This is a genomic window from Soonwooa buanensis, from assembly GCF_900167905.1.
Taxonomy (GTDB): Bacteria; Bacteroidota; Bacteroidia; order Flavobacteriales; family Weeksellaceae; genus Soonwooa; species Soonwooa buanensis.
In genome coordinates, this window is the sequence record NZ_FUYZ01000006.1 from 1 (window position 1) to 57671 (window position 57671).

The 57671-nt window shown below is 34.9% G+C and carries 67 protein-coding genes (1 of these 67 running past the window's edge); 52 read left to right on the forward strand and 15 right to left on the reverse strand.

What is annotated here, in order from left to right:
• The 10 genes from B5X62_RS15785 to B5X62_RS09265 all read right to left on the reverse strand — a co-directional run.
• Positions 1–249, reverse strand: a 249-nt coding sequence (locus B5X62_RS15785; RefSeq protein ID WP_449441359.1) for an IS1/IS1595 family N-terminal zinc-binding domain-containing protein, incomplete at its 3' end; no start/stop codon positions are given.
• A gap of 149 nt (positions 250–398) precedes the next feature.
• Positions 399–953 carry a DUF4252 domain-containing protein gene (locus B5X62_RS09225; RefSeq protein ID WP_079667147.1) on the reverse strand — a complete coding sequence of 185 codons (555 nt, stop codon included), beginning with the start codon at positions 951–953 and terminating at the stop codon, positions 399–401.
• 66 nt (positions 954–1019) lie between these two features.
• Positions 1020–2291, reverse strand: coding sequence for a DUF4252 domain-containing protein (locus tag B5X62_RS09230; RefSeq protein WP_079667148.1), 1272 nt, complete (start codon positions 2289–2291; stop codon positions 1020–1022).
• A gap of 30 nt (positions 2292–2321) precedes the next feature.
• On the reverse strand, positions 2322–3059 hold the full coding sequence (locus B5X62_RS09235) for a hypothetical protein (protein WP_079667149.1): 738 nt from the start codon (positions 3057–3059) through the stop codon (positions 2322–2324).
• Positions 3025–3543 carry an RNA polymerase sigma factor gene (locus B5X62_RS09240; protein WP_079667150.1) on the reverse strand — a complete coding sequence of 173 codons (519 nt, stop codon included), beginning with the start codon at positions 3541–3543 and terminating at the stop codon, positions 3025–3027. Before B5X62_RS09240 ends, B5X62_RS09235 begins: the two co-directional genes overlap by 35 nt.
• 218 nt (positions 3544–3761) lie before the next feature.
• A complete protein-coding gene (locus B5X62_RS09245; protein ID WP_079667151.1) occupies positions 3762–5195 on the reverse strand; it encodes a SusD/RagB family nutrient-binding outer membrane lipoprotein in 1434 nt (477 codons plus the stop codon).
• Between the two features lie 12 nt (positions 5196–5207).
• Positions 5208–8192, reverse strand: coding sequence for a SusC/RagA family TonB-linked outer membrane protein (locus B5X62_RS09250; protein ID WP_079667152.1), 2985 nt, complete (start codon positions 8190–8192; stop codon positions 5208–5210).
• A 406-nt stretch (positions 8193–8598) separates the two neighbouring features.
• On the reverse strand, positions 8599–9759 hold the full coding sequence (locus tag B5X62_RS09255) for a GlmU family protein (protein WP_079667153.1): 1161 nt from the start codon (positions 9757–9759) through the stop codon (positions 8599–8601).
• A 280-nt stretch (positions 9760–10039) separates the two neighbouring features.
• The gene (gene pncB, locus B5X62_RS09260; RefSeq protein ID WP_079667154.1) at positions 10040–11218 is read right to left on the reverse strand and encodes a nicotinate phosphoribosyltransferase; all 1179 of its coding nucleotides are present in this window, start codon (positions 11216–11218) and stop codon (positions 10040–10042) included.
• Positions 11219–11464: 246 nt separating this feature from the next.
• Entirely contained in the window at positions 11465–13090 is a 1626-nt protein-coding gene (locus B5X62_RS09265; protein WP_079667155.1) for a T9SS type A sorting domain-containing protein, read from the reverse strand.
• Between the two features lie 166 nt (positions 13091–13256).
• Here B5X62_RS09265 and B5X62_RS09270 point away from each other — a divergent pair, with 166 nt between their 5' ends.
• Positions 13257–14639, forward strand: coding sequence for a hypothetical protein (locus B5X62_RS09270; protein WP_079667156.1), 1383 nt, complete (start codon positions 13257–13259; stop codon positions 14637–14639).
• 37 nt (positions 14640–14676) lie between these two features.
• Here the strand turns inward: B5X62_RS09270 and B5X62_RS09275 are convergent, their stop codons facing one another.
• Entirely contained in the window at positions 14677–15609 is a 933-nt protein-coding gene (locus B5X62_RS09275; RefSeq protein ID WP_079667157.1) for a hypothetical protein, read from the reverse strand.
• Positions 15610–15768: 159 nt separating this feature from the next.
• Between B5X62_RS09275 and rpsL the strand changes: the two genes are divergently transcribed.
• From rpsL to B5X62_RS09305, 6 genes are all read left to right on the forward strand, one after another.
• Positions 15769–16182, forward strand: coding sequence for a 30S ribosomal protein S12 (gene rpsL / locus B5X62_RS09280; protein ID WP_002983146.1), 414 nt, complete (start codon positions 15769–15771; stop codon positions 16180–16182).
• A gap of 22 nt (positions 16183–16204) precedes the next feature.
• Positions 16205–16681: a 30S ribosomal protein S7 gene (gene rpsG, locus B5X62_RS09285; RefSeq protein WP_079667158.1), complete on the forward strand. Its 477-nt coding sequence runs from the start codon at positions 16205–16207 to the stop codon at positions 16679–16681.
• An 8-nt stretch (positions 16682–16689) separates the two neighbouring features.
• On the forward strand, positions 16690–18807 hold the full coding sequence (fusA, locus tag B5X62_RS09290; protein ID WP_079667159.1) for an elongation factor G: 2118 nt from the start codon (positions 16690–16692) through the stop codon (positions 18805–18807).
• A gap of 17 nt (positions 18808–18824) precedes the next feature.
• Positions 18825–19130 (forward strand): 30S ribosomal protein S10, encoded by a 306-nt coding sequence (rpsJ, locus tag B5X62_RS09295; protein WP_002661363.1) that lies wholly within the window; start codon positions 18825–18827, stop codon positions 19128–19130.
• A 140-nt stretch (positions 19131–19270) separates the two neighbouring features.
• The gene (locus B5X62_RS09300) at positions 19271–21535 is read left to right on the forward strand and encodes a TonB-dependent siderophore receptor (protein WP_079667160.1); all 2265 of its coding nucleotides are present in this window, start codon (positions 19271–19273) and stop codon (positions 21533–21535) included.
• Positions 21536–21771: 236 nt separating this feature from the next.
• Positions 21772–23994 (forward strand): zinc-dependent metalloprotease, encoded by a 2223-nt coding sequence (locus B5X62_RS09305; RefSeq protein ID WP_079667161.1) that lies wholly within the window; start codon positions 21772–21774, stop codon positions 23992–23994.
• Positions 23995–24050: 56 nt separating this feature from the next.
• Here the strand turns inward: B5X62_RS09305 and B5X62_RS09310 are convergent, their stop codons facing one another.
• From B5X62_RS09310 to B5X62_RS09325, 4 genes are read right to left on the reverse strand one after another with little or no spacing between them, the layout of a single operon-like run.
• Positions 24051–24443 (reverse strand): hypothetical protein, encoded by a 393-nt coding sequence (locus B5X62_RS09310; protein WP_079667162.1) that lies wholly within the window; start codon positions 24441–24443, stop codon positions 24051–24053.
• 2 nt (positions 24444–24445) lie between these two features.
• On the reverse strand, positions 24446–27142 hold the full coding sequence (locus B5X62_RS09315; RefSeq protein ID WP_079667163.1) for a hypothetical protein: 2697 nt from the start codon (positions 27140–27142) through the stop codon (positions 24446–24448).
• A 3-nt stretch (positions 27143–27145) separates the two neighbouring features.
• Positions 27146–28126: a hypothetical protein gene (locus B5X62_RS09320; protein WP_079667164.1), complete on the reverse strand. Its 981-nt coding sequence runs from the start codon at positions 28124–28126 to the stop codon at positions 27146–27148.
• A complete protein-coding gene (locus tag B5X62_RS09325; protein WP_079667165.1) occupies positions 28126–28968 on the reverse strand; it encodes an aldo/keto reductase in 843 nt (280 codons plus the stop codon). The genes B5X62_RS09320 and B5X62_RS09325 overlap by 1 nt, the downstream gene beginning before the upstream one ends.
• A gap of 89 nt (positions 28969–29057) precedes the next feature.
• On the opposite strand from B5X62_RS09325, the gene B5X62_RS09330 reads away from it, so the two are divergent.
• The 45 genes from B5X62_RS09330 to B5X62_RS09550 form a co-directional block, all read left to right on the forward strand.
• Positions 29058–29498, forward strand: coding sequence for a low affinity iron permease family protein (locus B5X62_RS09330; protein ID WP_079667166.1), 441 nt, complete (start codon positions 29058–29060; stop codon positions 29496–29498).
• A 108-nt stretch (positions 29499–29606) separates the two neighbouring features.
• A complete protein-coding gene (locus B5X62_RS09335) occupies positions 29607–29927 on the forward strand; it encodes a hypothetical protein (protein ID WP_079667167.1) in 321 nt (106 codons plus the stop codon).
• A 1-nt stretch (position 29928) separates the two neighbouring features.
• Positions 29929–30507, forward strand: coding sequence for a Crp/Fnr family transcriptional regulator (locus B5X62_RS09340; protein ID WP_079667168.1), 579 nt, complete (start codon positions 29929–29931; stop codon positions 30505–30507).
• Between the two features lie 125 nt (positions 30508–30632).
• Positions 30633–31511: a pirin family protein gene (locus B5X62_RS09345; RefSeq protein ID WP_079667169.1), complete on the forward strand. Its 879-nt coding sequence runs from the start codon at positions 30633–30635 to the stop codon at positions 31509–31511.
• A 168-nt stretch (positions 31512–31679) separates the two neighbouring features.
• A complete protein-coding gene (locus B5X62_RS09350; protein ID WP_079667170.1) occupies positions 31680–32222 on the forward strand; it encodes a YceI family protein in 543 nt (180 codons plus the stop codon).
• A gap of 78 nt (positions 32223–32300) precedes the next feature.
• On the forward strand, positions 32301–32993 hold the full coding sequence (locus B5X62_RS09355) for a hydrolase (RefSeq protein WP_079667171.1): 693 nt from the start codon (positions 32301–32303) through the stop codon (positions 32991–32993).
• Between the two features lie 289 nt (positions 32994–33282).
• Positions 33283–35055, forward strand: a complete 1773-nt coding sequence (locus B5X62_RS09360; RefSeq protein WP_079667172.1) for an amidohydrolase — start codon at positions 33283–33285, stop codon at positions 35053–35055.
• A gap of 273 nt (positions 35056–35328) precedes the next feature.
• Entirely contained in the window at positions 35329–35757 is a 429-nt protein-coding gene (locus B5X62_RS09365; RefSeq protein WP_079667173.1) for a DoxX family protein, read from the forward strand.
• Between the two features lies 1 nt (position 35758).
• Positions 35759–37135: an alginate export family protein gene (locus tag B5X62_RS09370; RefSeq protein WP_079667174.1), complete on the forward strand. Its 1377-nt coding sequence runs from the start codon at positions 35759–35761 to the stop codon at positions 37133–37135.
• Positions 37136–37166: 31 nt separating this feature from the next.
• A complete protein-coding gene (locus B5X62_RS09375) occupies positions 37167–37916 on the forward strand; it encodes a M17 family peptidase N-terminal domain-containing protein (protein WP_079667175.1) in 750 nt (249 codons plus the stop codon).
• 327 nt (positions 37917–38243) lie between these two features.
• The gene (gene rplC, locus B5X62_RS09380) at positions 38244–38870 is read left to right on the forward strand and encodes a 50S ribosomal protein L3 (protein WP_079667176.1); all 627 of its coding nucleotides are present in this window, start codon (positions 38244–38246) and stop codon (positions 38868–38870) included.
• Entirely contained in the window at positions 38861–39490 is a 630-nt protein-coding gene (rplD, locus tag B5X62_RS09385) for a 50S ribosomal protein L4 (protein ID WP_079667177.1), read from the forward strand. Before rplC ends, rplD begins: the two co-directional genes overlap by 10 nt.
• 6 nt (positions 39491–39496) lie before the next feature.
• Positions 39497–39787 (forward strand): 50S ribosomal protein L23, encoded by a 291-nt coding sequence (gene rplW / locus B5X62_RS09390; RefSeq protein ID WP_079667178.1) that lies wholly within the window; start codon positions 39497–39499, stop codon positions 39785–39787.
• A 21-nt stretch (positions 39788–39808) separates the two neighbouring features.
• Positions 39809–40630 carry a 50S ribosomal protein L2 gene (rplB, locus tag B5X62_RS09395; RefSeq protein ID WP_079667179.1) on the forward strand — a complete coding sequence of 274 codons (822 nt, stop codon included), beginning with the start codon at positions 39809–39811 and terminating at the stop codon, positions 40628–40630.
• Positions 40631–40632: 2 nt separating this feature from the next.
• The gene (rpsS, locus tag B5X62_RS09400) at positions 40633–40911 is read left to right on the forward strand and encodes a 30S ribosomal protein S19 (RefSeq protein WP_079667180.1); all 279 of its coding nucleotides are present in this window, start codon (positions 40633–40635) and stop codon (positions 40909–40911) included.
• A gap of 2 nt (positions 40912–40913) precedes the next feature.
• The gene (gene rplV / locus B5X62_RS09405) at positions 40914–41312 is read left to right on the forward strand and encodes a 50S ribosomal protein L22 (protein ID WP_079667181.1); all 399 of its coding nucleotides are present in this window, start codon (positions 40914–40916) and stop codon (positions 41310–41312) included.
• Positions 41313–41320: 8 nt separating this feature from the next.
• A complete protein-coding gene (gene rpsC / locus B5X62_RS09410; protein ID WP_079667182.1) occupies positions 41321–42043 on the forward strand; it encodes a 30S ribosomal protein S3 in 723 nt (240 codons plus the stop codon).
• Positions 42044–42128: 85 nt separating this feature from the next.
• Complete coding sequence (gene rplP / locus B5X62_RS09415) at positions 42129–42554, forward strand: 50S ribosomal protein L16 (RefSeq protein ID WP_079667183.1); 426 nt, start codon at positions 42129–42131, stop codon at positions 42552–42554.
• Between the two features lie 13 nt (positions 42555–42567).
• Positions 42568–42756, forward strand: coding sequence for a 50S ribosomal protein L29 (gene rpmC, locus B5X62_RS09420; protein WP_079667184.1), 189 nt, complete (start codon positions 42568–42570; stop codon positions 42754–42756).
• 12 nt (positions 42757–42768) lie between these two features.
• Positions 42769–43023 (forward strand): 30S ribosomal protein S17, encoded by a 255-nt coding sequence (gene rpsQ, locus B5X62_RS09425; RefSeq protein ID WP_079667185.1) that lies wholly within the window; start codon positions 42769–42771, stop codon positions 43021–43023.
• Positions 43023–43391 carry a 50S ribosomal protein L14 gene (rplN, locus tag B5X62_RS09430; protein ID WP_079667186.1) on the forward strand — a complete coding sequence of 123 codons (369 nt, stop codon included), beginning with the start codon at positions 43023–43025 and terminating at the stop codon, positions 43389–43391. Before rpsQ ends, rplN begins: the two co-directional genes overlap by 1 nt.
• A gap of 20 nt (positions 43392–43411) precedes the next feature.
• The gene (rplX, locus tag B5X62_RS09435; protein WP_079667187.1) at positions 43412–43741 is read left to right on the forward strand and encodes a 50S ribosomal protein L24; all 330 of its coding nucleotides are present in this window, start codon (positions 43412–43414) and stop codon (positions 43739–43741) included.
• Positions 43742–43751: 10 nt separating this feature from the next.
• On the forward strand, positions 43752–44303 hold the full coding sequence (rplE, locus tag B5X62_RS09440) for a 50S ribosomal protein L5 (protein ID WP_079667188.1): 552 nt from the start codon (positions 43752–43754) through the stop codon (positions 44301–44303).
• A gap of 3 nt (positions 44304–44306) precedes the next feature.
• Complete coding sequence (gene rpsN / locus B5X62_RS09445; protein WP_027383308.1) at positions 44307–44576, forward strand: 30S ribosomal protein S14; 270 nt, start codon at positions 44307–44309, stop codon at positions 44574–44576.
• 159 nt (positions 44577–44735) lie between these two features.
• Positions 44736–45134: a 30S ribosomal protein S8 gene (gene rpsH / locus B5X62_RS09450; RefSeq protein ID WP_079667189.1), complete on the forward strand. Its 399-nt coding sequence runs from the start codon at positions 44736–44738 to the stop codon at positions 45132–45134.
• 18 nt (positions 45135–45152) lie between these two features.
• Entirely contained in the window at positions 45153–45698 is a 546-nt protein-coding gene (gene rplF / locus B5X62_RS09455; RefSeq protein WP_079667190.1) for a 50S ribosomal protein L6, read from the forward strand.
• Between the two features lie 11 nt (positions 45699–45709).
• The gene (gene rplR, locus B5X62_RS09460; RefSeq protein ID WP_079667191.1) at positions 45710–46063 is read left to right on the forward strand and encodes a 50S ribosomal protein L18; all 354 of its coding nucleotides are present in this window, start codon (positions 45710–45712) and stop codon (positions 46061–46063) included.
• Between the two features lie 20 nt (positions 46064–46083).
• Entirely contained in the window at positions 46084–46599 is a 516-nt protein-coding gene (gene rpsE, locus B5X62_RS09465) for a 30S ribosomal protein S5 (protein WP_079667192.1), read from the forward strand.
• A gap of 10 nt (positions 46600–46609) precedes the next feature.
• Complete coding sequence (gene rpmD / locus B5X62_RS09470) at positions 46610–46792, forward strand: 50S ribosomal protein L30 (protein ID WP_079667193.1); 183 nt, start codon at positions 46610–46612, stop codon at positions 46790–46792.
• A 70-nt stretch (positions 46793–46862) separates the two neighbouring features.
• Complete coding sequence (rplO, locus tag B5X62_RS09475; RefSeq protein ID WP_079667194.1) at positions 46863–47312, forward strand: 50S ribosomal protein L15; 450 nt, start codon at positions 46863–46865, stop codon at positions 47310–47312.
• 11 nt (positions 47313–47323) lie between these two features.
• The gene (gene secY, locus B5X62_RS09480) at positions 47324–48706 is read left to right on the forward strand and encodes a preprotein translocase subunit SecY (RefSeq protein ID WP_079667195.1); all 1383 of its coding nucleotides are present in this window, start codon (positions 47324–47326) and stop codon (positions 48704–48706) included.
• Positions 48707–48712: 6 nt separating this feature from the next.
• Positions 48713–48928, forward strand: coding sequence for a translation initiation factor IF-1 (infA, locus tag B5X62_RS09485; protein ID WP_079667196.1), 216 nt, complete (start codon positions 48713–48715; stop codon positions 48926–48928).
• A 44-nt stretch (positions 48929–48972) separates the two neighbouring features.
• Positions 48973–49089 carry a 50S ribosomal protein L36 gene (rpmJ, locus tag B5X62_RS09490; protein WP_007839480.1) on the forward strand — a complete coding sequence of 39 codons (117 nt, stop codon included), beginning with the start codon at positions 48973–48975 and terminating at the stop codon, positions 49087–49089.
• 16 nt (positions 49090–49105) lie between these two features.
• Positions 49106–49483, forward strand: coding sequence for a 30S ribosomal protein S13 (rpsM, locus tag B5X62_RS09495; RefSeq protein ID WP_079667197.1), 378 nt, complete (start codon positions 49106–49108; stop codon positions 49481–49483).
• Positions 49484–49498: 15 nt separating this feature from the next.
• Entirely contained in the window at positions 49499–49888 is a 390-nt protein-coding gene (gene rpsK / locus B5X62_RS09500; RefSeq protein WP_009087288.1) for a 30S ribosomal protein S11, read from the forward strand.
• 19 nt (positions 49889–49907) lie between these two features.
• Positions 49908–50516: a 30S ribosomal protein S4 gene (gene rpsD / locus B5X62_RS09505; RefSeq protein WP_079667198.1), complete on the forward strand. Its 609-nt coding sequence runs from the start codon at positions 49908–49910 to the stop codon at positions 50514–50516.
• Positions 50517–50547: 31 nt separating this feature from the next.
• Positions 50548–51543 (forward strand): DNA-directed RNA polymerase subunit alpha, encoded by a 996-nt coding sequence (locus tag B5X62_RS09510; RefSeq protein ID WP_079667199.1) that lies wholly within the window; start codon positions 50548–50550, stop codon positions 51541–51543.
• Between the two features lie 8 nt (positions 51544–51551).
• A complete protein-coding gene (gene rplQ, locus B5X62_RS09515) occupies positions 51552–52058 on the forward strand; it encodes a 50S ribosomal protein L17 (protein ID WP_079667200.1) in 507 nt (168 codons plus the stop codon).
• 96 nt (positions 52059–52154) lie between these two features.
• Entirely contained in the window at positions 52155–53525 is a 1371-nt protein-coding gene (locus tag B5X62_RS09520; RefSeq protein ID WP_079667201.1) for a DUF4403 family protein, read from the forward strand.
• Between the two features lie 59 nt (positions 53526–53584).
• Positions 53585–54241 (forward strand): hypothetical protein, encoded by a 657-nt coding sequence (locus tag B5X62_RS09525; RefSeq protein WP_079667202.1) that lies wholly within the window; start codon positions 53585–53587, stop codon positions 54239–54241.
• 244 nt (positions 54242–54485) lie between these two features.
• Positions 54486–55808 carry a phage integrase SAM-like domain-containing protein gene (locus B5X62_RS09530; RefSeq protein WP_079667203.1) on the forward strand — a complete coding sequence of 441 codons (1323 nt, stop codon included), beginning with the start codon at positions 54486–54488 and terminating at the stop codon, positions 55806–55808.
• Between the two features lie 31 nt (positions 55809–55839).
• A complete protein-coding gene (locus B5X62_RS09535) occupies positions 55840–56097 on the forward strand; it encodes a type II toxin-antitoxin system HicA family toxin (RefSeq protein WP_079667204.1) in 258 nt (85 codons plus the stop codon).
• Positions 56098–56099: 2 nt separating this feature from the next.
• On the forward strand, positions 56100–56483 hold the full coding sequence (locus B5X62_RS09540; RefSeq protein WP_079667205.1) for a type II toxin-antitoxin system HicB family antitoxin: 384 nt from the start codon (positions 56100–56102) through the stop codon (positions 56481–56483).
• A 327-nt stretch (positions 56484–56810) separates the two neighbouring features.
• The gene (locus tag B5X62_RS09545; RefSeq protein WP_079667206.1) at positions 56811–57110 is read left to right on the forward strand and encodes a helix-turn-helix domain-containing protein; all 300 of its coding nucleotides are present in this window, start codon (positions 56811–56813) and stop codon (positions 57108–57110) included.
• Positions 57111–57211: 101 nt separating this feature from the next.
• Positions 57212–57671: the beginning of a hypothetical protein gene (locus tag B5X62_RS09550; RefSeq protein WP_079667207.1), read on the forward strand. Its footprint extends 881 nt past the window's final position; the window shows 460 of its 1341 coding nt (coding positions 1–460); its start codon is at positions 57212–57214; its stop codon lies beyond the right edge, outside the window.

Below are 57671 nucleotides of genomic sequence, written 5' to 3' on the forward strand. Positions count from 1 at the left end.
AAGCATTATATTGAAATATCGTTGCAGAGTACTAACTGAGTATCCTGAGTCTCGTGAAATTTCTTCATAAGTCTGTTTTCCAACAATCCATTTTTTGAACCAAACTTCCTTATTTTTTAAGCCAACAGACTTGTTCTCGGAGGTAAAATAAATACCACAATTTTTACATTTAAAACGTCTCTTATTATTTTGTTTTCCCCACGAAATTACATTCAGACTTTTACAGCTCCAACAACGATTTTTTTTGATTTTTCAGGCATAAAAAAAGTTTATTGAAACAAAGTTCAATAAACTTCTCGTATCATCAATAATAATAGGCGATAGAAAGAATTCTACCAACTATTTTTGACTATTAAACCTTAATTGAAAAATATAGTTTTGAGTGAAAAATGTTTGAACTAAGATTTTTGGCTGATAAGTTTTGATTTTGAGTTTTTAAAATTGATTTTCACTTTCGCATTTTGTCCCGCAGCCACCAATTTCGAAATATCATCCATTGTAAATTTGCCCGTTACATCAACAAAAACGGCATCGCGATCTTGCGAGTTAACCACAATCATTAACTTCTTAATCGTATCATCTGTCTGTTGCGCATTGATGTTGATAATATCGCCTTCGCTGCGGATTGACGCCCATTCTTGAAACTTTTCATCATTAAGATAAGTCGTAAATTCTGACATGACTTTCGGATTCATATTCTCGGAAACCATCACTCGGATTTTAGAAACTTTCTTAACCAAATTAATAACTTCTTCGTTGTCGCCTTCGTTTCGTAACTGATTTTTAAGATAAGTTTTAGCTAGAAAAGTAGGCACATTAATGCTCATATAATTGGCTTGACCTCTATATTGTGGCGCATTAAAAAAGTCAACTGACGGCTTTTGCGAAATAATACAAGATTGTAAACTAAATATGGCAAAAGTCAAAACGACAAGTAATAAATATTTTTTCATGGGATACAATTTTATTTAATTTTTAAACTTAAAATCGTTTAAAAAAGTGATTGGTGAAATTTTATATTAATTGATCTGGGTAATACTTGCACCTGTTATTTTCTTAACATCGGTCACAATGTTACTAGGATTCCCCTTGTACTGAACCGACGCTGCAGAAGATACTTGTGCTGTCAAAGCATCGCTAACCGCTAGTTTTACACTACTTCCAGAAGATGCACTAACTGTCGCTTTTTTAGAAGTAAAACCAAGTCCGTCCAAAGCTGCTCCACTCGACACGCTGTAAGCAACATTATCGCCAGAGCCGTTAAGTCTTACAAAAGAGCCACTTGATACATCAATCGCCAAAGCATTTGTTTTTAAATCCATTCTAATATTGGATCCAGAGCTTGCTTGTAAAGCTGCTGAAGAGGAAATATCAAACTTACCATCGATACGCGATCCCGAAGTTGCTTCAACAGCTAAAGCGCGATCCGTAATGGTATTCATTGCTTGGAAACTCGCACCAGATTTTGTGACAATGCGATTCATTTTTGGAGCAGAAACGATAACTGTCAAGTTTCTAATACTTAAATTTTTAACCCCGTTATTTCTGATGAAAACTTTTAGCACACCGTTTTCAACTTCCGTGATGATGTACTTTAATTTATCAGGTTCTACATCCACAACAACCGATTGATTAGCAGCTTGCGTGAATTTTACACTTACACCAGTTGACACTTCGATGCCATCAAAATTTGCAACCTTTCTTTCACTTTTAGAATTTTCATCTGATGTCGAATTAATGCTCGAAATCGGATTAAGTGCTGTTACATTTTTAGTTTCTTCTATTAAATTAGAAACATCATCCATAGAGATTTTTCCATCCAGCATCATCAAAATGGTGCTTTCATCAGAAGAAATATTTAATAATAAATCATTTAACACACCATCTTTAGCTTCTGAAGCTAAGAACTTGATTTTGTTATCACGACTATTGACAGTCATCAATTCTTCGTACTTCATCGCTTTAATCGCTGATAAAACACTATTCTTTTGGTTCTCATAATTCTGCAACGGAATTTTATTTTCCGCAGCCAACTCCGCTGGGAAGGTTGGTTTTTCCATGATCATAATATTAAGACCTTGGATTTTACTTAACAAAGGTTTTATTTTGCTAAGCTCGGAGTCACCGATGTTAAGTTTGTTCAACATGCCGAACATTGGTTTTGCAATCTTTATCGTCGTAACACCTTGCGAGTCTTGATATTGCGTGAATAACTGATTCAGCTTTTCGGACTGACCAAAAATGTTGGTCGATAAGAAAAACAGGACGAGTAATATTGATAGTTTTTTCATTGTCTTAAAATTATAAAAATCAGTTCGTATTTACTTTACACTTTGTGCTTGGTCAACAGTCTGGCTAACATTACTTGCAAGATAGTTAAAAGCATCCTCTGTTAGCGCCAAAGCTTCTTGCTCGTTGTATACCGGTTTTCCGTTGATCATCACGTAACTTGGGTTGTAGGCAACCTCGCTTTTGCTTGCTGGTTTAGCCTGATTATTTTTTGCCGGGGAAGATGTTTCTGGTTTTGATATCGTTGTCGCAACCTGATTCACCCTTGGGGTCTTTGTTTCAATAGTTGTAGGTTCAGAGATATTTGGCTCTGTATCGTGCTTTGTTGGCTCTTCTATATTTTGAGAACCTAAATCTTTCGGTGTAGTTTGTTCTATTTCTACAGGTTCTGTATCTTGTTTAACAACGCTTTTTAAAGGTTTATTAAAATCACCATTTTCTTCATTAACAAAAAGGTAACCTCCTAAAACTCCCATAAACATTACTAAACTTGCAGCCATCCAATAATTCTTCAAACCGCTTCCGAATTTTGGTTTTGCTGTAACTAACGGAATAATTGGCGTCGTCTCTTCAACTTGCTTTTCTTCCGCAGCTTCTATTTTCGATAAAAAACTATCGAAATCCATCATCATCTTTTCCTGTTTCTCTTCTCTTAGAAAAGAAAAATAAGGGTCGTCGCTTTCTTGTTTTAGAAGTTGTTCTTCTTCGGGTGACAGCTCCTCACCTTCAAAGAATCTATACTCCCAATCCTTGTATTTGTCGGTTTTCATACGCGTAAAGTTTATTAATGGCTTCTCTCACCTTCTGACGGGCCCGCATCAGGTTAATTCTCACTGCATTTTCCTCCATTTCGAGAATCCCGGCGATCTCGGAAATGTCGTATTCCTCAACATCTTTAAGGTGGATGACCATCTTTTGTTTTTCGGGCAAATCATTGATAAACTTCAAGATTTGCTCTTTCAAATTATTGGTTTCTATTTGATAAAGTTCGGATCTTCCATATTCTAATTGTGCGAAATTCTGTTTAACATCATGGTGCTTCAGCCGGTTGAGACACTCATTTTTCACACATCTTAATACATAAGATTTAAGATTATCTATAGAAAGTAATTCTTCTTTTTTCTGCCAAAACTTCATCAACAAGTCCATCGTTACATCTTCGGCTTCATCGGCGCTCATAACAAACCTTTTCGCAAAACGATACATCTCATCCTTGAGTGTATATATCGATTCTTGAAATATTTCTTTAGTCATGTTATGTTTGCCGGTTTATAAGTAAGACACCTATGATTACAAAAATATTACATTTAAAATAAAAAAAGCGTCTAAATAAATTTAAACGCTTGATTTTCAATAAAATAAAATTTAGTAAAAATAAAAAGAGCAATAGTGAAAATTACTATTGCTCAAAATTTAATTGATAGGAATGTATTAGCTTAGAAGTTAATTTTACTAAGCTAAATTATTGAAAATTAATTTTTATCCCAGAAAAGTTTTGTTGTTACAGCATCACCTCCGATTTTAGCAGCAGCTGCAGTAACATTTGCTCTATTTAAAGTGTATTCTTGATCAGAGTAAATCATTCTTACCGGAACTCCAGCAACATTTGAGTTAGGAGGATTAATTAACGACGGAGTATCTAGTCTTCTTACAAAATTCCATGCAGCAAAAGCTCTATTATACATCGCAACCCACGCTTCTTCACCAATAGATTTTTTCCAATTGTTTGAGTTATAAGGATTGGCAGCAAGGTAAGTACTCGCTGATGCTGGCGTTAGGCCATATTCTGTCATGGATTCTGTTACTGCTGCATTATAAAATGTTTCGTCTGTTCCTCCTACGTTAAATCCTCTTGCTGCAGCTTCCGCTTTCATAAATAGTACTTCTGAATAACTAAGTAAGTTAGATGCTGTCGTTGCTTTCTTAAAGCTATCAGCAACATGAGAGTAATTTGCATAAGGATTACCAGTAGGAGAACCATAGATTCCTCCAATGAATTTACCATCCTTTTTTGTGAACCAAACATCTCTACGAGGATCTGCTTTAGTATTCATCATATTAATTAAAACATCTGAAGGCACAAAATCATCTCTGTTAGAAGCTACTAAATTATCAAATAAAGGATTTGTAAAAGTTACACCGTCATATACAAAGGTATAGGAATCTGTTGTTGCAGTCATGACTCCTGATGCTACAGCTTCTTCAGCTAATTGCTTTGCCTTAGCAGGATCCACATCTGATAAATTAAGAGCCAATCTTAATTTAATAGAGTTAGCAAGTTTCTTCCATTTAGTCATATCACCTTTAAAGGCAATATCATTAACCTCATAGCCTTTTGCTGAGGTATTTATTTTGGTAATTGCGAAGTCAATTCGTTTTACCAAGTCAGAATAAATTGCTTTCGCATCATCATACTTTGGCGCAAAACCATCTGAACTAGCTTTTAAAGCATCAGTATATGGTACATCTCCCCATGTATCTACTACATTTTCCCAAACAAAAATTTGCGAAATTTCATTGGTAGCCCATTTGTTACTTGCAATAACTGGATCATTAGTCTCTTTTGCTAATGCTTCTTGAGCTTTTACAAAGTTATTAAGGCTGTAGACGTACATTCTTTGAAAATGCCCCCTAGGTTGTGCACGTGTAATTAGGTTATAGTTCATTTCGTCAGTGTAAGTCGTTTCTGACCATTGCTGAGTGAAAAATCTATAGTTGTTAAAATTAACGCTTGGATTATCGATATAGTAAAACTCTTGGTATTGCCCCATTGATAATAACACCCCTGACGTTAAGGTAGAAGGATGCTTCTCATCGTTATTTAGAAGTGTAGTATCCCTCTCACATGAGGTAAGTGTTGTTATTGCTATTGTTAGACCTAAAAAGGTTTTGAAAATATTTTTCATTGTGTGAATAATTTAGAATTTAAATGTTACATTAACTCCGATATCTCTTGTTGTTGGTAAAGAACCAATAGAATAGCCATAGCCTCTAACACCTCCTCCTAGAGTAGATTCAGGATCGGCATATGGTAAATTTTTATGAATTATCCAAAGATTTCTTCCAACTATTGATACTTTAGCTTCATTAACGAATGTTCCTTGTAAAAGTGTCTTAGGAAGTGCATAGCTAATACTAGCTTCTCTTAGTTTTACAAAAGATCCATCGTACACATAATCACTTGTAGGTCTTTTTTGATACCCAAGATTTCCGTATACAGAAGCATCAATTTCTTTTGTATTTGCTTGTCCCGATGCAGTAACACCAGGAAGAACTACCTTGCCAGATCGATAGTTGCCACCTGCTGTATCAACGTATAAACCAGTTGAAGAAGCGTAATACATATCGGTTGAGAAGATATCACCGCCTTTTCTCACATCAATTAAGAATGATAAGCTTATCCCCTTATAAGAAAATGAATTTCTAACACCACCTATCCAATCTGGAGTTGTATTACCGATAATTTGGTTACCATTAAGCTTGTAAAAACCAGAAGCATCAACTATTTTATTTCCGTTAGCATCATAAGTATAGTCACTTCCTCTTATAGTTCCCCACTTTTCTCCTTCAGTTGCATTAACCGATGCCCCACCTTGCACACTTGTTAATAAATAATTGCTAACATCGCTAGTGGCGTTATGTAATAGTTCTACTACTTTGTTTTCATTTTTTGACCAGTTGATATCCATGTTCCATGTAAAGTTGCTTGTCTTAATAGGAACTAAACCTAACTGAACTTCGAAACCTTTATTATCGATCTGTCCGGCATTAACCATTGCAAAGTTAAGTCCAGATCCTGCAGAAATTGGTAATTGAAGAATTTGATCGAAAGTTTTAGTTTTGTAAAAAGCAGCATCAAAATTAATACGTCCTTTTAAAATTTGAATTTCAGTTCCAAATTCAAACTCTTTAGATCTTTGTGGTTTTAAAGCATTATTAGGACGTATTGTTTGACTATTTTGCATAACAATATTATTATTAAACAAACCAGCATACGAATAATAATATTGTAATTGGTAAGGATCTGCTGTTCCTCCGACTTCAGCGTAGTTAGCACGAACTTTCCAAAAACTTAACCAAGACGGCTTAATAAATTCTGACAAAATAAATGATCCTGTAAATGAAGGATATGTAAATACATTATCACCTTTTGGTAATGTAGAACTTTCATCAGCTCTAAAGGTCGCATCTAAATAAAAGAACTTATAGAAATCGAAAGATGCAGTTGCATAAGCACTTGATGTTACAGTAGTATAAACATTTTCATCAGGAGGTAAAATTGGTAATTTTGAGTTAGCCAATGCGTAAAGCCCTGGAGTTTCTAAACCTCCTTCAGTAGATGCATATATTGAATTGGAATAATTTCTACGAACGTTTCCTCCAACAATACCACTTACATTGATATCCTTAGTAATGTCAACCTTATAGTTTAAGAACAAATCGTAATTAGCCTCTGTAGTAACTAAGTTTTGTCTACTAAAACCAGAGCTCACATTCTTTTGCGAAGCACCAAATGTCTTAGGAATTGAATTAGGAGCAAGTCTATTTTCGAATATGGTTGTAGCATTATCATAAGAAACTTTTCCTGTTAAAGTAAAGTTTTTATTAAAGTCATAACTAATTTGTGCGTAAGAAAAACTTCTTGTTCTATCATCAGTACCATAACTTTGATAACGTTGGTAGTATGGGTTATTCCAATAAGCTGCGACAGGATTATTTGCACTCTTTAAATTCCATGTTTTATTAAGCTCTCCACTATTGTAATAAGCATTTCTAACATCTACAATATCCACGTTAGTTTGCCACCATTGTCTAAATCCACCTACAAGATTACCAGAATAATTCGCATCATTACGACCTCTAGTTTGCTGCATTACCAAGGTTGAATATACAGTAGCGTGCAATTTATCAGTTAAGTCATAATTGATTTTAGTTGACAAAGTATTCTTTCTTAAGTCCGAATTAGGCATCAAACCATTTGATAACATGTTATCATAAGACAACATAAAGTTATTTCCTTTTTTACCCTTTTCTAAAGTAATACCATTAACATAGCTTATTGGAGTTTCGAAAAAATCGATTGGTCCATGTTTAGCAGCAACATAAGGTGTCGCTTTTTTATAATTTTTAGAATTGGGGTCAAAAGAATCCCATTGATAAACTAAGAGATTAGGATTAAATTCTGGTCCCCAAGATGCATCATCACCTAGGTTAACGTAAGGCGTACCATCACCAGCTGTCTCTTTAAATTTCATAGCATATCCTGCCCCATATCGAGTTTGATATTCAGGGAAAGTAGACTTGTCAATAAAACCAGCTTGTATAGAGCTTGAAAGGGTTATTCCCCAGCTTGCATCATTGCTATTTCTACCATTTTTAGTAGTAATAACAATAACACCGTTTAGTCCTCTTTCACCATAAAGAGCAGATGCAGCTGCTCCTTTTAGGACGTTTACTGATGCAATATCGTCTTGATTGATATCGGAAAGTAAATTTCCCATATCTTGGTTAGTTCTTGTATCATAGGTTGATGAGTTGTTAACTGGTGAACCATCTATTACAATAAGCGGATTAGCACCACCTAAACTTTTGATACCCCTAATAACCAAATTGGAAGATCCTCCAAAATTACTATTGGTGTTAACTTGCAATCCTGCAACTTTACCAGACAACTGAGATGCGATATTACCAGTATTGGTTGTTCCTTCAAAAAGTTTTTCGGCTTTTACCTCTTGCGACGCATAGCCTAGAGACTTTTTCTCTCTTTTAATTCCAAGAGCTGTAACTACAACTCCCTCAATATTTGTTGCTTTAGCACTATCTTGCGTTTTGACCTGGGCATTGAGGAGGGCATAAGATGATGATAAAACAATCACTAGAATAGTATTTGTAATTTTCTTCATTGTTAGTTAATGTTAATGTTAGTCACACAAATATGTGTATTATTCTTAATAAAACAATAAGAAAAGTTAAAATTTGTTAATTTTTATAACAAATAATCGCTAAGTCGCTGTAAATCAACACTTAAAATCAAATTAAAAGCTAATCAAAATGATATAAAAACATGAATTTTAACATAATAATTATAGTGTAATTACAGATTTATTAATTTTTTTTCACCAAAATATCTCTTTATCTTCGGTTTTAATAATTTTTATTATAAAAATTAACATCTATTTGCCTTCGCGCGTTAAATCCACTTGTGTTGCTTCATCACTTTTTCGAAAATTTCGAAAGCTTTTCCGATTTAAAACAAATAAAAAAAGCGTCTAAATAAATTTAAACGCTTGATTTTCAATAAAATAAAATTTAATAATTTTCGTAAATATATTTTAAAATATGTTTGTCATTTTCAGTTAAAGCCACTTTGCGACGTTCCATTACTTTCTCCGAAACTTCATATGCTTTCTCGATTTTGAATTTTTCATCACCCTTCATGCCGCCCCAACTAAAATTCTCTACCAAATTAGGCGGAAATCCCGCTTTGAAAATATTAGCAGCAACACCAACCACAGTACCAGTATTTAACTGTGTATTAATTGCCGTTTTAGAATGATCTCCCATAATCAAACCACAGAACTGAAGTCCAGTATCTTCGAAACGTTTGGATTTGTAATTCCAAAGTTTGACAGAAGCATAATTATTTTTAAGGTTTGAAGAATTGGTGTCGGCACCAAGATTACACCATTCGCCAATCACCGAATTACCAACAAATCCGTCATGTCCTTTATTCGAAAAACCGAAAACTACAATGTTATTAACTTCACCACCAACTTTGGAATGTGGTCCGATGGTCGTAGGTCCGTAGATTTTTGCCCCTAGATTAAACTTAGAATGCTCACACAAAGCAATTGGTCCACGGAGGTTGCAACCTTCCATGACTTCAGCATCTTTGCCGATATAGATTTTACCAGTTTTACAATTAACTGTTGCAAATTCTAGCACAGCACCTTCTTCAATAAACAAATCTTTTTTGTCACCTAAAAATCCACAAGTCGAAGATAACTCTTGCGACGTGCGACCTTTCGTTAACAATTCAAAATCGAAATCGATGGCTTTGTCATTATATGAAAACAAATCTGTAGGTTTTTTGAAAAACAAAATCTCTTCTGTAACATCGGTCATTTTCTCAATCTGGTTAAGAGAAAAATTTTCCATGTTGATGTTAGCCACCAAAAGTTCGTTGTCGTAGACTAGCGCTTCACCAGCTTTCAGATCTTTAATTTGTTGCAAAAGACTTTCTGATGGCAAGAAATTCGGAACAATAAAAAGGCTTTGTCCCGCAGCAGGTTTTTTATATTTTTCTTGTAGAAAATCTTCGGTGATATAAAAAGACGTTTCTATATCCAAAAGCTTTTTCCAGCGTTCCGAAAAGGTCAAAATCCCGACACGCATTTCTGCGACTGGTCGTGTAAAAGAAAGCGGAAGAAAATCTTCCCAATATTGTGCGTCCGAAAATACGATTTGCATTTTTGTTGTTGCTTGTTGGTTGATAGTTGTTGGAGGTTTTCCAAGATTTTCACAAATTTAACAAAAAAAGCTTCCGGAAAATCCGAAAGCTTTTATATTTTGCGTTAATTCTACTAAACCTATTTTGTTTTTGGGCGTGTCCTCTTTGTTTTCCCACCTCTTAAACCTATAAGGTTTCCCAAGTCAAAAACAAAGCGGTCGGTCTTCGCGCAGTCGCTGTTTTTTTGGAAAAAAAACGAGCTCCGACAATGCGCTTCGCCCTCACGCAGATGGTGGATAATTATTCCTTGATTCTTAAAAACTCTTTGGCAAGTTCGATCATTTTTGGATCGCCCGTGTATTTTCCTTTTTCGTCAGACAGTTTTACAGTTGGTATCCATTCTTTATTTGGCGCTTGTACACCGATTAATTTCATAACGATGTTCATTGGTTTTAGGCCGACATCGTTGGTTAGATTGGTGCCAATCCCAAATGAAATTCCGATTTTTCCACGACAAGCTTTTGTGATTTCGTCTACTTTTTCGAGGTTGAGACCATCCGAAAAAATAATGTATTTGAAAAGTGGATTAATGCCCAAAGACTGATAATGTGCGATGGTTTTTTCAGCAAATTCTATTGGATCGCCGCTGTCATGACGTACACCATCGAACAATTTCGAAAACTTTTTGTCAAACTGTTGGAAGAAAACATCGGTCGTATAAGTGTCGGACAATGCAACACCCAAATCACCGCGATAAACGTCGATCCAATGTTCTAAGGCTAAAGAATTTGCCATTTTGAAACCGAATTCTGCCGCGTGGAACATAAACCATTCATGGGCGTGGGTGCCGATTGGTTTTACATTAAATTTCATGGCGAAATGCACATTCGATGTTCCAATGAAAGTTGAGTTTTTGTCCTGCAAAAGCGCTTCCATTACCAAACTATGAACGTGATAAGAATGTCTTCTTCGTGTTCCAAATTCGGCGAAAGAAACGCCAAGGTCAGTCAAATGTTTTCCTTTTTCGACGGTTTTGTCGATGACTTCTTGGTTAGATTGTCTTTCGAGATGGTTCATCTCATAATGTAATTCGCTGATCAATGCTAGAATTGGAACTTCCCAAAGTATGGTACGGTACCAATAACCTTCGACGCTGACTTTAACGTCGCTGCCATTTTGTTCGATTTTGACTTCGCTAGGATCGTATTGATAACCTTCTAAAAAATCAAGATAGGGAAGGCTAAGGTACGGACATGTCTTGCGGAGATAGGCTTTTTCTTCTTTGGTAAGTTTTAGGTTTGCCATGTCGTCAACGGCTTTGCGAAGTTCGTCAGCAAAGTTGTCTGGGAAGTTGTGTTGTCCACGGTTGATGAATTCGTATTTGACAATTTCGTTTGTGAAGAGTTTTACGACGGCATTTTGCATCGTTATTTTGTAGAAATCGTTATCTAGGATTGACTTTAGTCTTACATGTTGCATAAAATCTTGTTTTATACAAATCTACTGAATTATCGTTTTCTGTGTTATAAGTTTTAGTCAAAAGAATGTGGAATCTTCAATAATTAGCCCCGATGGAAGCGACATCCTTTGGGTTGGCGTGAGGCGGCGGAGCGTAGCGGAGCCGTCCGAGCGCCAAACCTAAAGATACAGCGGACAGCGGGTATAAAAGTCAAAAGCATGACAAATCGCCATGCTCCTGAAAAATTTTATTATCGTAGTTTCAAATTATTGTTTGATAAATTTGAAGTTTTTGATGCCGTTTTCGGTTTTGATGTTCAACATATAAACACCTGAAGGAAGCCGCGAAACGTTGATTCTTGTTGCTGTCGTCGACATAACTTGTTTGCCACTAAGGTCATAGATAAGGACTTTTTCGATGCTTTTGTTGGTGGCAAGTATGTTGATGAAATCTGTTGTTGGATTTGGGAAAATCTTAATCGATCTTGATGGATCTTCAACGCCCAACTTATCTGTTAATTTAATCGGCTCACGGAAAAGTGATAATTGCATAAGATTGTTGCCTATCTTTTTGTAAGTGAAAGCTTCGACAGTGTAAGTTGCATAATCTTCGGATTTAACCTCGTTAAAGAAAAGATTTTCGGTCCCGATGTTCATGTTTTCGTCCAAATTTTTGAACCATGTAAAACTGTAATCTGTTCCGCTTAAAGATTGATAAAGACTTGCAGGCTGACCAATAACACCCAATACTTCTGCAGGCCCGTCATAACGTTGTGGCGAGTAATAAAAACTATCATAATTGAAGTTAAGATTTGCAAATTGTGCTTCTATAGCCTGCTTTGTAAATCTATTGTTACTGAGGTCAATAATTGGTGGCAAGTTGCTTGGGATGCTACCATCCAAATGATTGTCACGAATTGATAACATCAAAAGACTTGGAATATTAAGAAGTTCGGTAGGAAAGCTACCACGAAGATCGTTGTCGTCAATAGAAAGCTGTTGAAGCTTTTTAAGTTGCGATAAATTTGATAATCCGGATTTAATATTATTTTGATTCAGATTAAGATTAAGAAGGTTGGGAAGCGTCGTAATCTTACTAGGAATCTGCTCTAGCTTGTTATCTGCGATGTTTAATTGTTCTAGACTTAGCGCATTACCAAGGTTAGAGTAATTAGAAATATTGTTATGACTGAGGTCTAATTTTATAAGTTTAATAAGTGTTGCAACTTCAGCCGGAATGTTATTCAGTTGGTTATTAGACAAGTTAAGATCTTGTAAAAATATAAGGCTTCCAAGTCTATTAAAACCTGATGTTAATTGGTTGTTGCTAAGGTCAAGTTGTTGCAAATTAGAAAATGTAGAAATCTTTGCAGGGATTTCTGTGAGCTGCATCTGAGAAAGATTCAGGGATTTTAATTTGCTGAAATTCTGTAGACTAGCATTAAGGTCTGATACTTCGAAATTGTTACCACCAATACTTAAATCTTCAAGATTTGTCAAACCTGATATTCTAGCGCTGGGATCGCCTGATAATCTATTATTAGAAATGTCTAAAACCGTTAATGTTGCTAGACTAGAAAGGCTAGGTGCAACTTCACCATTCAATTCATTATTTCCTAAGTCTAATTTTTGAAGTTTTGTAAACAAAGCTAAGTTAGATGGGAAAACACCTTTCAAAGCATTGTTGTTAAGTGAAATTTGGACAACATCACCATTTTTAACCGTGATACCAAACCAAGTTCTAGGATCTTTTGAAAGATCCCAAGTTCGATTCCAATTTTGTCCATTGGTATTGTCGTAAAGGCTTACTAAAGCATTTCTTTGTGCGTTAGAAATGCTCCATTGTGCCCATATAAAATTGGAAATCAGTATAAAGAGTAGAGTTTTTTTCAAAAGCTAAATGTTTTTTGCAAATATATATTTAAAATGTATTAGTTGATTGATTTTTTTGAGGGACAGTTTTAGTTTTTGAAATCTGATAGTCAAACAACCGATAAAAACCAACTGCTTATTCTCTTAAAATTTTCTTAATATTGCTGTTTCTATAAATAAAATGTAAATGAATAAATATATCCTGTTAGCTATTATCGTTGTTTTCGTAAGTTTTTTCACTAGCTTTTTTCTTCCCGCAGGAGGCGTGTATCGAGATAGTTTATCCTATTTTGAGATTGCAGCTGATCTTCCAAATCCTGTAACAGATTTATTTCCATTAGGTTATCCTATTTTGGTTAGAAGTTTTCAGATGGTTTTTGGAGATTATTTTTGGGCATATAAAATGTTGAATGTTACTATGCTGATTGTAGTTTTTTTGTTTTCTTACTTCAAACAGTTTTATTTTAGAGAGACCGTTTTGTTGTTTATGGGAAAAACAATGTTATTTGTATTTTCTATTGCATTATCAGAAGCTCCATTTCTATTTCTTTTGTATTTTTTAATTTATTTTCTACATAAGATTTTGATAGATACATCATATTCTAAAGCTGATGTAGCAATTGCATCTATCATTATGGTAATGATGTTTATAGTGCGATATTCTGGCATTTATATCTACCTAGCAGTTGGTGTATTTGCTATGTACTTGCTTATTAAGTCTAAGAATAAACAATTGTTTTGGTCTTTTGTTTTGTTTCTCAGTATTTCTGGATTAGGTATCGTGAGTTATTTAGGGTATAACTACTACAATTACAACAGCTATACCGGAGAAGACCTTCGTGGTGCTCCATATCCTATGACGGGAGTTAGTTTGTTAAGAAATATCTTAGGGGTTATTAATGCTGCTAATCCTTTTTTTGGAGTGAAGCCGGCGTCTAGCAGTGTTATGAGTATTGGTTTTCAGATTATAGTTATGATTGTAGATATTTTTATACTTAGATATTTTATTTTATTTTTTAAAAAATCACGTTCGAGAATTGATGATAACTTTCATGTATTATTGTGGATAATAACTGGTGTGTATGCAATTTTCTTATTAATAAGTGGTTGGACTCAGCAAATTGAAGAGATGAATACAAGAATGATGGCTGCCGCTAATGTGTGTCTTTTCTTTTCGTTTTTAATTATTTATTTTAAAAATGAGTCCTCTGATAGAAAATTGCTTAGGGTTTCAGTTTTATTTTTAATATTTTTTCTGCTCTATACTTTGAAAAGTCCTGAATACTATTTCTATAACAGAAAGCAGGTCGAGCAACAAATGTCAAAATTTGTTAGTAAAAGATTTATATATGATGATACACAAGAAGAAACAACCTTAACGACATATCGTTTTCTTTTCATTAATAAAGCGTTTCAGTATAAGCATTCTAACAACCAAAGTGGTGATATAAAACGACAAATTGCGGGCACTTTAGATCCTAAAAAAAAGTGGTTAATTCATGACACCGTTACTGATAAATCAAAAGTCCTTTACACATCAGAAATAAAATTGAATCAAAATAAAAAATAAAAAAAACGGATGAACAATAATTCATCCGTTTTTTTGTTTACTTAATCTTTTCAATAGCTTTTCTAACTCGGAAGTTATCCGGTTGGTTTGTCGTGCACTCTTGTACATCTTCGGGCGACTTATCTTTTATAAAATCATTGTAATCCTTACAATTTTTAAAAATGTTGAATTCTTGATTCGCTGAATCCCAAACGATGCCTTTGTACGCATTCATGGCAGTCATATTACTGTAAGGGTCTGTGGTTATTGTGCCGCTTTTTGGACTTGCTATTGCTGCGCCTAGTGGAGAATTTAAAGCTAGACCTTTAGCCCAAACATTTCCAATGTTGATTTCCGAATAGTAATAATTGTTTCCTCCTATTGTTGCACGCGCAAAAGAGTTAGGATTGTCGCTGTCTTGTGCTCTGTCGTTTTTATTTCGGTTTTTGATATCGAGAATAGCTTTAATATTAAAATAAAGAATGCCGTTTTGTACAACCGCAAAGACGTTTTTCAGTTTTGATTCTTTTTCATCAAAGAAAAAACATATTTGGTCAGCATCTTCCAATACAGGTTTTTCAAAACCATAAAGTCCACGCTTTGACAAATGCTTCTTTTGAGATGGCGCTTTGTCAATAAATTCTTGTTTGGTGACATAGATGCCTTCTGGTAACATTGGACGATATAATCCATCATCTATAACTTTTTTAACAGAAGGGTCAAGTGGTTTCTCATTAGTAATATTGGTGAAAATTTCTGTGTTTTCTTCAGTTGGTTCTAAAGATTTTATCGAGTTTTCATAAAGATCTTCCATTTGCTTATTACTAGCATTTAGGAAGCTTGCTTTACCATTTTTATCCCATTTAATATCTTTTGCTGCTATTTTTTCATTGGTTACAGTTGTGATAATACCTGTTTTGATGTCTTTGTTTATTTGAGCAAAACCAAAACCAGCTATAAGAAAACTTGTAAGTAAGTAAATTTTTTTCATCATTAAATTTTAAAATTAATTATCGCAAAAGTATTTATTGTTAGTGATGTAAACAAATGATTTATAATCAGAAAGAATATTAATTTTTTGTGTAAGCTATTGTAAATTAAAAAAATATCATTACTTTTGCACCCTGAATTATAAAATAAAAGCAATTAAATGCCTACTATTCAACAATTAGTAAGAAAAGGAAGAGCCACGCTTGCCAAGAAGAGCAAATCGGCTGCCCTTGATTCTTGTCCACAAAGACGCGGTGTATGTACGAGAGTATATACAACTACACCTAAGAAACCAAACTCTGCACTTAGAAAAGTTGCAAGGGTAAGACTTTCTAACGGTAAAGAAGTCAACGCTTATATCCCGGGCGAAGGACATAATCTTCAAGAGCACTCGATAGTATTGGTAAGAGGCGGAAGGGTGAAAGACCTACCGGGAGTACGTTACCACATCGTAAGAGGTGCGTTAGACACTGCAGGTGTTAACGGAAGAACACAAAGAAGATCGAAGTATGGTGCTAAGAGACCAAAACCAGGTCAGGCAGCAGCAGCTCCAGCTAAAGGAAAGAAAAAATAATCATTAAATAAGGTACAAGACAATGAGAAAGACAAAAGCGAAAAAAAGACCGTTGTTACCAGATCCGAAGTTTAATGATCAATTGGTAACAAGATTTGTAAACAACCTTATGTTAGACGGTAAGAAGTCTATCGCATTCAAGATTTTCTATGATGCGTTAGATATCGTTGAAAACAAAAAAGGTGATAATGAGAAAACTTCTCTAGAAATCTGGAAAGATGCATTAACTAACGTTATGCCTCACGTAGAAGTAAGATCTAGAAGAGTTGGAGGTGCTAACTTCCAAATTCCTATGCCAATCAGAGCTGATAGAAAAATTTCTATGGCTATGAAATGGTTAATCAAGTATTCTAAAGCAAGAAATGATAAGTCAATGGCTCAGAAATTAGCTGCTGAAGTTATCGCTGCTGCTAAAGAAGAAGGTGCTGCATATAAAAAGAAAACAGATACTCACAAAATGGCAGAAGCTAACAAAGCTTTCTCTCACTTTAAATTCTAATTAAGACAATGAGTAGAGATCTTAAATTAACTAGAAATATTGGTATTGCTGCGCACATTGATGCTGGTAAGACTACAACAACCGAACGTATCTTATTTTATTCAGGTAAAAATCACAAGATTGGGGAAACTCACGAAGGTGGTTCTACAACTGACTGGATGGAGCAAGAAGCAGAAAGAGGTATCACCATTACTTCTGCAGCTGTTACGGTAGATTGGAAATTCCCAACAGAGCAAGGTAAGCCACTTCCAGATGCTAAAGATTACCATTTTAACGTAATCGATACACCGGGACACGTTGACTTTACTGTTGAGGTTAACCGTTCATTAAGAGTATTAGATGGTTTAGTGTTCTTATTTTCTGCTGTTGATGGTGTTGAGCCACAATCAGAAACTAACTGGAGACTAGCTGATAATTACAAAGTTCCAAGAATGGGATTTGTAAATAAAATGGACCGTCAAGGTGCAGACTTCCTTAATGTTTGTAACCAAGTTAAAACAATGTTAGGTTCTAACGCAGTGCCTATCGTTTTACCAATTGGTGAAGAAGCAGACTTTAAAGGCGTTGTAGACTTAGTTAAAAACAGAGCTATTGTTTGGCATGATGATAACTATGGTTCTACTTTTGACATCGTTGACATTCCTGAATCAATGTTAGACGAAGTTAAGCAATTCAGAGGTCAATTGATCGAAGAGATTGCAGCTTACGACGAAAACCTTCTTGAGAAGTTTATGGAAGACGAAAACTCTATTACAGAGGAAGAAATCCATACAGCTCTAAGAGCAGCAACTTTGGATATGTCTATCATTCCAATGACTTGTGGTTCTTCATTCAAAAATAAAGGTGTACAGTTTATGTTAGATGCTGTTTGTCGTTATTTACCATCTCCGATGGATAAAGAAGCGATCCACGGTACTAACCCTAAGACTGATGAGCCTATTAGCAGAAAACCATCTGTTAATGATCCATTCGCAGCGTTAGCATTCAAAATTGCTACTGACCCATTCGTAGGTCGTTTAGCATTCTTTAGAGCTTACTCTGGTAGATTAGATGCTGGTTCTTATGTTCTTAACACAAGATCTGGTAACAGAGAAAGAATCTCTCGTATCTTCCAAATGCACGCTAATAAGCAAGAGCCTATCGAATTTATCGAAGCTGGTGATATTGGTGCTGCTGTAGGATTTAAAGATATTAAAACAGGGGATACATTATGTGATGAAAAGAGCCCAATCGTTCTTGAATCTATGGTTTTCCCAGATCCAGTAATTGGTATCGCAGTTGAGCCTAAAACTAAGGCTGACCAAGATAAAATGGGTAACGCTTTAGCTAAATTGGCTGAAGAAGATCCTACTTTCACGGTTAAAACTGACGAGGCTTCTGGACAAACGATCATCTCTGGTATGGGTGAGCTTCACTTAGATATCATCGTAGACCGTATGAGAAGAGAGTTCAAGGTTGAAGTTAACCAAGGACAACCTCAAGTAGAGTACAAAGAAGCTTTAACAGTTACAGCTAATCACAGAGAAGTTTACAAAAAACAATCAGGTGGTAGAGGTAAATTTGCTGATATCGTATTCGAAATTGGTCCTGCTGACGAAGGTAAAACAGGTTTAGAGTTTATTAACGTAATTAAGGGTGGTAACATCCCTAAAGAATTTGTTCCTTCAGTAGAGAAAGGTTTCAAAGAAGCAATGAAAAATGGTCCATTAGCTGGATTCGAAGTTGACTCAATGAAAGTTACTCTTAAAGATGGTTCATTCCACGCGGTTGACTCTGATCAATTATCTTTCGAATTAGCTGCTAAGTTAGGTTTCAAATCTGTTGGTAAAGCTGCTAAAGCTGTTATCATGGAGCCAATCATGAAACTTGAAGTAGTAACTCCAGAAGAATATATGGGAGATATCGTTGGTGACCTTAACAGAAGAAGAGGTACAGTTAACGGTATGGATGACAGAAATAACGCTAAAGTTATCAAAGCATTCGTTCCACTTTCAGAAATGTTTGGTTATGTAACATCATTAAGAACATTATCTTCTGGTAGAGCATCATCTTCTATGGAATTCGAAAGATACGAAGCTGCTCCTAATAACGTTGCTGAAGACGTAATCGCTAAAGCTAAAGGTTAATTTTAAATTAGATTAAAATGTCACAAAGAATCAGAATAAAACTTAAGTCTTACGATTACAATTTAGTAGACAAATCTGCTGAGAAAATCGTAAAAACGGTTAAAGCGACTGGTGCTGTAGTTAACGGTCCAATCCCTTTACCAACTAACAAAAGAATCTTCACTGTGTTGAGATCTCCGCACGTTAACAAGAAAGCAAGAGAACAATTCCAATTATCAGCTCACAAGAGATTGATGGATATCTACTCTTCTTCTTCTAAAACTGTAGACGCTCTTATGAAGTTAGAACTTCCTTCAGGTGTTGATGTAGAAATTAAAGTGTGATACTAGCATACTTTGCTATGATTATAGAATCCCTTTCCATTATTTGGAAAGGGATTTTTTTATGCTTGTTCGTGATAAAAATCATTTTTTAATATTTATTTAGAATTAATAAAAATAATAGACTTGTAAAAAATAAATACATGAACAAATTAGTATCTGTTTCTATCCTTATTCTTGCTGGTGCTTTCGCTAATGCACAACAAGCTAAAAAAGACACAGTAAAGAAGGAAACACAAATCGATGAAGTCGAATTATTCGGTGTTGCAAAAAAGCAACCTGTAGGCCTTGAAGCTATTACAAGAATGCCACTTAAGACAAGAGATCAAATCCAAAGTATTTCTGTAATTTCTAATAAAGTTATCGAAGATCTTGGTGGACTTACGGTGACAGATGTTGCTAAGAATGTACCTGGTGTAACCTTGTTTTCTAGTTATGGTGGCGGTAGCGAGAGTATGTCGATTCGCGGTTATAGAGGTGTTCCTGTTCTTAAAAATGGTGTCCAAATGGATTCTGATTTTAGGACGGCAGGTATGATTACAGATATGCAAGGTGTTGAAAGTATTCAGGTTATTAAAGGATCAGCAGCTGTGACACAAGGTGTCGGCAACGGACTTGGTTCTGCTGGTGGTGTTATCAATGTTGTGACTAAAAGACCTCAGTTTATTGACCAAACTAATGTTGGCTTCAGATACGGAAGTTGGGATTTTTATAGACCAACTTTAGATTTCCAAAGAGTGTTAGACTCGGATAAGAAAGTTGCAGTAAGATTTAATGCAGCTTATCAAAATAATAATTCTTTTAGAAGTTTTGTAAAAGGTGAAAGGATTTATGTAAATCCATCTGTAACTTATCGTCCCGATGACAAAACCGAGATCACAGTAGAAATGGATTATCTACATGACAATCGTACGCCAGATCGAGGAACAATCAATACTTCTTCGGGTGATGTCGAAGCGTTATATCACATGCCAAAAGGGAAATTCTTAGGTTATGCATCGGATTTTGCTAAAACAGAAACTTTCAATTTTGCAACGACTGCAGTTCGAAAACTTAATGATAAACTAAAACTACGTGCAGCTTTCATTAATTCTTCTAGCAATTCGGATAACGAAACGTCTTCAATATCGATGCTACCAAAAAGTTCGGATTACAATGTTAGACAAAGAACAATTGGAAAGTCACAGTCGGAAGATCTTAATAAAGTATTTCAGTTTGATTTTATTGGACAAGATATTCAAACAGGTTTTATTAAACATACCTTCCAAGTTGGATTTGATTGGAGAGAAACCGAAACTTCTTCTGTAACTTATGCCGCTTACAAGAACTCTATTGCACCTGCTAATTTAATAAAAGCAGCTAGCGTTAGAACGGACGGAAGTATCGATCCAGGCAATGCATTAGATGTATTTGATGTTGTTAATGGCACGATCCCAAATGCGCTTCCTGTTAATGTTGTATTCAAAAATTTAGGGAAAAGCAATCCTATTCTTACACCAACTTATGGTATAATGGCGCAAAATGTTATGGCAATTGGGAAATATGTCAAAACACATTTAGGCCTTAGATATAGCAGAATTAGTGGTTCTACTTATAGAGTTGCAGACACTTGGAATCCTTCTTTTGGTTTGATTATTTCGCCACTAGAAAATGTAAATGTTTTTGGATCTTATACAACGACAACCTCGCTTCGTTCAGTTAATAATATTTTGCAAGAAGGTGGTAATGTAGGCCCATCGGATACCAAACAATGGGAAGCTGGTATTAAGTCGGATTGGTTTAATGAAAAATTAAGATTTAATGTGACTTTATTCGATATTAAAACTAATAATTTGTCATATCAAATTTTGGACAAAGACTATCAACCAATTAAGGATGGCAGCGGAAATATTTTGTATGGTCTAGCTGGTAATCTTAGAAGAAAAGGTGTGGAAGTGGAGTTAATCGGTAGAATCTTACCTAATCTACAAGTGATGTCTGGTTGGGCATATCTGGATGCACAATACCAAGACAGTCCTTCTTACGTCAATGGTTCTGCCCCGATGAATGCCCCAAAACATACTGCTAACGCTTGGTTGAACTACAAATTTAAAGGAGGAATCCTCGACAAATTGGACATCGGCGCCGGAATTTATTATGTAGGGAAACGTCCAGTAGATGAGTGGACGCAAAAAACTTTTACAGCTGCACACGTTAATAGCGTGAGACCTGGTGTTAAACCTTTTGACATGCCAGAATATATAACAGTTGATGCGCAGGTTGGTTATGCATTAAATAATGGAATTGGCGTAAGAGTCTTTTTCAATAATATTTTTGATTCTGTTGGTTATAGCTCATACTTCCGCGGTGGTTATATCGACCAAATACAACCTCGAAACTTTGCGGTGCAACTTAACTACAAATTCTAAAAACACTTTTCATTTTTCAATTTAATATTTCTTTGACAAGAGGCGGCCTCAATATTTTGAGACCGCTTTTTTAATTTTGAAAATCATATCAAAAATTAAATTTTGATTCTATATATCATAAAAGTAGATTTTAATTGATGAAATGTATTTAGTTCTTAAAATTTAATTAAATATTATTAATGGTAAGCGCTTATTGTTGTCGAAGTAATATATTTGCGCCCTAACTTTTTATTTTTATGAAATTAATAATTACAACTTTTGCTTTGGCTCTTTCAGTTCCTATGCTTCATGCACAATGGACAAAAGCAACGCCTAGCGATATTGAACTTAAAAACAGCAATCTTAATAATGCAAGTTTTTATAAAGTTGACATCAAGCAAATACAAACGCAGTTGTTATCAGCTTCTAAAGTTGGAGTAGGACAAACGGTTAATGTATATGTTCCAACAACTTCTGGAAAGATAGAACGTTTTGCAGTAAATAGTTTTCCAGTAATGGACGAAGCTTTAGCGAAACGATATAATTTAGGTTCGTATGTGGGCGTTGGTATTGACGATCCTAGTAAAACGATTCGTTTTAGTGTGGCGCCTAATGATTTTCAAGCTACAATTATGGGTGGCGATAGATACGAGTTTATCAGCCCAACCAGTTTAGATAAAACTTACTATGCTGTTACCGAAAAGTCTAATAAAAATGGACATTCTTTTATTTGTAGTACTAAAGAAAATCCAGAATCTGTAGCACGTTTACAAAAACTAAAAGATGAGGCGGCTATTGCAAATAAATCCAGTAATAAAACCTTCCACACACTTCGTTTGGCGATGTCTGTAACTGGAGAATATACAAGTTATTTTGGAGGTAAGGCAAATGCTTTAGCACAAATTAATGCGACTTTGACAAGAGTTAATGCAGTGTTTGAGCAAGAATTTAATCTTCATGTTAATGCTATTGATGCTCCAGCTTTAATTTTTGAATCCGCATCAAGCGATCCTTATAGTGCATCATCACAAATGTGTAAATGGAATTATGAATTAATGAATGTTTTGCACGGCGGACAATATGGTGTAACTGATGCTAGTTTTGACATTGGACACTTATTCGGTGCTACTGGAGGTGGCGGTAACGCTGGTTGTATTGGTTGTATAGGTAGTAACGATGTGTCTTATACAGCGGTTTCAGCGAGCGACCCAGATGGTTGTGGTTATGCATTTAATTCTCCTAACAATTATAAAGGTAGTGGCATTACGTCTCCAGGCGATGACAAACCATTTGGTGATAGTTTTGATATCGATTATGTTGCTCACGAGATGGGGCATCAGTTGGGAGATAGCCACACATATAGTTTCTACGAACAATATTTAAATACAGAAGTCGAACCTGGTTCGGGATCGACAATTATGGGTTATGCTGGTATTACAGGGTCAACAACAGATGTACAAGCACATTCTGATCCATATTTTCATTCGATAAGTATCGATCAAGTGCAGACAGTATTATCTAGCAATGTTAGTGTGAAAACGCCTATTACTAACGGGACGCCAGTTGTTACTGCGATGCCTACAACTTATACTATTCCAAAATCTACAGCTTTTGTGTTAACAGCTCAAGCAACAGATCCAGATGGTGATGCTTTAACTTATTCTTGGGAAGAAATGAATCCTAGTAAGTTGGCAAACGGTGTTACAAAATCAAATATTGGTAACACAACAAGTGGTGCAAGCTTTAGATCATGGATGCCATCGACTAGTCCTACTCGATATTTTCCAAAATTAGCAACAGTTTTAGCGGGTAATCTTAAAAATACTTTGGACTTCGAAGCGGTGTCAACCGTTGCAAAAACTTCTAATTTCCGCGTAACGGTTAGAGATAACAAACCAGCTGGTCAAGCGCAAACTGCCTATGCAACACAAAAAATTGTTGTTGGATCTGCTGCAGCTTTCACTGTAAACGCACCAACTGGTAGTGCTGGAAGTCCTATTAATTTAACTTGGGTTGTTTCTGGGACAAATGCTTCACCATATAATGTTACTAATGTCAAAATTGATTATACTGCTGATAATGGTGCGACTTGGGTGACGCTTTTGGAGACAACACCTAATAACGGAGCCGCTTCTGTAACTTTCCCTGCGGAGTTAGCTAACAAAACAGTTATCGTAAGAGTTTCTGCAATTAATAATGTATTCTACGCAGTTAAGAAATTTACTTTGGGAACGCTTGCAACTTCTGAAGCTAACAAAACTACTGTTAGACTTTATCCAAATCCGGTTGTTGATGTTGTACATTTCTCTAATGTGAAATCTACAGTTGCTTACGAAATCTTCAATGCTGCTGGTCAACTTGTGATGAAAGGCGAGTCTAAAGATGCACAGATTAATGTTTCTAAATTGCTTAAAGGTCTTTACATTATTAAAACCAATATTAACGGTGAATCTACTTCTACCAAATTTGAGAAGAATTAATTTCTTTATTAAATAGAATTAAAAAGAGATGGAACTTTCCATCTCTTTTTTGTTATTTATTGGCGTACTTCAAAGTATTTATAATCTTCTTCTGTGCTTGATTCTTTTTCAAAGCTCAACTTCGATACATTGTCGACTTTGTATTTGTATTTAATGGTGTCGCCAGATTGTATGTTGGCTTCATAATAAAACCCATTGTCTGTCCACCAAGTTCCCGAAGTTTGATAGCGTTGGGCGCGACCTTGGATTCTTGTTGCATTATCTGCGACAAATTTTCCATCCGCTTCTCTAGTTATGGTTCGCGATCTTGTGATTGATGCATTGTCAAATGCCATAGACCATTTTCCAATTAATTGACTATCATGTTTTTTGCTATCATCAGCATTGGTTTTTGATGCATTACAATTAAATAATGTCAAAAGACCAAAGGCTAAAAGAAGTGTTTTCATATTTACTTGGTGGTATAATATTTAAAATAAAGACATCTACTTTGCAAATCTTTGAAGGACTGTGTGTCCGCATAGTTTTGTTTTAACTGTGCAAAATAAGTTCTGTATTTGTCATTTTTAGTTTTGTCAATTTGCGCATCAAAAGCTTTACGTTTTTGATCATAGTTAGGATCGTCCCAAGATAAATTATTTTCTTGTTTAGACTCCCACTGATAATATTTTCCTTGCTCCGCACTTGCCATTTGGAACAAGATTCTCGCTTTTTGGTCTTTATCAGTTGTTTGATCCAAAGCTTTTTTGTAATAATTAATTGACAAATCAAAATTCTCAGGTTTTATGTAACTCGTGTACGAATAGTTTTTGTAGTAATATTTGTACGGTGTGTCGGTTTTCCAAAAATCATATTTGTTCCAACCAGCATTGTTGAGATCCATCACAAAAAGTTCGCGATAATATCCCAAAATAGAAGAGTTGTACAACATATTTCCGAGTAGTTGATTGGCCTCAGCAGCTTTCAGATCCTTTCCAGTTCCGATTTTTTGAAGTTCAATAGCAGCATTTGCCAACTCCAATTTATTCATATCAGCTGCAATCATCGGGAAGTCTTTTGCAAAAGGCTCAGCTTTCATACTTTCGGTTTCAGCGCTACCAAAACTCTCCCAAACATTATGACCAAAAACTAATGGCGATATATTATTAAAACCATTATAAACGCTAGGATCTGTCGGCGGCGTGTTATCACTAGTATTATTGTACATACTTAAATCATTTAAACCTCCGAAATCCTTTATTCTAGAATAATAATCTTTCGCCTTAGTGAAATTTGCATTTCGCATTTCTTGATCACCGTAGATTAAATTGAAAAACGCATCAGGATTTCCTTTGATATCGATATTTTTAGAAACAACTTCTTTTTCGAAAGCGGTTTTGTTATCTTTATTAATAAATGATTGTAGCTTTTTCGCCAAATCTGCATTTGGACTGTACTGTAAAGACGATAACGAATTGTTCATCAAATAAGCTTTGCCATCTTCACCTTGCAAAAAGTAACGGTTCGCTAAAATATCAACCAAAAAATCTGAAGTTGACGGTGGCGAATATTCGTAATATTCTGTACTATCACTTGCTTTTTTCTCAGGTTTAATGAAATACTCTTTGTATTCGGTCATTAATTTGTTTTCGAAATCCGCATCAATTTTCGGTTGCGAAACGATAGCATTTAGCGCTTTCATTTTTTTGATTTCTTGAAGATATTCAGGATTGTTGGTTTTAATATCGTTCAAAATATCATTACTCGCATCGTAATCTTTTTTCAAAAACTTAAGATAAGCAGAAGCAATTTTCCAAAACTCGTCGTTGGATTTGTCTTTTGTTTTATCAATAAATTTGTCAAAATCATCGATGTAGTTGAGGACTTTGTCGTTGTCATCCCAAAGGTTATCATTTGCTGAGAAAAACGGAATTCTATTAGGATTATTGAGATAAGATTTGTCACTTAAATTTGCACCTCTTTCCGTCGAATCATCAGAACTTCCGCCAAACAAGTTTTTGAAAAAGCTGACAATTCTCGACCAAAAGCTCGGTTTCTCGACTTTTTGTTCCGTTGTTGATGTTGTAGATTTTGTGCTAGAATTTTCATTTGAATTTCCACTACTTGTCGCTTGTCCTTGGTTGTTAACCTCGTCAGAATTGTACATTATCGGAAGATAACTTCGCTCCAACTCGTTGATGCTTCGTGCTGCAAGAACTTTCAAGATTTCTGAATTTGGATCGATGTCATACATTTTTTCCATCGCAGGAATCGGGTTGCTGTAATCTTTATAAGCTAACAGGAAAGTCGCCATGTTCTTCTCTTCTGGCGATTGTGCACGCGCCATCAGATCTTTGAAAGACGTGCTATCCGACAATTGCATCGATGTGAAAGCAGACTCTTTTCTTGCTTTCGAAAACGAAAATACTTTAAAGAAATTCCAATTTGCGTCCTGACCTTTTCCTAAACCACGCAATGCGCCAGCCATTTGATCCAAAGCCAAATAATAAGGCGCCGACTTTAGATTAAGAGGTTCAACATATTTTTTGAAAGCGTCAACAGCTTGTTGATAATTCTGGGTATAATGATTAAATCTTACAATTTGATAAGCGTAACGAAGTTTTATTTCAGGATTTTTTGCAGCATTATAAAGATTGGTTAATGCCGTCATGGTTTTGTTAAAATCCAAATTACTCGCATTAACAGAGACCGTTTGCTCCGAAAAATAATAGTTGTCTGGATTTCCCACAAATTTGATTTGCATGTAAGGTTCCATATATTTTGCTTGTAACAAATAATCGATGGCTTCCTTATTTTGGGTATAAAAATTCGGCCCTAACTTTTTTAAAAATGTATTGTTAGTCGTTCCTTTTTTAAACTCATTAAGATCGTAATAAGAGACTTTATTTACTAAATATTCGGTCTCGGCATAATTGTATTTATTTCCGAAAAATTTCTGCCAAGCTTCGATATTTTCGTCATGAACATGGACTTCGTCACCATAGAATTTAGAAGAATAACTTAACAAAAACGGCAGGTAAGATTTGTCTTTAATAATGCTCTGCGTGAAGAGATTAAAATATTCGTAATCTGGATCGTACCAAGCACAAGCTTGTGTCTGTTGATTGAGCGCAAATAGAAGAAGCGCGCTGATACCTATTTTTTTCATAACTTATTTCAGGATGTTTTTATAATGTTGTGTGAATTGGCTATCAAGATGATAATAGATAATTTGGTAAGGATATTTTAGCTTGTTGTCGATAAAGTTAATACTTTCTTCAATATCCGATTCTGGGATTTCTTCAACTTTTATTTCGAAACCTTTGTTAAGATACATCCCAAAATAGAAGTCATCTTTTAAAACTTTATAGTTATTTTCGCCAACTTTTTCAAAATTTGGATTTTCTAAATCGGAAGTTTTTACAGCATTAATGAGTTTGTGTTTTCCTAAATGATTGGTCACAATCGCCCATGAATAGATTGGAAGCGCAATATCAAGTTTCACGGGATAATCTTCGATGTTACTGAGGTAAGATTTTAAAAGTTTTAAATCTAAAATCGAATTTTTATCAGATTTTTCCAAAGGTGAAGATGTCGAATAACACATCAAATACAGCTTTTTAACTGGCGGAACGCCCATCGTTTTTTTATCTCTAACCTGATGCAATCGCAAAGTCGATGTAATGTCGCGCTTCGAAATGCGTTGAAGTTCTTTCAAAAACAGAAAATAATCGTCCTTTGTTCCTTTTGTCCAATCGCTGTCAATTTGGATTTCGTTAGCCAAATCAAAATTCATGCTTTTTGCAATTGCATTAACTTGATCAAAGGTTTTTTGTGCTAAAAGTGTGACGTCTTGTTTTGAAATTTTGTACCAAGTTTCATTAGTGATAAATATAACAGGAACAATTTTTTTATTGATTTTGGTAGAGTCTTTCCTTTTTAAAATACCAACAGCTTCATAATTGTTTCCATTTTTCTGAATGTCAAAAAAACGCGTGTACAGATTTTCAACCTTCGATTGATTGAGAAGTTTGGTTTCTTCTTGATTTAAGCTAAATGTGCTTCGCCAATAATAAAAACCGTAATTGTGACCAATGTTTTTGCTACACGTCCAAAAAAGCATTAGTATAAAAAGGTATAATAGTTTTTTCATTATTCAACTTCTTTTCCACGGCTGGCTTCCAAAATTTTGAACCAATCTTCGGTGTTTAGCTTTATATCAAAAGCTTTGTTGTAATTCTTAATTCGTTTGATATTGGTCGTCCCAACAATTGGGAGGATTTTTGATGGATGCTTTAGTATAAACGACAACAATATCAAATCTTCTTCCACATTATGTTTTTCTGCTAAACTTTTTACGATTTCTGTTAAATTTTTATTTTCATTACTGAAATAATTTCCCAGAACAGACCAAGCTTGTGGAGAAAGATTTTTGGACATCACTTGATCCAAAGTTCCATCAAAAAACGCTTTTGGTTCTGTTGCAGAAATCTCGATTTGGTTGGTTTCTAAGTTTACAAACTGGTTAAGAAGTTCAAATTGTGTGGTTGAAAAATTACTCACACCAAAAGACTTTACTTTTCCATCATTTTTAAGTTTTTGAAAAGCTTCTGCGACAACTTCTGGATTTAGAAGTGGCGATGGACGATGCAATAACAACATATCTAGATAATCTGTGTGAAGATTCTTTAGACTTTGTTCCACAGATTTTACGATGTAATCAAAATCGTAATTATAATGCTTTATGTTAGTTTCGTTTTTAAGAACGATTCCGCATTTAGAAATTAGTTGAATTTGTGTTCGATCCAGTTTCATATCTTCCAAAGCGGAACCAAAAAGAGCTTCGGTTGTATAATCACCATAAATATCAGCGTGGTCAAATGATGTAAAACCTTCTTCTATACAAGTTTCGATAAGTTGACTAGTTTGATTTTTGTTGAGATTGCTGCCCCAAATTCCCCAACGCATACAACCAATGATAAGCCGTGAAAACATAAATTTCCTTTTTTACGAAGTTACAGAAGTCTTGATACTTTTGCATTAAGATTTTGCTAAATTAGTTCTAAATATTACAAATTAACCTTATGAAATCACATAATTTTTTTGAAGCTTTTGCTAACTGGGCTACCAATTTTACTGGAAGTTCTATAGCTTTTTTGGGCGCCTTGTTGGTTGTTGTTATTTGGGTAGTCTCTGGTCCGTTTTTTCACTATTCCGATACGTGGCAATTAGTAATTAATACTGGTACAACCATCGTCACTTTTCTTATGGTTTTTTTAATACAAAAGTCGCAGAATAAAGATTCGAAGGCGCTTCAAATTAAACTTAATGAATTAATTGCTGCAAGCAAACAAGCTAGTAATCGCATGGTCGATATTGAGGATTTGACAGAAAAGGAGTTGGATCAATTACATCAATATTTTGCTAAGCTTGCTGAATTGGCAAAGAAAGAAGCAGACATTCATAAGTCTTATTCGATCGATGCGGCGGTTAAAAAGCACAAGGAAAAAGTAGAGTCGGTATAATATATTATTGTAATTTTTGTCAAGATTTATATTTTACTTTAAAAGCTAGTTTAAGTTGTTTTTGTTTCGGTAATAAGCTATCTTTCGCAAATATTATTCTACAGAAATATGCAAAATATCCAGTTTTTAGTTTTAGGGAAAAACGATGAAATCCTTGCGACACTTAAAAGACTTATAGAAAATACCGACAATTGGCAAGCCGAAATTAGTAATGATGAAAGCCAAATTGATAATTATATTGCAAATAATCCAGTTGATATCATTTTGCTAAGCTCTGGTTTGGACGAATCTTTCGAGCAAGAAATAAAAGTAAATCCTATCGTTGTTGAAAAAAATATCATGGTCATCGAACATTTCGGAGGCGGAAGTGGACTTTTGAAAAACGAAATTTACGCTGCTTTGCCACATCTTAATCCCGAAAATCAATAATATGTTTGAAGAATTATCAACAAATATTAAAAAGTATATTAAACTTTCGGAGGACGAGCAAAAGGATCTAAGTGAGTTTTTCGAAGAGAAAAGTTTTAAACCAAAAACAGTTTTCCTACAAGCTGGTGAAATTTGTCAGTTCGAAGCCTATATAAAGAAAGGTTGCGTTCGTATTTTTTATAATGGAGAAAACGGACAAGAAGTAACTTTGGCTTTTGCAATTGAAGATTGGTGGGTTTGCGATATAGCGTCTTTTTCGGAGCAAAAACCATCTCGACTTTATATAGAAACCTTGGAAGAGACGGAAGTCTTAACACTAAATCTAAAAACAAAGGAAGAACTTCTTGCGAAGAATCCACGATTAGAGCGGTTTTTTAGGTTGTTGGTTCAGCGTAATCTTTCAGCGATTCAAAATAGATTATTGAATACCATTTCTAAATCTGCAGCCGAAAGATATGTGGAGTTTATTAAGTTTTATCCTACGATTCCGCAGCGGGTTCCACAATATTACATCGCATCATATTTGGGCGTTTCCCCCGAATTTGTTAGTAAAATACGCAAAAAGTTGGCTTCACAGTAAGCCAACTTTTTTGTTTTATAAATGTTTTTTTTTCAAAAAAATACTCAAATTTTCATTTCTTGAACTAGTTCAATGTAATCCGATTCTGACCACTCTAAATTTGTCATATCAAAATCAGAGAAATCATGGACAGAAAAAATTTTATAAAAAAAGGATTACTAGGAACAGGAATTTTTGCAGCATCTGCCGCTTTCGGAAATATCATTAATAATGAGATTGACGAGATCCAACCTTTGGAACCAATCGGATACAATCATCTTCCGAATGTTTCTTCAAAAATTAAAGATAACTCTATTCTTCACGCAGCAGATTCTCGCGGAAACGCAGATCACGGTTGGTTGTTGAGTAAACACACCTTCAGTTTTGCAAATTATTATAATCCAGAGCGTATGCATTTTGGCGTATTAAGAGTGCTAAACGATGATAGAGTAGATGCTGCAAGAGGTTTCGGAACGCATCCACACGATAATATGGAAATCATCAGTATTCCGTTGGAAGGCGATCTTGAACACAAAGATAGCATGGGAAATGTTGCTATCATCAAAAAAGGAGATATCCAAGTGATGAGCGCAGGGACCGGAATTATGCACAGCGAATTCAATAAAAATAGTGACCAAGAAGTTAGATTTTTACAAATTTGGTTGTATCCAAATAAAAGAAATGTAACGCCACGCTACGACCAAATAACTTTGGATTTGGCCGAAAGACACAATAATTTTCAACAGATTTTGTCACCAAGTAAGGACGATGCAGGCGTTTCGATTCAGCAAGATGCGTGGTTCCATTTAGGAAATTTTGAGAAGGATTTTGAAACGACCTATTCTTTAAAGAAAAAAGGAAACGGCGTTTACTTCTTCATCATCAAAGGTTCTGCAAATGTTGAAGGTCAGGACTTAGCAACTAGAGATGGTTTCGGAGTTTGGGACACACAAAAATTAAAAATTAAAGCAACTTCGCCCGATACCGAAATCCTTGTGATGGACGTTCCAATGGCTTTAGCATAAATTATAAAGTCAAAAAAAGTTCACTAAAAAATCAGTTCTTGAACTAGTTCAATGACTAGGGAGTTTAAGCGAACTAAATTTGTAATATCAAATAACAATAGTAAAAAACTTACTATTTAAATCAAAGATAATAGAATTAAATAAATAATAACAATAAAATTTACAACAATGACAACAGCAACAAAAACAGTTTGGACAATTGATCAAGCACATTCAGAAATCGGTTTCAAAGTAAAACACATGATGTTTACGAATGTTTCAGGAAAATTTAATGCTTTCGAAGCAAAAATCGAAAATGAAGATGACAACTTCGAAACTTCAAAAATTTCTTTCTCAGCAGACGTTAATTCGGTTGATTCAGGAAACGAAGACAGAGACAATCACTTAAGAAGTTTTGACTTCTTCGATGTAGAGAATTTTCCAAAACTAAAATTCGAATCAACAAACATCCAGAAAATAAGCGATGATGATTTCAAAATCACGGGAGATTTAACCATCAAAGATGTTACAAAATCAATTGTTTTGGATGCGGATTTCGGAGGATTAATGAAAGATCCTTGGGGAAATACAAAAGTTGGTCTTTCTTTAAAAGGAAAAATTAACAGAAAAGATTTCGGTCTTACGTGGAATGCAGCGTTAGAAACTGGCGGCGTATTGGTAGGCGAGGAGATTAAATTGGTTTCAGAAATTCAATTTTTAAAAGAAGCTTAATCTAAAATTAAACTTGAGAATTATTTCAAAATAACAAATACAACATTATCAAAATAACAACTATTAAATTTTAAAGTCATGAAAAAGATATTATTATCATTCGTAATTACATTAGTAACATTCGCAACAGCTTCGGCGCAAAAACCATCACCAAACTTACTAAGTCCAACTAACCACGCATTAGTATTAATTGACCACGAAGGGCAAATGGCTTTCGCAACACACAGCATCCCAATGAGCGAGCTAAGAGACAATGTGGCAATCGTTGCGGGAGCTTCAAAAATCTTCAAAGTTCCAACAGTAGTTACAACAGTAGCAGAAAAAAGCTTCTCTGGACCAGTTTTCCCAGAAATCCTAGAAGTTTACCCTCAAGAAACTAGCGGATATATTGACAGAACTACCATGAATACTTGGGAAGATGCTAACGCACATAAAGCAATCACAGGAAAAGGGAAAAAGAAAATTGTTTTCGCAGGACTTTGGACTAGTGTGTGTATCGTAGGACCAGTATTGTCAGCAATCAGCGAAGGTTATGATGTGTATGTAATTACGGATGCATCGGGAGATGTTTCTAAAGAGGCGCACGACCAAGCAGTTACTCGTATGGTACAAGCTGGTGCAAAACCAATGACTTCTATCCAATATTTATTAGAACTACAAAGAGATTGGGCACGTCAAGGTACATACAAAGAAGTTACTGATCTTGTTAAAAAACATGGCGGATCTTACGGTATCGGTATTCAATACTCTCACGATATGTTGAAGCACTAATCTGCAAGTTTGATGTTAAAGTATTAAACGCAAAGGCAAACAAGGTTTTCTACGATGCAAATGTTATTAAAGAAAAACGAAGCCGCTTCGCTTATAGAAATAAAACAAATTGTATTTCATTGATAAGTTTACGCCCTTGTTTAACTTATAAATAGAAGAACGTTGATAAATCACTTTGTATAACCTTGCGTTTAAAAATTTAATTCTAACCAAACAATAAACCCAAAAGTGGCTTTAATGCACATTAAAAGCCACTTTTTTCAAAAATAAATCTATAAAAATCTACACAATGAAAATTAGTCAATCAATCTTAATAGCATCTCTGTTTGTGTCGTCTTTTGGCTTTGCTCAAAAAGCGGATATCATCATCACCAACGGAAAAATTACAACATTAGACACCAAAAATCCCGAAGCGCAAGCGGTTGCAATTTCAGGAAATAAAATCATAAAAATAGGAAGTAATTCCGATATTCTAAAACTAAAGAATAGCAATACAAAACTAATCGATGCCAAAGGAAATCGCGTGGTACCAGGACTTTTTGATAGTCACATTCACGTTATCCGTGGCGGAAGATTTTACAATACAGAACTTCGTTGGGACGGTGTTAAATCTTTGAAAACCGCTCTTCAAATGTTAAAAGAACAAGCAGCTAGAACGCCAAAAGGACAATGGGTGCGCGTTGTTGGAGGATGGAACGAATATCAGTTTGAAGAAAAACGTCTTCCGACTTTAGAAGAAATTAACGAAGCAACGGGCGATGTGCCAACTTTCATCCTTTATCTTTATGGAAAAGCTTGGTTAAACAAAGCAGGAATTAAAGAATTAAAAATGACAGGTGACACACCAAATCCACCTCAAGGATTAATCGAAAAAGATAGCAATGGCGATCCAACTGGACTTTTAGTAGCTGAGCCGAATGCGTTTATTTTGTATTCCACTTTAGCAAAACTTCCAGAGCTGTCGCACGACGAAAAAGTTAATTCAACGTTACAATATATGACGGAACTTAACCGTCTAGGTCTAACATCGGTAATGGATGCTGGTGGAGGTTTTCAAAATTTTCCAGACGATTATGGGATCACCGACGAATTAGATAAACAAGGTAAAATTACATTAAGAATGCCTTATTTCTTATTCGCTCAAAAGAAAGGAACCGAAATGGCAGATTATACGAAATGGACAGGAATGGTTGAGATCGAAAATCATGCACACAATGGGCATAACGAAATAGAATATCACGTTGAAGGTGGTGGCGAAAATATTGTTTCTGACGCTGCAGATTTTGAAAATTTCCTTTTCCCAAGACCAGAATTGCCACCAACAATGGAAGGAAGCATGAAAGAAGTTTTAAAATTATTGGTTCAAAAACGTTGGCCATTTAGAATTCATGCGACTTACAACGAAAGTATCTCTAGAGATCTTGATGTGATCGAACAAGTAAATAAAGAGACACCATTAAACGGTTTGGTTTGGTTCTTCGATCATGCAGAAACAATTTCGGAAGACAATATGAAACGTATCAAAGCTTTGGGCGGTGGAATTGCAATTCAGCATCGTATGGCTTTCCAAGGTGAAAGTTTTATCCACAGATACGGTAAAAAAGCGGCTTTAGCAGCGCCTCCAGTTAAAAAGATGTTAGAAATGGGACTTCCAGTTGGTTTAGGAACGGACGGAACGCGTGTAGCAACTTACAATCCTTGGATTTCATTGTATTGGGTAACAACTGGAAAAACCGTTGGTGGAACTCAAGTGATGGCGAAAGAAAATACGGTAGATCGTAAAACAGCTTTAGAACTATACACCTACCGAGGTTACGATTTAATTAAAGAACAAAATAAAGGCAAAATTGCTAAAGATTATTTCGCGGATTTAATCATTTTAGATAAAGATTATTTCTCAGTAAGCGACGAAGAAGTAAAATCAATTGTTTCTAAATTAACGATTGTTGACGGGAAAGTGGTTTATGGTGATAAAGATTATCAAACTATTTCACCAAAAGCTTTACCAGTGGTTCCTGCTTGGTCTCCAGTGAAATATTACGGAGGATATCAAAATAAATAGATAGATTTTTTTTCATTGTGTTTTTAAACCGAACGTTTTCTAAGCGTTCGGTTTTCTTTTGTTTTTAAATGAGGTTTTTCTATTTGAATTAAAAACGAAATCGGATTTTTTTGCGCTTCGTCAGGTTGAATGATTTCCCGAAATGCAATTAAGGGAAATTGTATCGAAAGCTTTTTTAAGCTTCCAAAAAAAAATAAAAAAAATTCATTTCTTGAACTAGTTCAACGACTAAGGATTTTGTGTAAGCTAAATTTGTAGTATAAAATAAGAGCAATGAAAACTTCATTATTAAAACTTTTCAGCACAGAAATAAATCCGAGAATTCAAGATGTAACCTTGCTTGCATTTCGAGTGTTGTTATCAGGCGAATTAATCTATGCACACGGACTTAAAAAATTAGGCGTTGGCGTTGGCGAAGCAGAAGTGGTTCCAAATCCGTTGAACTTGCCAGAAGCTTTTAATTCTTTATTTGCAGATGCAGCTAGTTTGATTTTTCCATTGTTCGTGATTGCAGGTTTAGCAACGAGAATTGCGGTGCTGCCGATTTTAGCGGTGACTTTGACAGGCTATTTCGTTTTGCATTTTCATGATGCACCTTTAATTAAGGATACACCTTTTATGTACAGCTTGTCTTATTTGGTGATTCTATTTTTGGGACCAGGAAAATATTCGTTGGATTATTTCATTCAGAAAAATAAATAAGATGCAAAAGACAAAGTTAATATTACTATTCAGTTTGGTTTTTGGTGCGAAATTATTCTCGCAAGATTTACCCGAGCCAGAATTGTTAAGATATAATGAGGATTACTCTTTCTTGAAAGATTCCACAAGAACATGGTATGAAAAATTCAAATACATTCCACTTTCTGAAAATGGAAACACCTATTTATCTTTAGGAGGCGAGGCTAGAATGGAGTTTACCGATTTTAATAATGAGGATTGGGGTAGAACAGACATTGGTAATAATCCGTTTTTTTTGCAACGATATAGTCTTCATGCAGATTTACATTTAGGAAATCGAGTTCGAGTTTTTGGTCAAATCCGAAGTGCTTTGGAAGATGGTCGAAATAATGGACCGCGTACGATAGATGAAGATCAGTTAGCAATTCAGAATTTGTTTTTAGATGTAGATGTTATTAAAAATGATAAAGAAAAACTAACCGCAAGAATCGGTCGTCAAGAACTCAACTACGGAAGTGGAAGATTAATTTCGGTGCGCGAAGGTCCTAATGTTCGACTTAATTTTGATGGCGTTAAATTAATGTACAGCCGCGATCGTTTTACATCAGATGTTTTTGTGATGGCAGATGTCATTCTTAATAAAGGTGTTTTCGATAATAAATCAACGAAAAAAGCCAATCTGTGGGGAATGTACAACACGATTGTTTTGGCGCCGTCTCATAATTTGGATGTGTATTATCTAGGCGTTAGTAGAAATAGCACTAATTTTAATGATAGTACAGCCAAAGAATTGAGACATTCTATTGGCGCAAGATTATGGAAAGATGAAGGCGAATTTCTATACAATTTGGAAGCGGTTTATCAATTCGGAAAAATCGGGACGGCAGATATCAGCGCTTGGACAGCTTCTATTGACGCAGCTTACCGTTTCGAAAACGTGAAAGGAACACCAACTATTAATCTAAGAAACGATTATATTTCTGGCGATTCACAAAAAGGAGATGGGAAGCTGCAAACCTTCAATCCATTATATCCAAAAGGTGGTTACTTTGGCTTCACACCACAGATTGGACCAGTCAATTTAATAGACATTCATCCTTATGCGACGATTAATCTTAATGACAAAATGATGTTGCAGGCAGATGTTGTTTTCAACTGGAGATATTCTCTGCAAGACGGGATTTACAGACCAAACGGAAGCTTAAATTTAGCGCCAACTACTTCAAAAAAAGCTTACATCGGTACGGCGTTTTTGGGAAGCCTTACTTATAATATTACAAATAATCTGACTTGGGTTACTGGTTTTCAGTATTTCAATACAGGATCATTTATCAACGAAGAAATTCCGAATCATAAAGACGCTTATTTCTTCAATACCAAACTAGCATTTAAATTTTAACAAAATAAATAATACATTAAATTATCACATTATGAAAACGATTACATTATCAAGCATCAAAAAAACAGTATTAATCGCAGGTTTAGCATTCTCTACAAGTTTTGCTTTTGCGCAAGAAACAGCGGTAAAGCCAGCTACTGCAACCACAACGACAGCTATCGGAACTCAGAAAACTTGGGGGACGATCGATGGAGTACAATATATAGGAATGGTGCAAGGTCCATCTGCGGCGGTGGCAGATTTGCAAATTGCCTGTGTTTTTGAATATACAGAAGGCGACATCTTCAGTAAAGAAGCTTTGCCAGCAGAATTAAACGGTTTGGTTCACTTAGATGAGGCTTTGAAAGGAAGATTAACAGAAATCCGTAAAACAGGGAAGTTTAAAGGAAGAAAACTAGAAACCTTTTTAATTACACCAGATAAAAAAGTTTTGGGCGCTAAAAAATTATTGTTGATCGGTTTAGGAGACAGAAATCAATTTACGCCAGAGTTAATGACAGAAATTGGAGAAATTGCAGCTCGTGAAGCTTTGAAGCTTAATGTTTCTACTTTCGCATTTGCAAGTGATCTAAAAGATGCTGGAATTGATTCTCCAACGGCTTTAGTGGCAGGAAATGTTGCAAAAGGAATTATCAACGAGTATAAGATTCAGTCAGGTTTAAAAACCGATCGTTTGGAGCAATTCAAACCATTAACTAAAGTTTATTTATTGGCTGGTCCAGCGTTCTTCACTGTTGCAGGTGGCGGAATCTCCGAAGCTTTGACTACTTACAAAAATTAATTTTAGACATATAATAGGACTAAATGATGTAAAGCTCACTCCATTTTGGGTGAGCTTTTTTTTGTGAATGTATTTATTGAAATTTGTTTTATATCAAATTTCCGCAAAATACATCTAGGTTTCTAGATTATAATTTTTGTGGCACATTTTTTTCTAAAATCAGCTAACTGTCAAAAAATCAAATATTTTCTTAAATTTTTTTTGGAGTTTATTAAAATATTCATACATTTGCACACTCATTTTAGGGAAGAAGTCTGCCTATTTCAAACATAGTACATGACAAAAACCGCTAAAGTGTTGAGAATTAATAATAATATATATTAAATAATGTCAGGTATTATTGGTAAAAAAATCGGTATGACATCTTTGTTTAACGAAGAAGGAAAAAACATTCCTTGTACAGTTATCCAAGCTGGTCCATGCTCGGTTTTACAGGTCAGAACCATTGAAAACGACGGTTATAAAGCTGTTCAGTTAGGTTTCGATGACAAGAGTGAGAAGAACGTTGGTAAAGCGTTAGCTGGTCATTTCAAAAAGGCTGGTTCAACTCCTAAAGCTAAGTTGGTAGAATTCTACAGAGAATTTGTTGACGAAGTAAAAGTAGGAGACGAAGTTAAAGTTGACTTATTCGCAGAAGGTGAATTTGTTGATATTACAGGAACTTCAAAAGGTAAAGGTTTCCAAGGTGTTGTTAAAAGACACAACTTTGGAGGTGTAATGCAAGCAACTCATGGTCAGCACAACAGACTTAGAGCTCCAGGTTCTATCGGTGCAGGATCAGATCCTTCAAGAGTATTCAAGGGGATGAGAATGGCTGGAAGAATGGGAGGTAAGCAGGTAACTGTACAAAACCTTCAGGTGTTGAAAGTAGATGGAGAGCAAAATCTTTTAGTAGTAAAAGGTGCTATTCCGGGAGCTAAAAATTCTTATGTAATTATCAGAAAATGGAACTAGTAGTATTAAATACATCAGGAAAAGAAACCGGAAGAAAAGTAAGTCTAGACGAAACAATCTTCGGAATAGAGCCTAATCAGCACGCGGTTTACTTAGAAGTGAAACAATATCTTGCTGCTCAGCGTCAAGGTACTCATAAATCAAAAGAGAGAAGCGAAATTACTGCTTCTACGAGAAAACTTAAGAAGCAAAAAGGTTCAGGATCTGCGAGATATGGTGATATCAAGTCGCCAACTTTCAAAGGTGGGGGTAGAGTTTTTGGTCCAAAACCAAGAGACTACCGTTTCAAATTGAACAAAGCGCTTAAGAGATTAGCTAAAAAATCTGTATTGTCTCAAAAAATGAGAGATAACTCAATCAAAGTTTTAGAAGCGTTCAACTTCGATACGCCTAAAACTAAAGATTTTATCAACTTGAACAATGCATTAGGTTTTGAAGGAAAAAAATCTCTTTACATTTTAGCAGAAGCTAACAAGAATGTATACCTATCTTCAAGAAACTTACCTAAGACTAAAGTAATGACTTATAACGAGATCAGTTCTTATGACTTAGTTAACGCAGGAGAGATTGTATTCTTAGAAGGTGCAGTAGAAAAATTTCAAGAAAACTTAAAGAAATAATAAATCATGTCAGTTATTATTAAACCAATTATCTCAGAAAAAGCTAACTATCTTACAGATTTGAGAGGTGACTATTCTTTCTTAGTAAATACTAAAGCGAATAAAATCCAAATCAAATTGGCTGTAGAAGCAGCTTACGGTGTAAAAGTAGCAGACGTTAGAACCATGATTTATGCGCCTAAAGTTTCTTCTAAATACACGAAAAAAGGATTACAAGTTGGTAAAACCAACAAATTAAAGAAAGCAGTTGTTAGATTAGCTGCTGGAGAAGTAATCGACATTTTTGCAACGAATTAATTATAATTATAAATAATAGTAATGTCTGTTAGAAAATTAAAACCTATCACCCCGGGACAGAGATTCAGAGTTGTTAATAACTTTGAAGAAATTACTACCAACAAACCAGAGAAATCTCTAACAGTTGGTATTAGTAAGTCAGGTGGACGTAACCAAACTGGTAAAATGACCATGCGTTACACCGGAGGTGGACACAAAAAGAAATACAGAATTATCGACTTCAAACGTAACAAAGCTAACGTTGAAGCAACAGTTAAGACTGTAGAGTACGATCCAAACAGAACTGCTTTCATCGCTCTATTAGAGTACGCAGACGGAGAGAAGAGATATATCATCGCTCCTAACGGTATCAAAGTAGACCAAAAAGTAGTTTCAGGAGAAAGCGTAGAGCCTAACGTAGGTAACGCAATGAAACTTAAGAATATCCCTCTAGGTACAGTTATCTCTTGTATCGAGCTTAAGCCAGGTCAAGGAGCAATCCTTGCAAGATCTGCAGGTTCATCAGCACAGTTGACTTCTAGAGATGGTAAATATGCAATCATCAAATTGCCTTCAGGAGAATCAAGAATGATCCTTACTGAGTGTATGGCAATGATCGGTTCTGTATCTAACTCTGATCACCAACTTACTGTATCTGGTAAAGCTGGTAGAAGCAGATGGTTAGGTAGAAGACCAAGAACAAGAGCGGTTGTAATGAACCCAGTTGATCACCCAATGGGTGGTGGTGAAGGACGTTCTTCAGGAGGTCACCCAAGATCTAGAAACGGTAAACCAGCTAAAGGTTACAAGACTAGAAAGAAAAACAAAGTGTCTAACCGTTACATCGTATCTAAAAGAAAATAATTATGGCAAGATCACTTAAGAAAGGACCTTTCATTCATCATACATTAGAGAAGAAAGTACAAGCAAATATCGAGTCTAACAAAAAGACTGTCATCAAAACATGGTCTAGAGCATCTATGATTTCTCCAGACATGGTAGGTCAAACTATCGCAGTACATAACGGTAAAACTTTTGTTCCTGTTTACGTTACTGAAAACATGGTTGGACACAAGTTAGGTGAATTTTCTCCGACAAGATCTTTTAGAGGTCACGGTGGTAACAAAAATAAAGGTAGCAGATAATCATGGGAAAAAGAAAGCAAGATAGCGCAATAGCAAGAAAGGCAGCTAACCTAGATGTGGTAAAAGCTCGTCTTAACGACTGTCCTTCTTCTCCAAGAAAAATGAGATTAGTTGCTGATATCATCAGAGGAGAACAAGTAGACAAAGCTCTTTATATCCTAAAATATTCTAAGAAAGATGCTTCTAACAAGTTAGAAAAATTACTTCTTTCTGCTATGGCCAACTGGCAAGCAAAAAACGAAGGTGCTGACATCGAGGAAGCTAACCTTATCGTTAAAGAAATTTTTGTGGATAGTGCAAGACAATTGAAGAGACTAAGACCTGCACCACAAGGTAGAGGTTACAGAATCAGAAAAAGATCTAACCACGTTACGTTAATCTTAGGTAATAAAGAAAACTAATTCAAGGTATGGGACAGAAGACAAATCCAATTGGTAACAGATTAGGTATCATCAGAGGATGGGATTCTAACTGGTTTGGTGGTAAAAACTACGGTGACAGAATCGCTGAAGACTACAAAATCAGAAGATACCTTGAAGCAAGATTATCTAAAGGTGGAATTTCAAGAATCTTTATCGAAAGAACACTTAAGCTAGTTACTGTAACTATTACAACAGCTAGACCAGGTCTTATCATCGGTAAAGGTGGTCAAGAAGTTGACAAACTAAAAGAAGAACTTAAAAAGTTAACTGGAAAAGACATCCAAATTAACATCTTCGAAATCAAAAGACCAGAACTAGACGCTGTTCTAGTAGCAGATAGCATTGCAAAACAAATCGAAAACCGTATCTCTTACAGAAGAGCAGTTAAGATGGCAATGGCATCTACAATGAGAATGGGTGCAGAAGGTATCAAAGTTCAAATCTCTGGTAGATTGAACGGTGCTGAAATGGCAAGATCAGAATCTTTCAAAGAAGGAAGAATCCCTTTGTCAACTTTCAGAGCAGATATCGACTATCACATCGGAGAAGCTCTTACACAATATGGTAAGCTTGGTGTGAAAGTATGGATCATGAAAGGTGAAGTTTATGGTAAGAGAGATCTTTCTCCACTAGTAGGACAACCTAAAAAAGGTGGACCATCTAGAGGTGACAGAGATAACAACAGAAGACCTTCAAGAGATAAAAAATAATTAAAAATTTTAGGCTATTAAATTTTAAATTACCGTTACTTTTTTAAAATCCAACATCTAAAATCCAAAATCTAAAATTTAAATTATGTTACAACCAAGAAGAACGAAATTCCGTAAGATTCATAAAATGAAGATGAAGGGGATTGCTCAAAGAGGTAATCAACTTGCATACGGAACATTTGGTATCAAGGCAACAGAAGGAGCATGGGTAACAGCTAGACAAATCGAAGCTGCCCGTATCGCTGCAACTAGATATATGAAAAGAGAAGGTCAATTATGGATCAAAATATTCCCAGACAAGCCTATTACTAAAAAACCTGCAGAGGTTCGTATGGGTAAAGGTAAAGGTGCTGTAGAATATTGGGTAGCTGTAGTTAAACCTGGTAAAATTATGTTCGAAGTAGGTGGAGTACCTTACGACGTAGCAAAAGAAGCTTTGAGACTTGCTGCTCAAAAGTTACCAATCGTTACTAAGTTCGTAGTTGCTAACGATTTTGTTAAACCTCTTTAATATCTGAATAACAATGAATAAAGCTGACATCAAAAACTTAAGCGTTGAGGATTTGAAAAATCAACTGACTGAAGCTAAAGCTAACCTTAACAAATTAACTTTGGCTCACAAAATCAGCCCGATTGAAAATCCAATTCAGATTAGAGATTTAAGAAAAACAATCGCTAGATTAAACACTGAGTTAACTAACAAACAATCATAATTCCTTTTTACAATGGAAAGAAATTTAAGAAAAGAAAGAATCGGAGTAGTTTCCAGCAATAAAATGGAAAAAACCATTGTTGTTAGTGAAACTATGAGAATGAAGCACCCGATGTACGGTAAGTTCGTTTTGAAAACGAAAAAATATACTGCACATGACGAAAATAACGAGTGCAACGAAGGGGACACTGTTCTAATTACAGAAACAAGACCTTTGAGTAAGAGCAAAAGATGGAGATTAGTAAGAATCATAGAAAGAGCTAAGTAATGTTACAAACAGAATCAAGATTAAAAGTAGCTGATAATACTGGTGCTAAAGAAGTATTGGTTATCAGAGTTCTGGGAGGTACCAGAAGAAGATATGCTTCAGTTGGTGATAAAATCGTAGTGACTATCAAAGATTCTACGCCATCAGGAAATGCAAAAAAAGGACAAGTTTCTAAAGCTGTAGTAGTAAGAACTAAAAAAGCAGTACGTAGAAAAGATGGATCTTACATCAAATTCGACGACAATGCTTGTGTATTACTTAACGCAGGTGGAGAGATGAGAGGAACGCGTGTTTTCGGACCAGTTGCTCGTGAGTTGAGAGATAAAGAATATATGAAAGTCATTTCATTAGCTCCTGAAGTACTTTAATTTTTAAAATTTACAAAAAAATGACAAAGTTAAAAATCAAAAGAGGAGATAACGTAATCATCACTACCGGAAGAAAAGAAATCAAAGGTAAAACTGGTGAGGTTATTGAAGTGATCAAGAAAGAAGGTAAAGACGCCAGAGTTATTGTAGCAGGTCTTAACATCGTGAAAAAACACGTTAAGCCATCTGCACAAAACCCTCAAGGTGGGATTGTAGAGAAAGAAGCATCTATCCACATTTCTAACGTTATGTTAGTTGATCCTAAAACAGGAAAAGCTACTAAAGTTGGTTACAAAGTAGATGGTGATAAGAAAGTAAGATTTGCAAAACAATCTGGTGAAACTTTATAATTAGATTACAATGGAATATATCGTAAGACCAAAACAAGCATATAAAGACAAAATTGTTCCTGCAATGATGGAAGAATTCGGGTACAAGTCAGTAATGCAAGTACCTAAGTTACTTAAAATCGTTGTTAGCCAAGGTTTGGGTGCAGCGACGCAAGACAAGAAAATTGTTGACTATGCTGTAGAAGAATTAACAAATATCACTGGACAAAAAGCTGTTGGTACTTTATCTAAAAAAGATGAAGCTGCTTTCAAACTTAGAAAAGGTATGCCAGTTGGTGCAATGGTAACTCTTAGAGCTAACCAAATGTATGAGTTCTTAGACAGATTAACATCTTCAGCTTTACCACGTATCAGAGATTTCTCTGGTATCAAAGCTGACGGATTCGATGGTAGAGGTAACTATAACTTAGGTATTACTGAGCAAATTATCTTCCCAGAAATCGTTATCGACAAAGTAAAGAAAATCCAAGGGATGGACATTACTTTCGTTACTTCTGCTAAGACAGATAAAGAAGCTAAAGCATTATTAACTCACTTCGGTTTACCGTTCAAAAAGAACTAAGACATGGCTAAAGAATCAATGAAAGCGCGTGAGCGCAAAAGAGAAGCTACTGTAGCGAAATATGCTGAGAAAAGAAAAGCTCTTAAAGAAGCTGGAGATTACGAAGCACTACAGAAGTTACCAAAAAATGCTTCTCCAGTTAGACTTCACAACCGTTGCAAGTTAACTGGACGTCCAAGAGGTTACATGAGAACTTTCGGGATTTCTAGAGTAACTTTCAGAGAAATGGCTAACAATGGCCTTATCCCTGGAGTTAAGAAAGCAAGTTGGTAATCAACTAAAAATTAATCTAGACAGCCAAGTTGGTTTTTCGAGATATAAGATAGACGATGTCAGATGACAGACTTCTATAGTCTGGAATCTGATATCCGAAATCTGAAATCCAAACTCAAAACTAGCTGTTATTAACCAATCAATAAATTAAAAAAAGAAATGGTAACAGATCCAATTTCAGATTTCCTAACTAGAGTAAGGAACGCACAAAGCGCAGGCCACAAAGTGGTGGAAATTCCTGCATCGAAAATCAAAAAAGAGATTACGAAAATTCTTTTTGACCAAGGTTACATCCTTAACTACAAGTTTGAGGATAACTCAGTTCAAGGAGCTATCAAAATCGCTTTAAAGTATGACAAACAAACTAGCAAGCCAGCTATCAAGTCTATCCAAAGAGCTTCTAGACCAGGTCTACGTCAGTACAAAGGTACTGCAGAACTTCCAAGAGTTCTTAACGGACTAGGTATTGCAATCATCTCAACTTCTAAAGGGTTGATGACTGACAAAAAAGCAAGAGAAGAAAAAGTAGGAGGCGAAGTAATTTGCTACGTTTATTAATTTTTAATATAGGAAATAATGTCAAGAATTGGTAAAGCAATTATAGAAATTCCTGCTGGTGTTACAGTTACTAACAACAATGGTATCGTAACAGTTAAAGGTCCAAAAGGAGAACTTACTCAAGAGTTAACCGATGGAATTTCAATTGAAGAAAAAGATGGCGTAATCACAGTATCTCGTCCATCAGATTCTAAACAACATAAAGCACTTCACGGTCTATACAGAGCACTTATCAACAACATGATTGTTGGTGCTGGTACAGGATTTACAAAGCAATTAGAGCTTGTGGGTGTTGGTTATAGAGCTTCTCACTCTGGTCAAAAACTAGAATTAGCTCTAGGTTTCTCACACGGTATCGTGGTAGAACTTCCAAAAGAAGTTGCTGTAGAAACTTTGACTGAAAAAGGTAAGAACCCTATTATTACTCTATCTTCTCACGATAAACAACTTCTTGGGATGGTGGCTGCAAAGATCAGATCTTTCAGAAAACCTGAGCCTTACAAAGGAAAAGGTGTGAAATTCGTAGGTGAAATCATCAGAAGAAAAGCCGGTAAATCTGCATAAAATTTAAGAAAATGGCATTAACAAAAGTTGAAAAGAGAAACAGAATCAAAAGAAGAGTTAGAGGTAAGATTTCAGGATCTGCTGAAAAACCAAGATTGTCTGTTTACAAAAGTAATAAAGAAATCTACGCTCAAATCGTAGATGATAAAGAGGGTAAAACTTTAGTATTCGCTTCTTCTCGTGAGAAAGGTGTTGACGCTAAAGGTACTAAGACTGAAGCTGCTGTTGCAGTTGGTAAAAAAATCGCTGAAAAAGCTATCGCTGCTGGTATCGAGAACATCGTATTCGACAGAAACGGTTTCGTATTCCATGGTAGAGTTAAAGCTTTGGCTGATGGTGCTAGAGAAGCTGGTCTTAAATTCTAATCTTTTAAATTCAGAAAAATATGTTAGACAATATAGAAAGAGTTAAACCTGGAGGATTAGAACTAAAAGATCGTCTGGTTGCTGTTAATAGAGTAACTAAAGTAACTAAAGGTGGTAGAGCATTCGGATTTTCTGCTATCGTAGTTGTTGGTAATGAAGATGGTGTTATTGGTTACGGATTAGGTAAATCTAAGGAAGTAGCTTCTGCAATTTCTAAAGCTGTAGAAGATGCTAAGAAAAACTTAGTAAAAGTACCTGTAATGAACAAAACTATCCCTCACCAGACTACAGCTAGATATGGTGGTGCTGATATCTTCTTGAGACCTGCATCTCACGGTACAGGACTTATCGCTGGTGGTGCGGTACGTGCAGTACTAGAATCTGCTGGTGTACAAGACGTATTATCTAAGTCTAAAGGATCTTCTAACCCACACAACGTGGTTAAAGCAACTTTCAAAGCTTTATTAGACATCAGAAGACCTGAAGAAATCGCTAGAATGCGTGGTGTTTCCCTAAGTAAAGTGTTTAACGGTTAATATATAAGCAATGGCAAAGATTAAAGTAAAACAAGTAAGAAGCGCTATTGGTAGAACAAAAACCCAAAAAAGAACGCTTGAAGCTTTAGGATTGAAAAAACTTCACCAAGTAGTTGAGCACGAAGCAACACCTGCTATTTTAGGTATGGTTGCTACAGTAGGTCACTTACTAGAAGTTCAAGAAGAGAAATAATACAATGTATACATAGTGTAATGGTCTTTATCTAGGCCATTACATTATAATTTTAAAAATCATAATCGTAATGAATTTAAATAACATACAACCAGCATCAGGATCTACGCACAACTCTAAGAGAATTGGTAGAGGACAAGGAAGTGGTAAAGGTGGTACATCTACCAAAGGTCACAAAGGTCAAAAAGCAAGAGCTGGTTATTCTGAGAAGATCGGATTCGAAGGTGGACAGATGCCACTTCAAAGAAGATTGCCAAAATTTGGTTTTAAAAACGTTAACAGAAAAGAATACAGAGCTATCAACCTAGATAGTATCCAAAATCTTGTCGATACAAAAGGTATCTCTGGAGAGATTACTAAAGATGTATTGGTTGCTAACGGTTTAGCTTCTAAAAATGACTTAATCAAAATTTTAGGTAGAGGAGACCTTAAAGCTAATGTTTCTATCTCTGCTAACAAGTTTACTAAGTCTGCAGAAGAAGCTATTACTAAAGCTGGAGGTAAAGCAATCACTCTTTAATAAAAGATCAAATGAAAGAATTTATACAAACACTAAAAAACATTTGGAGCCTAAAGGAGCTTAGAGATAAAATTATTTTAACTCTATCTTTAGTCCTTGTGTATAGATTCGCTTCTTATATTTCACTTCCTGCTATTAACATGGCAGAGGTGGGCAACCTTCTACAACATTACCAAAATCAAGGCGGGAACCAACAAGGGGCCGGCCTTTTGGGTTTACTTTCATCATTCACTGGTGGTGCTTTCTCGAGAGCATCAATTATGGCATTAGGAATTATGCCTTACATCTCTGCTTCGATTATCGTACAGTTGATGGGTATGGCGATTCCTTATTTGCAAAAATTACAGAAAGATGGTGAGAGTGGTAGAAATACACTAAACCAAATCACAAGATGGTTAACGATTGCAGTATGTTTGGTACAAGCACCTTCATACTTAACATCGGTAACACAATTCTTTTTACCTTACGGACAATTCCAATCAGCTTATTATATAGATCCTAACTCTATTATGTTCTGGTTACCAAGTATTGTTATCCTAGTTGCAGGATCAGTTTTTGCAATGTGGTTAGGTGAGAAGATTACAGACAAAGGTATTGGAAACGGTATTTCTATCCTTATTATGGTTGGTATCCTTGCGGATCTTCCAACTGCATTTATCCAAGAGTTTTCAACTCAGACAGGTAAAGGTGGATTTGGAACAATCATGATTTTAGTAGAAGTATTGTTCTGGTTGTTAGTAGTTCTTTTAGCTATTATTTTATCAGTAGCTGTTAGAAAAATTCCTATTCAGTATGTAAGTCGTGCTCAGGCAAGAGGCGGTGTTAACAGAAACCTTATGCAAGGTGCTAGACAATGGATCCCATTGAAGGTAAATGCAGCAGGTGTTATGCCGATCATCTTTGCACAAGCTTTGATGTTCGTACCAGGATTATTAACAAAAGTGGATGAGTCTAATACGTTTTTGGCAGGATTCAAAAATGTTTTTAGTTGGCAATACAATGTATTGTTTGCATTATTAATTATTATTTTCTCATTTTTCTATACTGCAATCACAATTCCAGTTAACCAAATGGCGGATGACCTTAAGCGTAATGGCGGTTTGATACCAAAAGTAAGACCTGGGAAAGAGACTGCAGATTACCTAGATGACATTTTGTCAAAAATTACCTTGCCAGGTGCGATTTTTTTATCTATCTTTGCAGTCCTTCCGGCTATAGTGCACGGAGCGTTTGTTCAGACAGATAGATTTGCCCTGTTCTTCGGTGGTACATCACTATTAATTATGGTTGGTGTTATCCTAGATACAGTTCAGCAGATCAATACGTATTTGTTAAATCATCATTATGATGGTCTAATGCAGTCAAAATTGTCTAGAACAACAAACGTAGAATAATTGTAAATGGCAAAACAAAAGCATATAGAACAAGACGGCGTTATTACGGAAGCACTTTCGAATGCGCAGTTCCGAGTAGAACTAGAAAATGGGCATATCCTTATTGCCCATATTTCTGGTAAGATGAGAATGCATTACATCAAACTGCTTCCTGGTGATAAGGTGAGATTGGAGATGTCTCCGTATGACCTTACTAAAGGAAGGATCACTTTTAGATACTAATTATCTAAATGTAATAATAGAAATATAAAAGAAAAATCTCTCAAATGAAAGTTAGAGCATCTATTAAAAAAAGAAGTGCTGATTGCAAGATTGTACGCAGAAAAGGTGTACTGTTCGTAATCAACAAGAAGAACCCTAAATTTAAACAAAGACAAGGTTAACAACCACTATTAAATTATGGCGAGAATTGCAGGTATTGATTTACCAAAGAACAAAAGAGGCGTTATCGGTCTTACTTACATCTATGGTGTAGGAAGAAGCACAGCTTCAGAAATTTTGAAGAGCGCTGGTATCAGCGAAGACAAGAAAGTCAACGAATGGAATGACGATGAATTGGCATTAATCAGAGGTTATATCTCAGACAACATCAAAGTTGAAGGAGAATTAAGATCTGAAACGCAATTGAACATCAAGCGATTGATGGATATTGGTTGCCAACGAGGAATACGTCACAGACTGGGATTACCTTTAAGAGGCCAAAGAACTAAAAATAATTCTAGAACCCGTAAAGGAAAGAGAAAAACTGTTGCTAACAAAAAGAAAGCAAGTAAATAATCTGTAGAATTTATTATGGCAAAACAAACTAAAGTTGTTAAGAAAAGAAAAGTAAAAGTTGAGGCTATTGGTGAAGCGCATATTCAAGCTTCTTTCAATAACATCATCATTTCTTTAACAAATAAAAACGGAGAAGTAATCTCTTGGGCATCTGCCGGTAAAATGGGATTCAGAGGTTCTAAAAAGAATACTCCTTTTGCTGCACAAATGGCAGCAGAAAACTGTTCTCAAGTAGCTTACGAAGCTGGTCTTAGAAGAGTTAAGGTGTTTGTAAAAGGTCCAGGTGCGGGTAGAGAGTCTGCTATCAGAACTATCCACAACTCAGGAATCGAAGTTAGCGAAATCGTTGATATTACACCGATGCCGCATAACGGATGTAGACCACCTAAAAGAAGAAGAGTTTAATTTTTAGAATTTATCCCTAATGGCAAGATATATTGGACCTAAAACTAAAATTGCTAGAAAATTTGGTCAAGCAATTTACGGAGACGATAAAAACTTTGAAAAAAGAAAAAACCAACCGCCTGGACAACACGGACCTAACAAAAGAAGAGGTGCTAAGAAGTCTGAATACGCTATTCAGTTAGCTGAAAAGCAAAAAGCTAAATATACTTACGGTATTTTAGAAAGACAATTTGCCAACCTTTTCGAAAAGGCTGATAGAAGCAAAGGAGTAACTGGTGAAGTTCTTTTACAATTATGTGAGTCTAGACTAGACAACGTTGTGTACAGACTAGGTTATGCAAAAACTAGATCTGCTGCAAGACAATTAGTTTCTCACAGACACATCACTGTTAATGGTGAGTTGGTTAACATACCTTCTTATTTATTAAAAGCTGGTGATGTAGTTGCAGTAAGAGAAAAATCAAAATCACTAGAAGTTATCGCTAACTCTTTAGCATCTAAAGTTAACTACGAGTGGTTACAATTCAATGACGAGAAGAAAGAAGGTACTTTCGTTTCTGCTCCTGAGAGAATCCAAATTCCGGAAGACATCAAGGAACAGTTAATCGTCGAATTATACTCTAAATAATAATTTTTTCAAATTTTTGCTCAACCATACTATGGCAATTTTAACATTTATAAAACCAGATAAAGTAATCCTACTTAATTCTACAGATTTCAAAGGTCAATTCGAATTTAGACCTCTTGAACCAGGATTTGGATTAACAATCGGTAATGCATTGAGAAGAGTTTTGCTTTCTTCTCTGGAAGGATATGCTATTTCATCTATCAAAATAGAGGGCGTAGAGCACGAATTTTCGACTATACCAGGTGTGATCGAAGATGTTACTGAAATCATACTTAATCTTAAGCAACTTCGTCTTAAGGCTACAACAGAAAACCCATCTAGCGAGCAAGTTAATGTAAAAATTTCTGGTCAAGAAGTTATTACGGCTGGTGACTTAGGTAAAGGTATCAACAACTTCGAGGTTCTTAACCAAGATCTTGTTATCTGTAACCTTACTAAAGACGTTAACTTTGAGATTACTTTCAATATTGAAAAAGGTAGAGGTTACGTTCCTTCAGAACAAAACAAGTCTAACAATGCACCAATTGGTACTATTGCAATAGATTCTATCTTTACACCAATTAAAAAAGTACAGTATAGCATCGAAAATTATCGTGTAGAGCAAAAAACAGACTACGAAAAACTAATCTTGGATATTGAGACTGATGGTTCTATCACACCTCAAAATGCATTAACAGAAGCTTCTAAGATATTAATTTATCACTTTATGTTATTCTCTGATGAGAGAATTACTCTAGAAACTGAAGCTGTTAAAGCATCTATCCAATATGACGAAGAAACACTTCACACAAGACAACTTCTTAAGTCAAAATTAGCAGATATGGATCTTTCTGTAAGAGCCCTTAACTGTCTAAAAGCGGCTGAAGTAGAAACGCTTGGAGAACTTGTTGCCTTCAGTAAGTCTGATTTGATGAAATTCAGAAATTTTGGTAAAAAATCTTTAACAGAACTTGAAGAATTGGTTCACGCAAAAGGACTAAATTTCGGGTTTGATGTTGCAAAATATAAGTTAGACGCTGATAAATAATCCTTACAATGAGACACGGAAAGAAAATCAATCACTTAGGTAGAACGGCGCCGCACAGAAAAGCAATGCTGTCTAACATGGCTTGTTCCCTAATTGAACATAAAAGAATCAACACTACAGTTGCTAAAGCTAAAGCTTTAAGAACTTACGTTGAACCTCTTCTTACTAAAGCTAAAGAAGATACAACTCACAACAGAAGAACTGTATTCTCTTACCTTAAAAGTAAAGAAGCTGTTACAGAATTATTCAGAACTGTAGCACCAAAAATCGCTGAAAGAAATGGCGGTTATACAAGAATCATCAAAACTGGTTTCAGACTTGGTGATAGTGCAGATACTGCTATGATCGAACTTGTTGACTTCAACGAGCTTTACAACCCTAAAGCTGACGAGAAGAAAACAACTAGAAGAAGTAGAAAACCTGCTACTAAAAAAGAAGAAACAGCTCCTGTTGCTGAAGCGAAAGTTGAAGAAACTCCTGCTGCTGATTCTAAAGAAGAAAAAACTGAAGAATAATCTTCGTTTGATCATAATAAGAACGCCTTGCTTTTGTAAGGCGTTTTTTATTTTTATAGTAACTAGAATTCTATTATTTTTGTTTAAAATAGTTGAATGAAAATTTTCCTTAGTTGGTTATGTAGTTTATGTTTTGTTTTGGGATGGAGCCAAACGACAACTAACCCCAAACTCGATCTTCCACAGATCCCTTCCAATATTAGTATTCCGATACAACTTCCAATCTCCGAAATTGAAAATCTGGTTAATAAATCTGTTACAGGAACCGTCTACGAAGACAAATCTTTTACGGATAATAATAACGACCAATTCAAAGTTAAGGTCAATAAGCTTTCTGATATCAAGTTAAAAGCTTTAACCAATAACCGATTGATGATTTCGGTACCATTACAAATTTGGGCTGAAAAAGGTTACGGGACGATGGGCGTTTACTTATATAAAGACACCAATTTTAACTTAGTGATGAATTTTGTTTCATCAATTTCTACTAATCCAGATTGGAGTTTGACGACGTCGACGCAAAGTGCAGGTTTTGTTTGGAAAGAAAAACCAGTTCTCGATTACGGCAAAGTCAAAATTCCTGTTGCTAGCTTTATTGAATCAACACTTAAAGAACAACAATCAAAATTCACTTCTTTAATAGATACACAGATTAAAAATTCTTTCAAGTTACAACCTTACTTAGTTCTTGCTTGGAATCAGTTTGCAAAGCCAGTTAATATTTCTCAAGAATATAATACTTGGTTAAAAATTACGCCACAAAAAACGTTTTTAAAACCTATTGAAGTCTACGCGGATAAGATTAAGACAAATGTTGGCCTTAGCCTTCTTTCGGAGACTTTTGTTGGGGAAGTGCCATCAGCATCAGCTTTGGTTAAACAAGTTCCTAATTATATTTCGAAACCTGATATTTCTGACGATTTTGTTTTACAAACAACGACTAATATTAGTTTTAATGAAGCAAGTATTTTAGCAGAGAAGCAGTTTTTACATAAGGAAATCGAATTAGGCAGTCCTTCTCGAAAAGTTAAAGTAGAAGCCATTTCTGTATATCCAGAAAAAGAGAATATTGTTTTAGAAATTACAACATCGGGCTATGTTAATGGAACATCTTTTATTAAAGGCCAAGCTGCTTATGATGAAGTTGGACAAAAGATTGTTTTAACCAATACCGATTTTAATTTAAAAACGAAAAATATTTTTCAAAAAGCTGTGACAGTTTTGTTCGAAGGTAAGATTAGAAAAATGGTGGAGCAAGAATATGGCATCCCTATGAAAGATATGGTAACGGCGTCTAAACAAAGCTTGACAGAGAATTTTAATAAAGAGTATTTTCCAGGATTAAAATTATCAGGTCAGGTTGTCGATTTTAAACCGAGTAAATTTATTTTAACACCGTCTTATATTACTGTGGTTATTGATACTAAAGCAAAATTACAATTGTTAATTTCGGGACTTAATTTTTAGGTTTAATATTTGATTTATTTTGTACATTTAACAGTGATGAACCACCAAAATACACAGTTATGATATTTTTAAATAGAAATGTTTTTTTTCTAGCTTTAGTTTTTTGTTCAATTTTACAAACTAAAGCTCAAAAAAGCGTGCAGCTGGTTGGACAAGCAAATTCTGGTATTAAAGAAGCTCCAGAAGCTGAGAGCATTAAAGGTTCTCAATTTTTGGATGATAAGTTTGTAAATGGTAAAATAGGTAACCTTAACAAAGCTTTTCGTTATAATATATTTAAGGATCAAGTTGAATATTTGGAAAATGGGCAAGCTTTGGTATTGATACCTAGTGTTGAAAATTCTCCTATTGTTTTTCGAGATAATAGCATTTTGGTTCAGAAAACTTTTCCTTGGAAGGGAGGTACTGCTACAGGTTATGTATTTCAACTTTATGAAAAAGATAATGTTGGTGTGTATATGAAGAAGAGTAAAAAGTTTATGCCAGCTGTTAAAGCTGTATCTACCTTAGAAAGAGATATGGCAGCATCTTATAGCGATGGGAGCGATACCTACTTTATCCAAATTAATAATGATGATCTAAAAGAAATTTCTTTGACCAAGAAGAAATTTGTTGAGCTTTTTCCTGATAAAAAAGATGAGATTAACGCTGTTAAGTCATCAAATAAGTTGGACTTACAAAGCTTAAAACAAGTTGTTGATGTCGTTGCAAAATAATAAAAGTTCCGAATAATTTCGGAACTTTTTTTGTGGAGTTGGAGGGACTATAACTATTTAATCTGTTTAAATTAAACATATTTTTTCATGTGTACTCAATTTATTCAACTTGTTGTTAATCAATGTATTGTGTAGGTTTGTTTTTCTTGTATTAAAAATGAAATAATATGAGTTTAAAATAAATTTGCAAACGGCTGACTAACGGCTGACTAAATTGTATATTAGCGGTATTAAAATTTATTAAATGGCGACAGTTAAGTTTATAGTACAGTCAGAAAGTGATAATGCACCAATTTACGTTAGATTGTCGCTTTCGAAGTCAGAATCTTTCAAAAGAAAAACAAGGGAAATTGTTAACCCTAAACAGTGGAATTCTAAAAAAGGAACTCCTATCAATATCCAAGTTGGTACAAAAGATATAATAAATCAAAAAGACGACTTGGTTAATGTACTTGCAAAAATTGAACGTTTCATTATCGAAGAATATAGAAAGCGTAGCGAAACGGATATTATTAATGGATTGTGGCTTGAGGAAACAATTATTGCTTTTTATTCGGGTGGTAAGAGGTTAGCTCAATTAGATTTTTTAGATAACTATTTGGAGTATTATCTTAAAGATGTGTTGCCGTTCCGTAAAAATAGAGGTAAGGCGATAACAGAATCAACCATTAAAAAACAAAAGACCATTATTTCTAAAATTCAAGAATTTTTGAAACTTCAAAACAAGAGGTTAAAAGTTTCTGATTATGATGTTAAGTTGTCTAATAAGTTTGAACAGTTTTTGGAAAAACAAGGGATTTCAAAAAATACTATTGGGCGTTATGTTAAATATCCGAAAACGATTATTAGCCATGCCAAAACTTTAGACATTGAAGTTAACGAACATCTTTCTGAAATTAAAGGCTATACTACGGACACACCAACAATCTATATTACCGAATCCGAGTTACAACAAATTGCAGATATTACATTTTTAAATATTGGACACACCAATACAAAGGATTGGTTGATAATAGGATTCTACACAGGACAAAGAGCATCTGATTTATTGCAAATGAATAAAAGGCAATTAATAGAAATTGAAGGGGATTTATTTATTAATCTTAGTCAAAAGAAAACTGCAACACCTGTATTAATCCCAGTACATCATAAAGTAAAGGAAATTTTAAAAATAAGGAACGGGAATTTTCCTCCTACATATTCTGATAATATTGAGAGTGCAAAGACAATCTTTAATACCAATCTTAGGAGTATTGCTAAACAAGCAAACATTAACCGATTAGAATGGGGTAAGAAATGGAATGACGAAACCAAACGTTTTGATTATGGTAATTATCCATTACATGAAATTATTAGTTCCCACGTTTGTAGACGTTCTTTTGCGACACATAATTATGCTAAAATGCCGACGCCCATAATAATGGCAGTAACAGGACATAAAACAGAAAAAGAGTTTTTGAATTATATCGGGAAAAGTACCAACGACCTTTCAAAACAGATGTTTGATTATTGGAGAAAAGAGAAAGGAACAGAACAAATACAACAATCCATAAAAACGGTAAATTAATTAAATTGTAACTAAAAATAGTTATATTTGTATGACAAAGATTGATAAACTTATAGAGAGGTTTTTATCTATACCCAAAGATTTTACCTATACAGAGTTAACGAAAATATTAAACTATTTCGGGTACATAGAAACAACAAAGGGTAAGACTTCGGGAAGTAGGGTAATGTTTATGCATGATAAAGCGGATATGCCAATTAGGTTACATAAACCACATCCGAAACCAATCTTAAAAGAGTATGTTATTAAACAAGTGATTGACGAACTTAGGAAAGAAAATTTTATTTAATTATGGGAGTGTTGAAGTATAAACATTATATCGGGAGTGTAGAATATTCCGAAACAGATAAGATACTATTCGGAAAGGTGCAAGGCATTAGAGGGTTAATATCTTATGAGGGGCAGAATGTTGATGAGCTAGAGCAGGATTTTAAAAATGGGATTGATGATTATTTGGAGGAGTGCAAAATGAAAGGAATAGAACCGCAAAAATCTTATACAGGAGCATTTAATGTGCGTATTCCTTCCGATATGCATGGTAAAGCTGTATTAAAGGCAAATGAATTAGGAATTAATTTGAACGCTTTTGTAAAAACTGCAATTGAAGAAAAGTTACAAAATCTGGAGTTGAAACGCACGTCCCGACCTAAACGGAATACAAAAGAGAAAATCTAAAGAGGTATTGAACACTATTTATGACCAATTAAACTAGAACGTTTATACAAAAACGCCATTTTGTATAAATGACAACAGCAACGTTTATAAGAAAACAAATATCTTATAAACGAAAGTAAATTTCAAATAATCTGATAACAAAGACTGCCAGTATCGCAGTCTTTTTTTTATTCATTTTAATTTTTCGTACTTTTGGAATACACCATAGAAGAAACTTTATCGCATCTTAATTGATTTAAGGTTTCTATAAAATTTTACCACCATTTTTTTATTTGAATAATTGATTTGTATTGCAGGAACAATATAAACTCAACTAAAAAATATAAAATGGACAAAACAATCCAGATTGCTGGCTTGGCATTTTCTGATTTTTTTGAAATAATATCAGATAAAATCCAAAAAACGGTTTCAGCGGAAATCGAGAGAAATTTAATTGGAGTAACTCCTCAACGCTATCTATCAGCGGAGCAATTGTGTACAGAATTTTCAATCACAAAACCTACCATCCATCAATGGCGCAAGCAAGGTATAATCACGGCTAAGAAGCTGGGAGGGCGTATCTATTATTCTTGGCAGGAGGTTGAAGCAGCAATGATAAATCTTGATGAATATGGAGAACGTAAATAAGCTTGTTGCCTTAAATAGGGCGTTGCAATATTGCTCTCCTATCTCTGAGAATCTTAAAATTAAGCTTTATCAAAAAATTCTAAAAAACCAAAATTAGAAAAATGATAGATTTTTTTGAAATTCACACGGACAACACGGATATAATAAGAAATTCTTACTTAATAGCCAATGACAACGGAACATTAATTCCATCAAAAAAAGGTCATGAATCCATTTCTTTTGAATTAGGAATCGACATTATTATCTCTTTTATAAGAAGCACGGAAGCTAATAAATTCCGCAGAATGTACGTTTCTTTCAGCGTTCACAAACAAGCAAATAACGGTCTACACAATGCGGATTTTTTAAGTTTTTCAAGGGCAAAAATAACTATAAAAAAAATCTTAGCTTATTTGGAAATCACAGAATTTCACTTCCATTATTTCAATGTTGATAAAATAGAATTAGGATTTAATTATGATATAAATGACGAGCCAAAATATCTTTTAGATGCAATGCTTATGGTTGGGTCAAAGTTTTTTTCGTACCAGAACCAAGAGAAAAATCCATATTTCAAAAATA

Bases quoted from the DNA above. Each gene is read 5' to 3' on its own strand.
- rplO (WP_079667194.1), top strand. From the start codon at position 46,863: ATGAATTTAAATAACATACAACCAGCATCAGGATCTACGCACAACTCT.
- rplQ (WP_079667200.1), top strand. From the start codon at position 51,552: ATGAGACACGGAAAGAAAATCAATCACTTAGGTAGAACGGCGCCGCAC.
- B5X62_RS09510 (WP_079667199.1), top strand. From the start codon at position 50,548: ATGGCAATTTTAACATTTATAAAACCAGATAAAGTAATCCTACTTAAT.
- B5X62_RS09375 (WP_079667175.1), top strand. From the start codon at position 37,167: ATGAAAACGATTACATTATCAAGCATCAAAAAAACAGTATTAATCGCA.
- rplX (WP_079667187.1), top strand. From the start codon at position 43,412: ATGACAAAGTTAAAAATCAAAAGAGGAGATAACGTAATCATCACTACC.
- B5X62_RS09270 (WP_079667156.1), top strand. From the start codon at position 13,257: ATGAATAAATATATCCTGTTAGCTATTATCGTTGTTTTCGTAAGTTTT.
- B5X62_RS09255 (WP_079667153.1), bottom strand. From the start codon at position 9,759: ATGCAAATCGTATTTTCGGACGCACAATATTGGGAAGATTTTCTTCCG.
- B5X62_RS09225 (WP_079667147.1), bottom strand. From the start codon at position 953: ATGAAAAAATATTTATTACTTGTCGTTTTGACTTTTGCCATATTTAGT.
- rpsM (WP_079667197.1), top strand. From the start codon at position 49,106: ATGGCGAGAATTGCAGGTATTGATTTACCAAAGAACAAAAGAGGCGTT.
- B5X62_RS09320 (WP_079667164.1), bottom strand. From the start codon at position 28,126: ATGAAAAAACTATTATACCTTTTTATACTAATGCTTTTTTGGACGTGT.
- B5X62_RS09340 (WP_079667168.1), top strand. From the start codon at position 29,929: ATGTTTGAAGAATTATCAACAAATATTAAAAAGTATATTAAACTTTCG.
- rplC (WP_079667176.1), top strand. From the start codon at position 38,244: ATGTCAGGTATTATTGGTAAAAAAATCGGTATGACATCTTTGTTTAAC.
- B5X62_RS09325 (WP_079667165.1), bottom strand. From the start codon at position 28,968: ATGTTTTCACGGCTTATCATTGGTTGTATGCGTTGGGGAATTTGGGGC.
- rplR (WP_079667191.1), top strand. From the start codon at position 45,710: ATGGCATTAACAAAAGTTGAAAAGAGAAACAGAATCAAAAGAAGAGTT.
- B5X62_RS09300 (WP_079667160.1), top strand. From the start codon at position 19,271: ATGAACAAATTAGTATCTGTTTCTATCCTTATTCTTGCTGGTGCTTTC.
- rplW (WP_079667178.1), top strand. From the start codon at position 39,497: ATGTCAGTTATTATTAAACCAATTATCTCAGAAAAAGCTAACTATCTT.
- rplD (WP_079667177.1), top strand. From the start codon at position 38,861: ATGGAACTAGTAGTATTAAATACATCAGGAAAAGAAACCGGAAGAAAA.
- rpsS (WP_079667180.1), top strand. From the start codon at position 40,633: ATGGCAAGATCACTTAAGAAAGGACCTTTCATTCATCATACATTAGAG.
- B5X62_RS09305 (WP_079667161.1), top strand. From the start codon at position 21,772: ATGAAATTAATAATTACAACTTTTGCTTTGGCTCTTTCAGTTCCTATG.
- B5X62_RS09345 (WP_079667169.1), top strand. From the start codon at position 30,633: ATGGACAGAAAAAATTTTATAAAAAAAGGATTACTAGGAACAGGAATT.
- B5X62_RS09250 (WP_079667152.1), bottom strand. From the start codon at position 8,192: ATGAAGAAAATTACAAATACTATTCTAGTGATTGTTTTATCATCATCT.
- B5X62_RS09240 (WP_079667150.1), bottom strand. From the start codon at position 3,543: ATGACTAAAGAAATATTTCAAGAATCGATATATACACTCAAGGATGAG.
- B5X62_RS09315 (WP_079667163.1), bottom strand. From the start codon at position 27,142: ATGAAAAAAATAGGTATCAGCGCGCTTCTTCTATTTGCGCTCAATCAA.
- B5X62_RS09530 (WP_079667203.1), top strand. From the start codon at position 54,486: ATGGCGACAGTTAAGTTTATAGTACAGTCAGAAAGTGATAATGCACCA.
- B5X62_RS09245 (WP_079667151.1), bottom strand. From the start codon at position 5,195: ATGAAAAATATTTTCAAAACCTTTTTAGGTCTAACAATAGCAATAACA.
- B5X62_RS09535 (WP_079667204.1), top strand. From the start codon at position 55,840: ATGACAAAGATTGATAAACTTATAGAGAGGTTTTTATCTATACCCAAA.
- B5X62_RS09235 (WP_079667149.1), bottom strand. From the start codon at position 3,059: ATGAAAACCGACAAATACAAGGATTGGGAGTATAGATTCTTTGAAGGT.
- rpmC (WP_079667184.1), top strand. From the start codon at position 42,568: ATGAATAAAGCTGACATCAAAAACTTAAGCGTTGAGGATTTGAAAAAT.
- B5X62_RS09335 (WP_079667167.1), top strand. From the start codon at position 29,607: ATGCAAAATATCCAGTTTTTAGTTTTAGGGAAAAACGATGAAATCCTT.
- B5X62_RS09275 (WP_079667157.1), bottom strand. From the start codon at position 15,609: ATGAAAAAAATTTACTTACTTACAAGTTTTCTTATAGCTGGTTTTGGT.
- rpsQ (WP_079667185.1), top strand. From the start codon at position 42,769: ATGGAAAGAAATTTAAGAAAAGAAAGAATCGGAGTAGTTTCCAGCAAT.
- infA (WP_079667196.1), top strand. From the start codon at position 48,713: ATGGCAAAACAAAAGCATATAGAACAAGACGGCGTTATTACGGAAGCA.
- rpsC (WP_079667182.1), top strand. From the start codon at position 41,321: ATGGGACAGAAGACAAATCCAATTGGTAACAGATTAGGTATCATCAGA.
- rplE (WP_079667188.1), top strand. From the start codon at position 43,752: ATGGAATATATCGTAAGACCAAAACAAGCATATAAAGACAAAATTGTT.
- rplV (WP_079667181.1), top strand. From the start codon at position 40,914: ATGGGAAAAAGAAAGCAAGATAGCGCAATAGCAAGAAAGGCAGCTAAC.
- fusA (WP_079667159.1), top strand. From the start codon at position 16,690: ATGAGTAGAGATCTTAAATTAACTAGAAATATTGGTATTGCTGCGCAC.
- B5X62_RS09350 (WP_079667170.1), top strand. From the start codon at position 31,680: ATGACAACAGCAACAAAAACAGTTTGGACAATTGATCAAGCACATTCA.
- B5X62_RS09520 (WP_079667201.1), top strand. From the start codon at position 52,155: ATGAAAATTTTCCTTAGTTGGTTATGTAGTTTATGTTTTGTTTTGGGA.
- secY (WP_079667195.1), top strand. From the start codon at position 47,324: ATGAAAGAATTTATACAAACACTAAAAAACATTTGGAGCCTAAAGGAG.
- B5X62_RS09370 (WP_079667174.1), top strand. From the start codon at position 35,759: ATGCAAAAGACAAAGTTAATATTACTATTCAGTTTGGTTTTTGGTGCG.
- B5X62_RS09525 (WP_079667202.1), top strand. From the start codon at position 53,585: ATGATATTTTTAAATAGAAATGTTTTTTTTCTAGCTTTAGTTTTTTGT.
- rpsL (WP_002983146.1), top strand. From the start codon at position 15,769: ATGCCTACTATTCAACAATTAGTAAGAAAAGGAAGAGCCACGCTTGCC.
- B5X62_RS09545 (WP_079667206.1), top strand. From the start codon at position 56,811: ATGGACAAAACAATCCAGATTGCTGGCTTGGCATTTTCTGATTTTTTT.
- B5X62_RS09355 (WP_079667171.1), top strand. From the start codon at position 32,301: ATGAAAAAGATATTATTATCATTCGTAATTACATTAGTAACATTCGCA.
- rplP (WP_079667183.1), top strand. From the start codon at position 42,129: ATGTTACAACCAAGAAGAACGAAATTCCGTAAGATTCATAAAATGAAG.
- B5X62_RS09365 (WP_079667173.1), top strand. From the start codon at position 35,329: ATGAAAACTTCATTATTAAAACTTTTCAGCACAGAAATAAATCCGAGA.
- rpmD (WP_079667193.1), top strand. From the start codon at position 46,610: ATGGCAAAGATTAAAGTAAAACAAGTAAGAAGCGCTATTGGTAGAACA.
- pncB (WP_079667154.1), bottom strand. From the start codon at position 11,218: ATGCAACATGTAAGACTAAAGTCAATCCTAGATAACGATTTCTACAAA.
- B5X62_RS09360 (WP_079667172.1), top strand. From the start codon at position 33,283: ATGAAAATTAGTCAATCAATCTTAATAGCATCTCTGTTTGTGTCGTCT.
- rpsJ (WP_002661363.1), top strand. From the start codon at position 18,825: ATGTCACAAAGAATCAGAATAAAACTTAAGTCTTACGATTACAATTTA.
- rpsG (WP_079667158.1), top strand. From the start codon at position 16,205: ATGAGAAAGACAAAAGCGAAAAAAAGACCGTTGTTACCAGATCCGAAG.
- B5X62_RS09330 (WP_079667166.1), top strand. From the start codon at position 29,058: ATGAAATCACATAATTTTTTTGAAGCTTTTGCTAACTGGGCTACCAAT.
- rpsH (WP_079667189.1), top strand. From the start codon at position 44,736: ATGGTAACAGATCCAATTTCAGATTTCCTAACTAGAGTAAGGAACGCA.
- rpmJ (WP_007839480.1), top strand. From the start codon at position 48,973: ATGAAAGTTAGAGCATCTATTAAAAAAAGAAGTGCTGATTGCAAGATT.
- rpsN (WP_027383308.1), top strand. From the start codon at position 44,307: ATGGCTAAAGAATCAATGAAAGCGCGTGAGCGCAAAAGAGAAGCTACT.
- B5X62_RS09540 (WP_079667205.1), top strand. From the start codon at position 56,100: ATGGGAGTGTTGAAGTATAAACATTATATCGGGAGTGTAGAATATTCC.
- rplF (WP_079667190.1), top strand. From the start codon at position 45,153: ATGTCAAGAATTGGTAAAGCAATTATAGAAATTCCTGCTGGTGTTACA.
- rpsK (WP_009087288.1), top strand. From the start codon at position 49,499: ATGGCAAAACAAACTAAAGTTGTTAAGAAAAGAAAAGTAAAAGTTGAG.
- rplB (WP_079667179.1), top strand. From the start codon at position 39,809: ATGTCTGTTAGAAAATTAAAACCTATCACCCCGGGACAGAGATTCAGA.
- B5X62_RS09230 (WP_079667148.1), bottom strand. From the start codon at position 2,291: ATGAAAAAACTATCAATATTACTCGTCCTGTTTTTCTTATCGACCAAC.
- B5X62_RS09310 (WP_079667162.1), bottom strand. From the start codon at position 24,443: ATGAAAACACTTCTTTTAGCCTTTGGTCTTTTGACATTATTTAATTGT.
- rpsD (WP_079667198.1), top strand. From the start codon at position 49,908: ATGGCAAGATATATTGGACCTAAAACTAAAATTGCTAGAAAATTTGGT.
- rplN (WP_079667186.1), top strand. From the start codon at position 43,023: ATGTTACAAACAGAATCAAGATTAAAAGTAGCTGATAATACTGGTGCT.
- rpsE (WP_079667192.1), top strand. From the start codon at position 46,084: ATGTTAGACAATATAGAAAGAGTTAAACCTGGAGGATTAGAACTAAAA.